This is a genomic window from Adhaeribacter arboris (assembly GCF_003023845.1).
GTDB classification, from domain to species: domain Bacteria; phylum Bacteroidota; class Bacteroidia; order Cytophagales; family Hymenobacteraceae; genus Adhaeribacter; species Adhaeribacter arboris.
Genome location: NZ_PYFT01000001.1, coordinates 1959185 through 2016855 on the forward strand (window position 1 = coordinate 1959185; position 57671 = coordinate 2016855).

The 57671-nt window shown below is 42.7% G+C and carries 44 protein-coding genes and 2 pseudogenes (2 of these 46 running past the window's edge); 28 read left to right on the plus strand and 18 right to left on the minus strand.

Going from position 1 to position 57671, the window contains the following annotated elements; translation table 11 throughout:
- Positions 1-285 carry the 5' end (the start) of an energy transducer TonB gene (locus AHMF7605_RS08055; RefSeq protein ID WP_106928146.1) on the minus strand. Its footprint begins 543 nt before the window's first position, so the window shows 285 of its 828 coding nt (coding positions 1-285); the start codon lies at positions 283-285; its stop codon lies off the left edge, out of view.
- 210 nt (positions 286-495) lie between these two features.
- Here AHMF7605_RS08055 and AHMF7605_RS08060 point away from each other — a divergent pair, with 210 nt between their 5' ends.
- The 4 genes from AHMF7605_RS08060 (at position 496) to AHMF7605_RS08075 (ending at position 5562) form a co-directional block, all read left to right on the plus strand.
- Positions 496-1077, plus strand: a complete 582-nt coding sequence (locus AHMF7605_RS08060; RefSeq protein ID WP_106928148.1) for an RNA polymerase sigma factor — start codon at positions 496-498, stop codon at positions 1075-1077.
- Positions 1070-1750: a TonB family protein gene (locus AHMF7605_RS08065; RefSeq protein ID WP_106928150.1), complete on the plus strand. Its 681-nt coding sequence runs from the start codon at positions 1070-1072 to the stop codon at positions 1748-1750. The genes AHMF7605_RS08060 and AHMF7605_RS08065 overlap by 8 nt, the downstream gene beginning before the upstream one ends.
- A 297-nt stretch (positions 1751-2047) precedes the next feature.
- Positions 2048-4165: a carboxy terminal-processing peptidase gene (locus AHMF7605_RS08070; RefSeq protein WP_106928152.1), complete on the plus strand. Its 2118-nt coding sequence runs from the start codon at positions 2048-2050 to the stop codon at positions 4163-4165.
- A 362-nt stretch (positions 4166-4527) separates the two neighbouring features.
- Positions 4528-5562, plus strand: a complete 1035-nt coding sequence (locus tag AHMF7605_RS08075; protein ID WP_106928154.1) for a hypothetical protein — start codon at positions 4528-4530, stop codon at positions 5560-5562.
- A gap of 304 nt (positions 5563-5866) precedes the next feature.
- Here the strand turns inward: AHMF7605_RS08075 and AHMF7605_RS08080 are convergent, their stop codons facing one another.
- Positions 5867-6232 carry a winged helix-turn-helix transcriptional regulator gene (locus tag AHMF7605_RS08080; RefSeq protein WP_106928156.1) on the minus strand — a complete coding sequence of 122 codons (366 nt, stop codon included), beginning with the start codon at positions 6230-6232 and terminating at the stop codon, positions 5867-5869.
- 98 nt (positions 6233-6330) lie between these two features.
- On the opposite strand from AHMF7605_RS08080, the gene AHMF7605_RS08085 reads away from it, so the two are divergent.
- On the plus strand, positions 6331-6732 hold the full coding sequence (locus tag AHMF7605_RS08085) for a DoxX family protein (RefSeq protein ID WP_106928158.1): 402 nt from the start codon (positions 6331-6333) through the stop codon (positions 6730-6732).
- Positions 6733-7103: 371 nt separating this feature from the next.
- Positions 7104-8117: a ScyD/ScyE family protein gene (locus AHMF7605_RS08090; RefSeq protein WP_106928160.1), complete on the plus strand. Its 1014-nt coding sequence runs from the start codon at positions 7104-7106 to the stop codon at positions 8115-8117.
- A 303-nt stretch (positions 8118-8420) separates the two neighbouring features.
- Here AHMF7605_RS08090 and AHMF7605_RS08095 read toward each other — a convergent pair whose 3' ends face one another.
- Together AHMF7605_RS08095 and AHMF7605_RS08100 are read right to left on the minus strand one after the other, a co-directional pair.
- Positions 8421-9056 (minus strand): TVP38/TMEM64 family protein, encoded by a 636-nt coding sequence (locus AHMF7605_RS08095; protein WP_106928162.1) that lies wholly within the window; start codon positions 9054-9056, stop codon positions 8421-8423.
- 177 nt (positions 9057-9233) lie between these two features.
- A pseudogene (locus AHMF7605_RS08100) lies at positions 9234-10084 on the minus strand (SGNH/GDSL hydrolase family protein).
- Positions 10085-10290: 206 nt separating this feature from the next.
- On the opposite strand from AHMF7605_RS08100, the pseudogene AHMF7605_RS08105 reads away from it, so the two are divergent.
- The 4 genes and pseudogenes from AHMF7605_RS08105 to AHMF7605_RS08120 all read left to right on the plus strand — a co-directional run bounded on the left by AHMF7605_RS08105 (position 10291) and on the right by AHMF7605_RS08120 (position 14569).
- Positions 10291-10826 (plus strand): annotated as a pseudogene (locus AHMF7605_RS08105) (pyridoxamine 5'-phosphate oxidase family protein).
- A gap of 235 nt (positions 10827-11061) precedes the next feature.
- Positions 11062-12378: a ComEC/Rec2 family competence protein gene (locus AHMF7605_RS08110; protein ID WP_106928164.1), complete on the plus strand. Its 1317-nt coding sequence runs from the start codon at positions 11062-11064 to the stop codon at positions 12376-12378.
- 223 nt (positions 12379-12601) lie between these two features.
- The gene (locus tag AHMF7605_RS08115; RefSeq protein ID WP_106928166.1) at positions 12602-13309 is read left to right on the plus strand and encodes a pseudouridine synthase; all 708 of its coding nucleotides are present in this window, start codon (positions 12602-12604) and stop codon (positions 13307-13309) included.
- Positions 13310-13633: 324 nt separating this feature from the next.
- Complete coding sequence (locus AHMF7605_RS08120; RefSeq protein WP_233219295.1) at positions 13634-14569, plus strand: SDR family oxidoreductase; 936 nt, start codon at positions 13634-13636, stop codon at positions 14567-14569.
- A gap of 71 nt (positions 14570-14640) precedes the next feature.
- Here the strand turns inward: AHMF7605_RS08120 and AHMF7605_RS08125 are convergent, their stop codons facing one another.
- Together AHMF7605_RS08125 and AHMF7605_RS08130 are read right to left on the minus strand one after the other, a co-directional pair.
- The gene (locus tag AHMF7605_RS08125; protein ID WP_106928170.1) at positions 14641-14988 is read right to left on the minus strand and encodes a hypothetical protein; all 348 of its coding nucleotides are present in this window, start codon (positions 14986-14988) and stop codon (positions 14641-14643) included.
- Between the two features lie 128 nt (positions 14989-15116).
- On the minus strand, positions 15117-16262 hold the full coding sequence (locus AHMF7605_RS08130) for an AraC family transcriptional regulator (RefSeq protein WP_106928172.1): 1146 nt from the start codon (positions 16260-16262) through the stop codon (positions 15117-15119).
- On the opposite strand from AHMF7605_RS08130, the gene AHMF7605_RS08135 reads away from it, so the two are divergent.
- The 4 genes from AHMF7605_RS08135 (at position 16249) to AHMF7605_RS08150 (ending at position 21608) form a co-directional block, all read left to right on the plus strand.
- Positions 16249-17607 (plus strand): glycosyltransferase, encoded by a 1359-nt coding sequence (locus AHMF7605_RS08135; protein ID WP_106928174.1) that lies wholly within the window; start codon positions 16249-16251, stop codon positions 17605-17607. The two genes, AHMF7605_RS08130 and AHMF7605_RS08135, sit on opposite strands and share 14 nt — an antisense overlap.
- Before the next feature lie 359 nt (positions 17608-17966).
- On the plus strand, positions 17967-18473 hold the full coding sequence (gene parS / locus AHMF7605_RS08140) for a type II RES/Xre toxin-antitoxin system antitoxin (RefSeq protein ID WP_106928176.1): 507 nt from the start codon (positions 17967-17969) through the stop codon (positions 18471-18473).
- Positions 18470-18934 (plus strand): RES family NAD+ phosphorylase, encoded by a 465-nt coding sequence (locus AHMF7605_RS08145; protein WP_106928178.1) that lies wholly within the window; start codon positions 18470-18472, stop codon positions 18932-18934. Before parS ends, AHMF7605_RS08145 begins: the two co-directional genes overlap by 4 nt.
- 499 nt (positions 18935-19433) lie before the next feature.
- A complete protein-coding gene (locus AHMF7605_RS08150) occupies positions 19434-21608 on the plus strand; it encodes a penicillin acylase family protein (RefSeq protein WP_106928180.1) in 2175 nt (724 codons plus the stop codon).
- A gap of 539 nt (positions 21609-22147) precedes the next feature.
- Here AHMF7605_RS08150 and AHMF7605_RS08155 read toward each other — a convergent pair.
- Complete coding sequence (locus tag AHMF7605_RS08155; RefSeq protein WP_106928182.1) at positions 22148-23140, minus strand: MBL fold metallo-hydrolase; 993 nt, start codon at positions 23138-23140, stop codon at positions 22148-22150.
- Between the two features lie 130 nt (positions 23141-23270).
- Here AHMF7605_RS08155 and AHMF7605_RS08160 point away from each other — a divergent pair, with 130 nt between their 5' ends.
- Together AHMF7605_RS08160 and AHMF7605_RS08165 are read left to right on the plus strand one after the other, a co-directional pair.
- Complete coding sequence (locus tag AHMF7605_RS08160) at positions 23271-23852, plus strand: Crp/Fnr family transcriptional regulator (protein WP_106928184.1); 582 nt, start codon at positions 23271-23273, stop codon at positions 23850-23852.
- Positions 23853-24031: 179 nt separating this feature from the next.
- Complete coding sequence (locus AHMF7605_RS08165; RefSeq protein ID WP_146153545.1) at positions 24032-24730, plus strand: GNAT family N-acetyltransferase; 699 nt, start codon at positions 24032-24034, stop codon at positions 24728-24730.
- A 59-nt stretch (positions 24731-24789) separates the two neighbouring features.
- Here the strand turns inward: AHMF7605_RS08165 and AHMF7605_RS08170 are convergent, their stop codons facing one another.
- The 3 genes from AHMF7605_RS08170 to AHMF7605_RS08180 all read right to left on the minus strand — a co-directional run bounded on the left by AHMF7605_RS08170 (position 24790) and on the right by AHMF7605_RS08180 (position 26453).
- Positions 24790-25323: a P-loop NTPase family protein gene (locus tag AHMF7605_RS08170; protein WP_106928188.1), complete on the minus strand. Its 534-nt coding sequence runs from the start codon at positions 25321-25323 to the stop codon at positions 24790-24792.
- Positions 25324-25494: 171 nt separating this feature from the next.
- Positions 25495-25911, minus strand: a complete 417-nt coding sequence (locus AHMF7605_RS08175; protein WP_106928190.1) for an SRPBCC family protein — start codon at positions 25909-25911, stop codon at positions 25495-25497.
- Between the two features lie 128 nt (positions 25912-26039).
- Entirely contained in the window at positions 26040-26453 is a 414-nt protein-coding gene (locus tag AHMF7605_RS08180; RefSeq protein WP_106928192.1) for a DUF6157 family protein, read from the minus strand.
- A gap of 73 nt (positions 26454-26526) precedes the next feature.
- Between AHMF7605_RS08180 and AHMF7605_RS29655 the strand changes: the two genes are divergently transcribed.
- Positions 26527-26697: a hypothetical protein gene (locus AHMF7605_RS29655; RefSeq protein ID WP_158267475.1), complete on the plus strand. Its 171-nt coding sequence runs from the start codon at positions 26527-26529 to the stop codon at positions 26695-26697.
- A gap of 1 nt (position 26698) precedes the next feature.
- On the opposite strand, the gene AHMF7605_RS08185 is transcribed toward AHMF7605_RS29655, so the two are convergent.
- From AHMF7605_RS08185 to AHMF7605_RS08200, 5 genes are all read right to left on the minus strand, one after another.
- Positions 26699-27064 carry a DUF2200 domain-containing protein gene (locus AHMF7605_RS08185; protein ID WP_106928194.1) on the minus strand — a complete coding sequence of 122 codons (366 nt, stop codon included), beginning with the start codon at positions 27062-27064 and terminating at the stop codon, positions 26699-26701.
- 254 nt (positions 27065-27318) lie between these two features.
- Entirely contained in the window at positions 27319-27534 is a 216-nt protein-coding gene (locus AHMF7605_RS31090; RefSeq protein ID WP_146153546.1) for a dihydrofolate reductase family protein, read from the minus strand.
- Between the two features lie 58 nt (positions 27535-27592).
- The gene (locus AHMF7605_RS08195) at positions 27593-27925 is read right to left on the minus strand and encodes a type II toxin-antitoxin system VapC family toxin (protein ID WP_233218979.1); all 333 of its coding nucleotides are present in this window, start codon (positions 27923-27925) and stop codon (positions 27593-27595) included.
- Complete coding sequence (locus AHMF7605_RS29660; protein ID WP_158267477.1) at positions 27912-28079, minus strand: hypothetical protein; 168 nt, start codon at positions 28077-28079, stop codon at positions 27912-27914. The genes AHMF7605_RS08195 and AHMF7605_RS29660 overlap by 14 nt, the downstream gene beginning before the upstream one ends.
- Positions 28080-28201: 122 nt before the next feature.
- A complete protein-coding gene (locus AHMF7605_RS08200) occupies positions 28202-30670 on the minus strand; it encodes a TonB-dependent receptor domain-containing protein (protein WP_106928198.1) in 2469 nt (822 codons plus the stop codon).
- A 1065-nt stretch (positions 30671-31735) separates the two neighbouring features.
- On the opposite strand from AHMF7605_RS08200, the gene AHMF7605_RS08210 reads away from it, so the two are divergent.
- The 6 genes from AHMF7605_RS08210 (at position 31736) to AHMF7605_RS08235 (ending at position 43091) form a co-directional block, all read left to right on the plus strand.
- On the plus strand, positions 31736-34852 hold the full coding sequence (locus tag AHMF7605_RS08210) for a SusC/RagA family TonB-linked outer membrane protein (RefSeq protein WP_106928202.1): 3117 nt from the start codon (positions 31736-31738) through the stop codon (positions 34850-34852).
- A 17-nt stretch (positions 34853-34869) separates the two neighbouring features.
- Positions 34870-36657, plus strand: coding sequence for a RagB/SusD family nutrient uptake outer membrane protein (locus AHMF7605_RS08215; protein WP_106928204.1), 1788 nt, complete (start codon positions 34870-34872; stop codon positions 36655-36657).
- 182 nt (positions 36658-36839) lie between these two features.
- Complete coding sequence (locus tag AHMF7605_RS08220) at positions 36840-37691, plus strand: hydroxypyruvate isomerase family protein (RefSeq protein WP_106933397.1); 852 nt, start codon at positions 36840-36842, stop codon at positions 37689-37691.
- A 48-nt stretch (positions 37692-37739) separates the two neighbouring features.
- A complete protein-coding gene (locus tag AHMF7605_RS08225; RefSeq protein ID WP_106928206.1) occupies positions 37740-40814 on the plus strand; it encodes a PVC-type heme-binding CxxCH protein in 3075 nt (1024 codons plus the stop codon).
- 135 nt (positions 40815-40949) lie between these two features.
- Entirely contained in the window at positions 40950-42200 is a 1251-nt protein-coding gene (locus tag AHMF7605_RS08230) for a hypothetical protein (protein ID WP_106928208.1), read from the plus strand.
- A gap of 39 nt (positions 42201-42239) precedes the next feature.
- A complete protein-coding gene (locus AHMF7605_RS08235; protein ID WP_106928209.1) occupies positions 42240-43091 on the plus strand; it encodes an alpha/beta hydrolase family protein in 852 nt (283 codons plus the stop codon).
- Between the two features lie 89 nt (positions 43092-43180).
- On the opposite strand, the gene AHMF7605_RS08240 is transcribed toward AHMF7605_RS08235, so the two are convergent.
- Entirely contained in the window at positions 43181-43567 is a 387-nt protein-coding gene (locus AHMF7605_RS08240) for a response regulator (RefSeq protein WP_106928211.1), read from the minus strand.
- Between the two features lie 488 nt (positions 43568-44055).
- Between AHMF7605_RS08240 and folK the strand changes: the two genes are divergently transcribed.
- Positions 44056-44538, plus strand: coding sequence for a 2-amino-4-hydroxy-6-hydroxymethyldihydropteridine diphosphokinase (gene folK / locus AHMF7605_RS08245; RefSeq protein ID WP_106928213.1), 483 nt, complete (start codon positions 44056-44058; stop codon positions 44536-44538).
- A 102-nt stretch (positions 44539-44640) separates the two neighbouring features.
- On the opposite strand, the gene fabD is transcribed toward folK, so the two are convergent.
- Both fabD and AHMF7605_RS08255 read right to left on the minus strand, forming a co-directional pair.
- Entirely contained in the window at positions 44641-45519 is an 879-nt protein-coding gene (gene fabD / locus AHMF7605_RS08250) for an ACP S-malonyltransferase (RefSeq protein ID WP_106928215.1), read from the minus strand.
- Positions 45520-46728: 1209 nt separating this feature from the next.
- Positions 46729-48060 (minus strand): NAD(P)/FAD-dependent oxidoreductase, encoded by a 1332-nt coding sequence (locus AHMF7605_RS08255; protein WP_106928217.1) that lies wholly within the window; start codon positions 48058-48060, stop codon positions 46729-46731.
- A 467-nt stretch (positions 48061-48527) separates the two neighbouring features.
- Between AHMF7605_RS08255 and glgX the strand changes: the two genes are divergently transcribed.
- From glgX to AHMF7605_RS08275, 4 genes are all read left to right on the plus strand, one after another.
- Positions 48528-50705: a glycogen debranching protein GlgX gene (gene glgX / locus AHMF7605_RS08260; protein WP_233218981.1), complete on the plus strand. Its 2178-nt coding sequence runs from the start codon at positions 48528-48530 to the stop codon at positions 50703-50705.
- 123 nt (positions 50706-50828) lie between these two features.
- Entirely contained in the window at positions 50829-52667 is a 1839-nt protein-coding gene (gene treZ, locus AHMF7605_RS08265) for a malto-oligosyltrehalose trehalohydrolase (RefSeq protein WP_106928221.1), read from the plus strand.
- A 281-nt stretch (positions 52668-52948) separates the two neighbouring features.
- The gene (gene treY / locus AHMF7605_RS08270; protein ID WP_106928223.1) at positions 52949-57172 is read left to right on the plus strand and encodes a malto-oligosyltrehalose synthase; all 4224 of its coding nucleotides are present in this window, start codon (positions 52949-52951) and stop codon (positions 57170-57172) included.
- A gap of 209 nt (positions 57173-57381) precedes the next feature.
- Positions 57382-57671, plus strand: the beginning of a protein-coding gene (locus AHMF7605_RS08275; protein WP_106928225.1) for an SMP-30/gluconolactonase/LRE family protein. Its footprint extends 676 nt past the window's final position; only the first 290 of its 966 coding nucleotides appear in the window; its start codon is at positions 57382-57384; the stop codon falls past the right edge of the window.

A 57671-nucleotide genomic window follows, 5' to 3' on the forward strand; every position in this document is an offset into this window, starting at 1 on the left:
CGTAATTGGTTGTTGAATAATTCGTTCTTCCACTTTCGGCAAAACTACGGTTTCCATCCGGATAACATTATTCTGAGGTCTGGTAGCTGGTAGCGGATCAGAGAATAGTAAATGGCTGACGTGCGCAACGGTTATAAACAAACCTACGGCCGCAAACATATAAGTGGTATCTTTTAATACATGTTGCGGGTAGGCTTTGCGGAGGGCGTAAGCACCGTAAGCCTGATGACGACCTTCAAAAACAATATCATCCAAGGAATAATCGGGAGCGGGCAAGAATTTCATAAGAGTAAAAAATTAAGGTAAAGGGTACATAGCTATTCATGCATTGGGGTGTTTCACTCGTCTTCGGTGTAATGGCGGCTTACCTCCTTTCTGTTTAATGGTATATATGTAAGATGCCCTTGGGTGGTGGTTTCCATAAGAAAAAAAATTTTTTCTTTTCCTGATTTTGCCCGTATTTAAGCCCATGAGAATGCCGCCAATTAGAATACTATGCTGTTCCGAAAATCATCTTCTGGGTCGCTGCTAAAAGACGAAGAGCTTATTCGCCTGTACCAGCAAACCAAAGACAATACGTACGTGGGAGAACTTTACCGGCGCTATACGCACCTGGTATATGGCGTGTGCCTGAAATACCTGAAAGATCCGGAAGAAAGCAAAGATGCGGTAATGCAGATTTTTGAGCAATTATTGGGGGTGTTAAAAAAGCAAGAGGTTACTCATTTTTATAACTGGCTGCACGTTCTTACGCGTAATCATTGCCTCATGAAACTTCGGGCAGATAAAACCAAAGAAGAAAAAGTAAAAGCCCTAGCCCGCAACGGATTGCTGACCGAAGCAAGCCCAGATACCGAAATGCCCGAACTGATACTGGATGCTAAAATAGAAACTTTGGAAAAAGGTTTAGCTCATATTCCTCCGGAACAGCGGCAATGCGTGGAACTGTTTTATCTGCATAAAAAATCGTACAAAGAAATTGCGGAACTAACGGGCTACGACTTAAATAAGATTAAAAGCTACATCCAAAATGGGAAAAGAAATTTAAAAATATACATTGATCGCCGCCATGATTGACCAACCACCCTTATTTCATACCGGACCTATAGGCGTCCATTTGTCGCAGGAAAAGCTTTTTCAGTTATTGGCCGGTCAGGTAACCCCGGACGAAAGACAGCAGTTGGAAGCTCATTTGCAGCAATGCTCGCTTTGCACCGATGCTCTGGAAGGATTTACCCGGGCGGATACCTCAGTGTCGCAAGCCACCTTACTGGAGCTTAATCATTTAATTAAAAAGCGCACCGCTCGCCGCAAAACGCGTACTTTATTAACCGATATTAAAGCTTGGGGGGTAGCTACCGCCATTGTTTTTCTGATCTTGATTTCGGCAGCTATTGTTTGGAATGCCGTTCATACTGCCAACACTCCACCGGTGCCATCCGATTCTAAGGCGGGAGCTTCTAATTCTGATTTATCTGCCCAACCGGTTCAAGGCTACAGTCACTTGCAATCGTATTTAAAACAACACGCCCAATTGCCTGCGGGAGCTTCCCGGAAAGGCCGGGTAATCCTCAGTTTTACCGTAAACCCCGATAGCAGCCTGAGTAATTTTAAAATAATACAAAGTGTAGAAAAAGCTACCGATCAGGCAGCTATTGATTTAGTAAAAAAAGGACCGGCCTGGCAACCCGCCAGCCAACAAAAGCAAAAAATTGCGCAAGTCGTAAATTTGTCGGTTGTATTTAAATAACTTGAATTTAAAACACCGCTGTATTCGGAGAAGGAAATAAATGTAGTAGATAAAATAGTTTTGAAACAATATTTTGCGCATCTTGTTTCGTTTAAGAGAAAGGTTTTATCTTAACCAGAAATGATTGATACTGTTACTAATCCAATCTTTAGAGGAGCGTTATATCTGTTCCCGAATCTCAGAATATCTGGCAGAAAAGCTTACCCGATTTTTTAAATTTAACGTAATTAAAATCAATACTGCCACTTTCGCAACGGGCACCACTTTTGATTAGTATTTTGTTTAAACTTACCTAATATGTTCAAATTGAAAACCAAATTTTTAGCGTATGCTGCCGTGCTGTTGCTGGTAGTAGTATTAGCTTCTTATAAATTAATTCACCGACCCGATAGCATCGCCGATAAAAACTCCGTGTTAATGAAGGTGTTAATGCAGGGCCTTACTTCTGCCCATTTTCACCCGAAAAAAGTGGACGATACTTTTTCGAAGGATGTGTATAAAACCTACCTGGAGCAATTACCCTTTAATAAATTATTATTCACGCAGGCGGACATTTCCCAAATGAGTAAATACGAAACGGATATTGACGACGAAGTAAAAAAAGGAACTTACGAGTTTTTTGATTTTGCTACCAATTTGTACCAATCCCGGTTAAAAGAATCGGAAACCTATTATAAAGAAATATTAGCGAAACCTTTTGACTTTAACGTGGAGGAAACGGTAGAAACGGACACCGATAAGTTAAAATATCCGGCCGATAAAGCAGCGCTAAAAGAAGCCTGGCGCAAATACCTGAAATTTCAGACCATGCTGCAGTTATCCGACTTGGTAGACATTCAGGAAAAAGCGAAAGAAAATAAAGACTCCAAAGTAGAGCTGAAATCCATGGCGGCTTTGGAAGAAGAAGCCCGTAAAAAAGTAGTTAAAACCTACGAGAACTTTTACCGCCAGTTAAACCAATACGAAAAAGATGAGTGGCTCGCCCGTTACGTCAATTCTATTACGAACCTGTACGATCCGCACACTCAATATTTCCCGCCTAAAGCCAAAGAAGATTTTGATTTAGAAATTAGTGGTCGCCTGGAAGGTATTGGCGCTCAATTGCAGGACAAAGATGGCCAGATTAGAGTAATGGAAGTAATGCCCGGCACTCCGTCTTACCGCCAAGGCGATTTAAAAGCCGGTGATATTATCTTAAAAGTGGGGCAGGGCAAACAGGAACCCGTTAACGTAGAAGGCATGCGCGTAGATAAAGCCGTGCAGTTAATCCGCGGTAAAAAAGGTACCGAAGTACGTTTAACCATTAAAAAACCCGATGCTACTATAAAAGTTATTTCTTTAATACGGGATGTAATTATTAAAGAAGACACCTATGCCCAGTCGGCTTTAATCCAAGACAAACGCAAAGTTGGCTACATAAATCTGCCTGGATTTTACGCCGATTTTGCCCGTAAAGGTGGCCGTAACAGCGGGGAAGACGTTAAAAATGAAATTGCTAAATTAAAAAGAGAAGGCGCTACCGGTATTATTCTGGATTTACGCAATAATGGCGGTGGTTCTTTACCGGATGCGGTAGAAATGACCGGTTTGTTCATTCCGGAAGGCCCGGTTGTGCAAGTAGAATCCAGCGGAGCGGCGCCTAACGTTTTACGCGACCGGGATGCTGCTACTCAGTTCGATGGTCCGGTAGTAGTAATGGTAAATTCTTTTAGTGCGTCGGCTTCCGAAATTCTGGCAGCGGCCTTACAAGATTACAAACGGGCGATTATTCTGGGATCCTCTTCTACCTACGGCAAAGGCACCGTACAACAAGTTTTCGATTTCGACCAAGTTTTGCCTTCCGAATATGATGCTTTAAAACCATTTGGTTCGTTAAAATTAACTACCCAGAAATTTTACCGGATTAACGGAGGCGCTACTCAGTTAAAAGGGGTTACTCCGGATGTAATTTTACCGGATTTATACACGTACATTGAACAAGGTGAAAAAGAACAGGAATATGCTCTGCCTTGGGACGAAATTAAACCAGCCGGTTACCAGGTTTGGTCGAAACCAGCTTTAAACATTGAGCGCATTAAAGCCAACAGCAAACAACGGGTAGCCAGTAACGAGTTATTTAACGCGATTACCCAACAGGCTAAAAACTTTAAAGCTCGCGCCGATATGACGTATTATTCCTTAAAATTGACTAATTACCGGGCCATGCAGAAGAAGGCGAAAGAAGAATCGAAGAAATACGAAGCTCTGCAAAAAAGCGCTCCCGAAATTACCGTTACGGCTTTAAAAGTCGACTTAGATCAGGCAAAATCAGATTCAGTCAAAGTAAACCGCATTAATCGGTTTGCTAAAAACCTGAAGAAAGATATCTATTTAGAAGAAGCATTAAACGTTGTAAAAGATCAGTTTAACGAGTAGAAATCTTATTTAATTATAAAAACAAAAGGCCGGTAAATTAACCGGCCTTTTGTTTTTATAAGCTTTTCTAAACCCTCCCCTCCTACTTCTTTGCCTTAATCATATCTATTTTTAGTTTACTAGCTTTTGAATTATAAAAGATACCTAATAACCCAATATTTAAGCTAATTAAATTAGTATTAACAAATAAATTATTGCCTAATATTTTTAGTTTTCGTTGAAACTTATTATTTTTAAATACAGTATTAACTAATTTACTTTAATTTATAAATTGCTGTAAATCAATCGTATAATTTTATAATTTTCTTGTAAAAACCGCTTAAAATTGCAACTAAAAATACTAGTAATATTGTTAATAGAGTATGAAAAAACTAACGGACGAAAACATAATTCCATTATTTGCAGAAGAGCCGAAAAAGCCGGACGAAGTATGGCGTAAATCCATTCCGGCCCAGGTTTTTCTGAATTATTTTTTTGCTATCAACTACCATATTCAGCATACTGATGATGCTTTCGGATTACAACATTTATCTTTCTTTCGGGAGCATCGGGCAAAACTCGACGAGAAAGATTTAGTGGCGATTACGAAACTGCTGCATAGCTGCTGGAGCACCGAATATGCGTTGCGGGCCACCGCTGAACTTGGTAACGACGAGTATTTACGTAATGCCTTACACTGGACCTTCCCGCAGGCTTATTATTCCGTTTTTGCCGGATTACAGGCGTTTCTGTATACGTTGGAGGTAAAGACTACTAATGCCACTATAATGCGCCGGGAAGCAGGCCGTTTGGTTGTTAAAAATGCCTACCCGCGGGCTATCGGCTATTACGCTGCCGGGCCTTATTACGACTTCAGCGTTCATCGTTTGCCTTTGGCGGGTTATAAACCAGGTTTACATATTCCGGAGAAAGGGATTGAAGCGCAAGCTCAAATTGGCCAATTCCTACGGACTACTCGTAAGCTGCAGGCCATAACTACTCGTCAGCAGGTACAAGGTAATCCAGCTACAGCTATCCGCAGCACCAAAACCGGTTTAGTACTGGATAAATGGAGTGCGCACCACTGGGATCAGATTACCTGGCGATTAGGGTATACCTCTATTTTTGATTTGCTTAGTCGCTTACGTATCTCCTCAAGCAATAAAGAAATTGATCGTTTCGTGGAAGCAGCTATTGATTTTAAGTTATTTCACGAATCGTTGCTCAATATTGTGAGTTATCTAAATGCTATTCACGAGAGTTATGTGGCCCAGGCTATTGGTTTGGAAAAATACCAGGAAATAGTAACTACTTTACCGGCTCACCTGCAAAACAGTTTTGTGAGTGCTCGCTTACGCGAAAAAGTGGCTCCTTTATTCCCGGATACCGAACGCCTGCAATGGGGCACTGCTGCTTAATAGCAATTTCCCCCTTCTACTTGAATTAAAGTGGCTGTATAACCCAGCACTGTTCTTTACCCATATTTTAAAAGCTGCTTTCTCCATTTTAATGGAAAAGCAGCTTTTTTATTTAAGTTAAAGTGTATTTACTCCGAAAGATGAAGGAAGGTAGATAAAGTTGATATGGCTATTACTTAATAAATGAAAGGGGCTTAATACCTATCTTCTAAAGTTGTTCATTTAAAATTTCTTAGCTTCTTTCCTCATGTAGCACCTATTAACCCTTTTTTCGATTATATAGTAACAGTTGATTTAGCAAGTGCTATTTGGGTTCGGCTTTCATTATTCGTTGGCGGTGTTGCAATCCCCAATCCCGTAATTCATCCAATACTCGGTCCAGCGACTTACTATACGGAGTCAGCTCGTAAGTTACCGTTACCGGCGTAGTAGCAAATACTTTGCGCTCTACAAAGTCATTCTGTTCCAAATCCCGCAACTCTTTAGCTAAAATTTTGGGGGTAATATCCCCTAAGGTCCTTTGAATTTCATTAAACCGCTGTGGGCCTTCCGATAACACCAAGATTAACGGTAGTTTCCATTTACCATTTAGTACGTACAAAGCGTCTTTTACGGCCAGTACGCTTACTTTACAGGCCTGCGTGTTATGAATTTTGCTATCCGTTTCCATAGTAATAATCGGGCTACTATCCCAAAGGATACTGGTATCCTTTGGGATAGTAGTATCTTTTGCATAGTAAAGGTAAGTAAATTTGTAAAAAAAAGACCATGAAAATTTTAAAAATTACTTATTGGGTTACCACAGCTGTAGTAGCTCTTATGATGACGTATTCGGCGTATTCTTATTTAACTAATCCTGTCATGCAGCAAGGTTTTGAGCATTTAGGTTTTCCGGATTATTTTCGGGTGGAACTTGCTATTGCCAAATTAATCGGGATAATAGTATTATTGGCACCGGTGTCCGGACGGATTAAAGAATGGGCGTACGCGGGCTTTGTTATTAATTTTATTTCGGCTTTTATTGCGCACTCCGCCGTTGGCGACCCAATTAGCAACCGAATAGCTCCCCTTATCTTTTTAGCTCTTCTGCTTGTTTCCTATGTTACGTATCATAAAAAACAATCGACATTGGAAACCCCGACCTATCAGGAAAAACATTCCTTAGCTTGATATAATAATATTTGCCGAATACCGCAGCCTTTTACTTTTCTATAAGACCAGATTTTCTGCGGTAGGTCTTTCTTGGAATAATCGGCAGAATTAGAGATAATGAATCTTAAATTCTGCCGGTTATTTTTTATTTTCTAAAACAAGGTTTAAAGTCTTGTAAAAGCCTTATCAAATTTATTGTTAGTCTTAATGATGAATTTTTCCTTCAAATAAAACCATCCTATACTTTCTTAAAAACACCTGTAATCAAATGAGCCGGATAGGTTTAAAGCGGGACGAATAAAATACTACTAAGAATTAGGATAGTTTGACTCATTATCAATAACTTATAGGCTTAAACTCATCTTCCCACTTAAACCCTGCTTTTCTTTATGAAACAAAAACTATCTATCCTGCTTTTAAGCCTTTGCCTCTTGGTTGTAACGGGCTGTCGTGAATTTTATGAATATTTTGATAGTGTTGAGCCAAAAGTTCTGAAGGTAAAAGATTATGCTTCCGGACTTAAGTCTCCTTTAGGTTTAGCTTTGGATGCCAAACAACAATTATGGGTTACCGAATTAGGAACCGGTAAGGATGATGGTACTGTTTCGGTGTTTGTAAACGGAAAAAAAAATGTAGTTATCGAAGACTTCCCTTCTACTATTGGCGATGAGGGTTTAGTGGGATTGAATCATTTATTAGTAAAAGATGGTATGGCCTACATATTACACACCAATGGGTACTTATACAAAGCAGATATAAGCTCTTTTACCCCCGGCGACACTCCCTTAAAAGCCAAGAATTTAGAAAAAGAAAATATCGGTGCTTTTGTTCTGGATTATGATTTTGAAGCAGATACCGAGGAGTCAAATCCTTATAATTTAACGGCTGGTCCGGTGGGCGATATTTTTATTACCGATGCGGCGGCTAATGCGGTTATACGTCGGAGTTTATCCGGTGAGTTAAGCGTATTTACTACCTTCCCCAACATTGCAAACCCTACTCCAGTTGGTCCTCCGAGTATTCATGCGGTGCCTACCAGCATTGCCTTTAACAAGCAAACTTTTTATGTTACTACCTTAACCGGCTTTCCTTTTCCCACCGGTCAGGCCCGGATTTTTAGCGTAGACCTATCGGGTAAGGTTTCTCTTTATCAAGATGGATTTACTACCTTAACCAATATGACGTTTGACCCGGTGTATAACCCGGTGGTGGTAGAGCACGCTCAATTTACGCAACAAGGATTTGCCCCTAATACGGGAAGAATGGTAGTAGCTACCACCAATGGCCCAGCCAAATTAATAACCGGTTTAAACCAACCCACTGCTATTGTCAGAAGCGGTCCGCTCACCTATTATGTAAACAGCTTAGCTGATGGTAAAATAGTAAAAGTTACGAATCAATAAAATTGACCCAAGCTTGATGAGAAAGTTGAAGCTAAAAATCTTATAATTTATCATAAAGGTTGGTTTACTTCCTTTACTGCCGAATTTTTAGTTAAAAACAGCATATATTTCAGGTAAATTAGTCTGATAACTTTTCTAAGTCATTCGGGGCTTGTCTTGAAGAACCTAAATCGCGGAATCAGGTGGTTAAGGTTTTTCTAACAAGCTCCGAATGACTTTTCTTTAGTATACATTTCATCCGTATTAAAATCAGGTAGTCAGAAATCCATCGTAAAAAAGGTTAAAAACTGCTTAATCTACATTCTATGTATTGGTTTCTTTTTGTTTGTACTTCAAGATTTTCTGAACAACCCAGCCTATAATAACGGTACTTACAATTACCATAACCGTTACTAAGCCCGAATTAATTGTATTTGAAAAGTTGCCCAAGTACGCGTATATCACCGACACTACTAAATGGCCAAGAGAAGAGTATAACAGAAAAGTCTTAAAGGAGATAGCCGTGGTGCCAGCCACAAAAGAAATCGCTTCGGAAAGGATAGGGAGAGCTTTGGAAATAGTAATAGCCAAATTCCCGAACTTCTGAAAAAAGTTATTACTAAAGGCTTTATCCTGCCCGGAAAAAAACTTATCGAAATACGGGTTGGCACTCCGCCCCAGGTAAAATCCAAAAACTGAGGCTAACAAACTTGAACTCCAGGACATTAAAGTACCCCAAAAAAGACCTAGAATCTTCCCGTTTAAAATCATGAGCAAACTCGATGGCACCGGTAAAAGCGTATCGAGAGCCATAAAACTAAAGCTAAGACACGTATACGTGGCAATTGATTTTTCGGAATGCAGGTTAACGGCCATCCATTGCTCCAGGTCTCCGAACATAAGAAAGGTGGCAATAATAAGCACGCAGCAAAAGAAAAATATAAAAAGGAGCCGTTTCATGCGTTTTCTTTTCTGCGGATTACCTTAAGCTTAGCTGAAACCGAGGCTAGTATAACCGGCAAATCACTCATTTGAAACTAGATAATCTGAAGCTTTTTTACCGGTTAATGAGCTCTAGTATTTATTATTAAAATGACCAAATTATGATTTTAAATGATAGTAGCCTCCCGAACCAGCCTACTGCTTACTAACTTTCACCTGTTTTAGTTCTTTTTTCATGGTTTTCACGAGCAGGTTGGTTATTATTTCGTAGCCTTTATCCGAGGGATGCAGGCCATCGTAGGTGTTAGCAATGGCTTCGGGTGGGTACGGGTATTCGTCGGTTTCCGGGTTGAAAGGAACATCGATAAAATCCGGATAAGAATAATTTTTGTAAGTACCAGTGGCAGGGTCTTTCAGCTTTTTAAATTTTACCAGCGTTTCCGGGGTAATGCCGCTTTGGTTATATAAATCTACCACCGGTAATTTTTCTAGTTTACCAATGGTATTTACGGCTTCGGCAAAAGCCGCCAGCGATTGCCCGTTTTTATCTTTATAGGAGCCGTAGGCATTGTTTTTCATGTTGTTGATGTACACAAAATCCCCGCGCTGCATGGGTGTTATTAAAATTATAGATGCTTTTTTATTTAATCCCCGCAGTTTATTTATAATAATCCGGTAAGCTCCGTAAAAAGTATGGTTACCAGTGTTATTTTGGTAGTCCGGAAGCGTGCCTATAAGTTTTCCCTGCCACCAATCGTTAGTACCCAAAAAATAGAATATACTTCTGCCTTTTCTAGTTCCAGATTTTCTATTTCCTCCGCCATCCGGACAGCAGTCCAGCCATTATAGCCTTTATTTACATACTTCAATTCGGGTAATTCTTCGGTAACGCCGGTTAGATAGCCTTTGGTAATGCGGTTGCCGGTTTCGTTGGGATGATCGTTCAGATAAGTGATAGAATCGCCTAGAGCAACCCAACTAATTGTTTTGTAATTAAATGAGCTAAATATAAAAAGGAGGAAAACAAGCAGTAGGAGTTTTTTCATATTTCTTTTGCCAAATACTATCCGAATAAAAGTAAGCAGTAACAAGTAGAATTACAATGCTTATGGACCAGAGGCAAAAGTTGTAATTAGATTCTTCAAAGGGAAATTTATAGATTTTTGAATGCTGCCCGAATTCATAATTTCTTAATAACTTTTTAGGTACGGGGGAGTTTAGAGATAAACGGATTTATCAAAAATCAAAAACTATGGATAGCATCAATCAACAGCAACCCGAAAAGAACCACCAGGATTTACAAGGCCAATCGGCCGGCCAAAAAATAAAAGAATTAGCCGAAAAGGCAGATACCTGCTTCTTCTGTACTAAAATAACGACCGGTTTACCGCTTAAAGTTCGGCCTATGTCGCTGCGAAAAGTAGAAGAAAACGGGAATTTTTACTTTTTGAGCGCTTCGGATAGCCATAAAAACGCCGACATTCAAGCCGACCCCAATGTGCATCTTTTATTTCAGGGCTCCGCGCACAGCGACTACTTAAGCGTATTTGGTACGGCCACTATCAGTCAGGATAAAGAAAAATAAAAGAACTTTGGAATCCCATTTTAAAAACCTGGTTTACCGAAGGCGAAGATGACCCAAGAATTACGGTTTTAGAAATCAAGGCGAAAGAGGGTTATTATTGGGATAACAAACACGGCAACACGGTTGCTTTTGCTAAAATAGCTATAGGAGCTGTTATTGGCCAAACCCTCGACGACTCCATTGAAGGAAAGCTTAACGTGTAAGCACTTCTAATTACTTTTAATAATTCATTTCCTAAGGTCTGTGACGGCACAGACCTTTTATTTGATTTTTATCTAAAATAAAGAAACGGGAGAGAATGTCTAATGATATTACCTGGCGTGACAGAACTTCCACCACTTTTAATTATATAAATAAAGTATTGCGGGATATTTATAAGATAATAAGTAAAAAATTAGGGCTAAATACCTTATATTCAATGAATTTATTTTAAAAACTATGAGCTATAAAATTGTAACTGACCTTTTTGCTCATACCTATAAAACCATTGATGTTAATGGTAATGGTAAAAACAAGAATAATACAATTCTAATGGGTTCCTATGTGCAGCTTTTAAATGAAAATAAGGGCATCTGGACCAAGGTAAAGGCTTTTAGCAAAACTGGCTGGATAGAACAGCATAAAATCGGTGATGAACCTGGCCTTAAAGTTTTTTATGTAGATGTTGGTCAAGGGGATGGTGCGCTTATTGAAATCGGAAATTCTTTTAAAATGCTTATAGATGGGGGCCCAGGTAATAATTTAGCCAATTACCTCAGTAAATGGCAGTATCTTTATTATTTTAAGAGAAACGAAAAAGTGCATTTTGATTATGTTTTTGTTAGTCATTTCGATAAAGACCATTATAATGGTCTTATAGACATATTAAATGACGATCGGTATACTTTTGGCACTATATATCATAACGGAATTGCAAAGTTTGATACTAAAAAATCTGATTTTCCTGCTGATTGGAGAACAACTCTAGGGGAAACTCACGGAGAGGCAAATGAAGCAAATGAAAAACTGCTAATAACTACATTTGATTCTATAGATGAATTAAATGTTTTTAAAGAAAGGGACATTCTACAGGCTATGATGGAAAAGTTTACCTTAGCTGTAACGAATGCTATCACCCAAGGACGTGCTCAGAATTTTATTCGTGCCGATTTTCAAACACCTATTATACATAGAAATATTGCTAATAAAGACTTTACCATAGAATTTTTAGGTCCTATCCCTAGTGAACACAATGGTGGATTAGCTTTCCATTTTTTTGAAGATGAATCACATACGGTTAATGGACATAGCTTGGTTCTTAAAATAAAATATGGCGAATCAACCCTTTTATTTGGTGGCGATCTGAATATTCCTAGTGAGAAACACCTTCTTCAGCATTATCAAAGAAACAATCCATTTGAAGTGGATGTAGCTAAGTCCTGCCATCATGGTGCCTCCGAATTTACCGTAGAATTTATGGCATCTATTAATCCATTAGCAACTATTATTTCTTCCGGTGATAATGAATCTTATTCCCATCCCAGAGCCGATGCCATTGGATGCGCTGGTAAATATTCGCGAGCTCAAAAACCGTTAGTATTTTCAACGGAACTTGCCCGTTCCACCAATGTTAAGAAAAATCTTATTCAGTTTGGTATGATTAACCTTCGAAGTAACGGTGATAGTATTATTATGGCTCAAATGAAAGAAGCAAAACCTAGTTCGTCTTTATGGGATATTTACCAAGTTAAACCTGTTGAGGAAACCTTTGAATAATTGCGCTGGGTTTTGGTACTTGAAATTTATTTAACAAATAAAAATAAAAGTAATCTAAGATTGAAGAGGAGGGTTTAAATTTTAATTATTTAGTTAAAAACATTAAAAAACAGCATCTTATTTTAATTCAAGTAAACCTTATCCTACAAGCGGATCTATTCACCTATACTCCTAAGTTTTTAAATTAGGAGTATTAGCATTTTTATAAAATTTTTCAAGTAGGATGAAAATTCTGACGGCTTCGCTGAAGCATTTAATCGTGCAGAAATTAAGAATTTCAAATAAGCAAGCAATCGCATACATCACTTCGGGCCGGGTGCAGGTAAACGGGGAAAAAGGCCAGGTGCAGCAAGCCTTGCAGCCAGCAGATAAAGTTACGTTTGGTGCGCAGGTGCTGAAAGAGCCGCAAGCTTTTATTTACCTGGCGTATTACAAACCGCGGGGTATTGAATCCACCTTAAATACGAACATCCAGAACAACCTGGCAGCTGCTTTACATGTAGAACACCCCGTATTTCCGGTTGGGCGCTTAGATAAAGATTCGGAAGGATTAATGCTGCTGACTAATAACGGAAATATTTACGATAAAATTATCCATGCCAAGAGCCACCAGGAAAAAGAGTATTTGGTAACCGTAAATAAGCCTTTAACGCCGGAAGCATTAGCCCAACTAAGCGAAGGTGTTATTATTATGGGCCAAAAAACCCGGCCGGCTCAGGTACAGCAAATAAGTGCAACTACGTTCCGGATTATTCTTACGCAAGGTCTTAACCGCCAGATCCGGCGCATGTGTTATAAGCTTGGGTACCAGGTACAACAGCTCGTCCGCTTACGGATGGTAAACCTAGAATTAGGTTTGCTAAAACCCGGCGAATGGCGCTATTTGTCTTCCCAAGAAATTCAGGAATTAAATCAAATTATTTTTAACTGAAAAGTTAGTCAAGCATTCACCCAAGCCTTTCTCTTAAAGCACTAGTACATTAAAAATTAAAATTTCAGCGAAAATATCTCAACGGGCTAAGTTCGGCTTAGCTATTTTTCATTTAGTTAGCCCATTAAGGCGGAGGTTTTAAGGTTGAAAAATTTATTCCTGGCAGATAAAAATCCGGTTAAATTCCTATTTAGCTAAACAATATGCTTTCTCAGTAGTTTAAACAGAAAATAGCCAAAATTTTACTAAACTATGAAAGAAACAGTTAAAATGAGCCGCCGGAAAGCTTTAAGCGGCTTGGGAGCCGGGTTAGCTACTGCGGCGATGAGTCCGGTTTTATCCGCTAACGGCGAACTAAACCCAGTAAATTCCACGGCGGCACCCCTCGAAAATCCTAATACTAAATATCCAAAGCCTCCTTTTAAAGGGCAGTCGCAGCCTTGGCCGGGTCTGGCCAGCCAAATGGACCCGCGTCCGGATCACGGGGAGAAAAGTTATAAAGGTTCCGGCAGATTAAAAGGTAGAAAAGCCTTAATAACCGGCGGGGATTCCGGCATGGGACGTGCGGCCGCCATTGCTTATGCCCGCGAAGGGGCCGATGTAGCCATTAACTATTATCCATCCGAAGAAGCGGATGCCAAAGAAGTAGTCGAGCTGATTAAAGCCGAAGGCCGGAAAGCCATTGCCATTCCCGGCGATCTGCGCGAAGAAGCTTTTTGCCAGAAAATGGTAGCTGAAGCCGTAAAAGGTTTAGGCGGATTAGATATTTTGGTGAGCAACGCGGCGCGGCAACAAACCCGGGCTTCTATTCTGGAAGTTTCGTCGGAAGATTTTGATGCTACCATGAAAACCAATATCTACGCGCCTTTCTGGATAATTAAAGCGGCCCTGCCGCATTTGCCACCCGGCTCGGTCATTATTGGAACTACCTCGGAGCAAGCCACCGACCCTTCGCCGGAATTATACGACTACGCCCAAACCAAAGCGGCTACCACTAATTACGTACGATCTTTGGCCAAACAACTAGCTCCTAAAGGCATTCGGGTAAACGGAGTAGCTCCCGGTCCTATCTGGACGCCTTTACAGGTAAGTGGCGGCGCCACCCAGGAAAAATTAAAAAAATTCGGTGGCGATACGCCTATGGGTCGGCCCGGACAACCCGTTGAATTAGCTTCGATTTACGTGCAGTTAGCCGCCAGTGATGCCAGCTACGCTACGGGGCAGATTTACGGCGCTACCGGTGGAGCCGGACAACCCTAGTAGTAGGAACTGGAAAATAACAGGGAGAAAGGAGTAGCGTAATGTTACTCCTTTCTCCCTGTTACTTGTACCTAAACCTCCGGGTTGTTTTTGCTGCTTATCCGGATAAAACCTTGGTCATAAATTCTTTTTTGGGTTACCGGGTCCAACTCGTACCAAACATCGAGCACGTAAGTAGGTGTGTAATAGGTAGTGGCAAATTCTTCCTGGCCGTCGATGGTTTTGTAATCGTTTACCATTTCGTAACCTTCCGCTAAAGCCTGATAATGCGCTTCTTCCTCATCGTCCAGTTCGTCCAGGTATTGGTTGTATCTCTCATGGTAAGCATCGGTAACCGCTTCGTACAAACGTTGCAGTTGCGATAAACTAAACTCCATAAATCCTTCGTTATCCTTCGTCCAGGTGCCTTGTAACTCCATTTTTCAAAATTAATTAAAAGGTTAAACGAAATAATGTAAGGTTATGCCAGTAATTTTTAAACCCACTAAAATTTCCGTTAAATAGAGTATTCTTCTATTTGTCAAAAATACTAAAAAAGAGTAATTTTCTACATCAACTCCGGCTGTTCCGTGTTGCGGCGTTTCAGAGATTTGGGAGTTTCCTGGGTCCAGCTTTTAAAGGCGCGCCGGAAAGCGGGCAAGTCGGAGTAGCCTAAAATACCGGCCACTTGGGTAATGTTGTGCGGGGAGTGACGTAAAAGCTGTAAGGCAATATCTTTTTTTACTTCATTGGCTAGTTGGCGGTAGCTGGTTTTTTCTTCGAGCAATTTGCGTTGGAGGCTACGCGGGCTCATTTTTAAATTAGCCGCTGCTTCTTCAATGGTGGGAATTTGCCCTTTAAACTGCATCAACAGCAATTGTTTTAAAGCTTTGCTGCAACTGCTTTGCAGGTAAAGAGCTTTCTTTTGTCCCAGGATATTGGTGAATAACTCGTACACCGATTTATCGCTGGTTATTAAAGAACAAAGCATATCGTCGAGGTGAAAAATTATTTTGGTAACCGGCGCGTTAAAGACGACCGTGGTTTGAAGCAAGCGGGTATACTCACTAATATTCTTTTTGGAATATTCGGTTTCTACGGCAAGGGGGTAAATATTTTTACCGGTTAAAACCCGGAGAATGTTTAAGGTACCAGAAAGCGAATTATCCATTCCTTGCCGGGCACTAACGGGGTATTTCGATTGCCAAAAGCTGTTCTGGTGAAATTCTACGGTAGCCGTACGACCCGCTTCGGTGTAGGTTATATCCATCATGGCGCAAACCATGTAGCCATATTGCGCATACACTTGAAAAGCTTCGCTTACATTTTTACTGCTTTGCACCAACAGCCCCACCATGCCCAGGGTAGCCGGGGTAATTTCCAGGCCCATGTGCAAACCAATCAGCTCGTCCCCAGTCAGGTTGACCAGTAAATCCCACAACTTCGCCGATTTCTCCCACTCTACCAGTTTTTCCGAATCTGTAAAATCTTCTTTCCTAAAGCCACTAAGGGCACTTAATTGGTCATAGGCAGCTCCATAGGTGGGAGCGTGATGTAAAATATCGCGGATTACGGTTGCTTGTAACGACATGGCGTAAAATGCATTGTTTTTATCACAATATAACCTTTTTACCGGGTAAATCCAACCGTTACTTTGCTGGTACAAAACACTAACCTTTAGACCTTTAAAACCTAATTTTATGCCCGCTACCATTCAAACTACTATCTCCGTAGTAACACCCAGCGTAAGCTCCCAAAAACGAATTTTATTTGCTTGCATGCCCGCCGACGGCCATTTTAATCCGCTTACCAGTCTGGCGGTTCACCTGAAAGCGGCCGGGCACGACGTGCGTTGGTATACCGGTTCTATCTTCGCTAAGAAACTCGCAGCTCTGCAAATTCCCTACTTACCGTTTAAACACGCTCAAGAAATTACGGTCCAGAACATCGACGAAGTATATCCGCAGCGCCGGGAAATAAAAAGTCAGGTTAAAAAATTAAGTTTTGATATTTGTCATTACTTCATTTTGCGCGGCCCGGAATTTTACGCCGACATTAAAGAAATGGAACAAGCATTTCCGTTTGATATCTTGATTGCCGATTCTGCTTTTACCGGGATTCCTTTTGTCAAAGAAAAGCTGAACAAGCCCGTTATTGCCGTGGGAGTCACGCCTCTTACCGAAACTTCCAAAGATTTACCGCCTGCCCTACTGGGCCTTACGCCGACCAAGGGAATTTTCGGTCGGGGCAAGCAAGCCTTGCAACGTTTCTTAGCTGAAAAAATCTTGTTCCGCGAACCAAACAAAGTTATGCGCCGGGTATTGGGCGCGCACGGTATTGATACCGGACGATACAATATTTTCGACGCCCTCATTCAGAAATCAACGGTGTTTTTGCAAAGCGGTACCCCCGGTTTCGAATACCAGCGCAGCGACCTGAGTTCTCATATCCATTTTATCGGTCCTTTGCTGCCTTACTCCGAATCTGCTTACCAACCCTTACCTTTCCTGGACAAATTGAAATCGTATAAAAAAGTAATTCTGGTAACGCAAGGCACTTTCGAAGCGGATAGTTCTAAATTAATTATTCCCACTTTAGAAGCGTATAAAAATTCGGATTATCTGGTAATTGTTACTACTGCTGGTTGGCACACCGCTGAACTCCGCGCGAAATACCCTTACGCTAATTGCCTAATCGAAGACTTTATTCCGTTTAGCCAGATTATGCCTTTGGTGGACGTGTACGTTTCTAATGGCGGCTACGGCGGGGTTTTACTCAGCATTGCTAATCATTTACCCATGGTGGTTGGCGGTCAGCACGAAGGCAAAAACGAGATTTGCGCCCGGGTAGGATATTTTAAACTTGGTATAAACCTGAAAACCGAAACTCCGGCCCAGCAACAAATTAAAGTTGCCGTAGAACAGGTACTTACCAATAAAACTTACCGGGAAAATGTACGCGCCTTAGCCGCTGAATTTACGCAATACAATGCTCCGCTTTTGTGCGAACAATACGTGAACCAACTCACCGGGGTGTTGCCGGAGCCATCCTGGAATTAGTTAGTCGTTGCTGATTATTCGTTGCTAACTATTTTTAAATAAATTTTAGTAAAAGTTCTATTTACTTATAGAAACTACCATTCTTGTTTATTCTCCTAATTTTAAAGCAGGAATTCTTAGGTAAAACAACCTTGTACGTACTAGCTATTTATATAATTTTCATATAGCTTTTATACAGGCAGCCTTTACTTTATAGGGTAAGGGTTGCTTTTTATTTGTTGCCAATAGTAGTTACTCATCTTTTAAAATACGGATGACATGAAATATTAAAAGACGAATTTTCATTTCCAAACTTTATCAAGACAATTGTCGTTATAATTTAGACAAAATTCCTTACATTTACAAAAAGCAACACACCTATGAAAGCTACCAGGGAGAAAAGGCCAGCTTCTGATCCGGCTAGTAGAAAAAAACGGGCAACGAACGTAACTACTTTATTAAAAGAAGAACCCGTTCCTGCGTTAAGCAACTCCGTAGATGAAAAGGATGGCAAAAATGTATTTTACCTGATTAAAGCCGTTAGGGCCGGTGTTCATTTTAATTTATTTCAGGATTTTGCCGCTGAAGTATCTTTCTCGCAAGCCGAGTGGTCGCAATACCTGCACTTGTCCGAAAAAACCTTACAACGCTATAAAAAAGAAAAAAGCACCTTCGACCCGCTGCAATCCGAAAGAATTTTAGAAATAATGCAATTATTTAAAAAAGGTATTGCCGTTTTTGGAGATAAGAATCATTTTAATACCTGGTTAAATACCAGCAATATTGTTTTAGGAAATGGAAAGCCAAAAGATTTACTGGACAGCAGCTTTGGCATTCAATTATTGCAAGACGAATTAATCCGGATCGAATACGGTGTATTTGCATGATTGTTTTCCGGTTGAGCAAACAAATGTACTGCACCGACCTTTCAGGAACCGGTGCGTTTAAAGTTGGAGGTCGTTGGAACAGTAAAGGCACAGCACTGGTTTATACCGCCGATTCGCGGGCACTGAGTATGGCCGAAGTAGCCGTTCATATTCCGGTAGGAATTCTACCCAAAGATTATTTTCTGGTAAGCCTACGTATTCCGGATGATTCGGTAACGGAAGTAGAACAAAGTAATTTACCACCTGACTGGAACGCCTTTCCTCGTTCTTTTTCTACCCAACAATTCGGAGATAATTTTGTAAAAACCGGAAAATCGCTCGTTCTGAAAGTTCCTTCGGCAGTAGTACCCGGTGATTTTAACTACCTGATAAATCCCCTACATCCGTTAATCCATCAGGTAACCTTGGTGGGAGAGCCGGCCCCTTTTTCTTTTGATAGCCGGTTATTCCAAAAAATATAAATTCATCTTTCAGCAAGAGTCAACTTTTGTCATGCAAAGGGAGATTTGCTGATAAGTCGCCAAGCCACCGAAAAAATGATATTAGCCTTTAATTCAAATGGAAATTTCTTAGTAGCAGTTTGAGTCCAGGAGTTTAATAAGTTTCCTTGTGAATGACAATAATAAATAAAGAAGAACTAAATTTAAATACCTGTTCAAGTGAAAACTAGTGAACAAGGGGAAAAGTAGAATCCCCTTTTTACCCAGGGAGGTGATTTGTTTTAATCTTTCCCAATTGAAAAATAACTAATACTTAATCTCTAGTTTCCGCCGCCACCTAACAAATATTTGATGAATACTTTAAAATAAAAGTAACTGGCAGAATTTTCTGAGAACAAACTAAATTTTTAGAGAGTTATTCGAATAGATAGGTTTCTTAAGGTCTATGTTTTAAATATGTATTTAGGCAGAGGCCCTTTCTTGCTTCTCCGATTTTAGACTCAGAATTTGCGTTTAGCTTATGAAAAAAGTTTTTTTTCTTTTGTTCCTCCCGCTGCAACTGCTTGCCCAATCCTTTACTCCTACGGAAATTAATCGCTGGCAGCAGAAGGCCAAACAAACTACCATTATCCGCGACAACTTTGGTATTCCGCATATCTACGGTACTACCGATGCGGATGCAGTTTTTGGACTGTTGTACGCCCAGTGCGAAGATGATTTTAAGCGGGTAGAAATGAATTACATCGAGAAACTAGGTCGGCTGGCCGAAGTAAAAGGTGAATCGGAATTGTACAATGATTTGCTCATTCGCTTACTCATTGATTCTACCGAAGCGGTTGCGGATTATAACAAAGCCGAGCCTTGGCTCAAGAAATTGTTAAACGCTTACGCCGACGGTATTAATTATTACTTGTACAAAAATTCGCAGGTAAAACCCGCTTTGCTGCACCGGTTTAAACCCTGGTACCCGTTGCTCTGGACCGACGGCAGCATTGGCGCCATTAATACCGCCGATGTTACAGTAACTGAATTAAAAAATTTTTACACCGGCTCGCAGGATTTTTCGAGCGCTATTCCTAAAAATGCCGAATTGCCCAGCGGTTCCAACGGGTTTGCTTTTGCGCCGGCAAAAACCGAATCGGGTAACGCTATTTTGTACATTAATCCGCACGTTACCTTTTATTTCCGGCCCGAAGTGCAAGTGCAAAGTCAGGAAGGTTTAAATGCCTACGGCGCGGTTACCTGGGGGCAGTTTTTTGTTTATCAAGGTTTTAACGAACATTGCGGCTGGATGCATACTTCCGGCAACACCGACGTTGCTGATTTGTACGAAGAGAAAATAATCAAGAAAAACAAGGCCTTATTCTACCAGTTTAATAATTCGCTAAAGCCCGTTACCCAGAAAAAAATTACTCTTCGTTACCGCGAAGGCAACGCCCTGAAAACTAAAATTATCACTGCCTACTATACCCACCACGGGCCGGTAATGGCGCAACGCAACGGCAAATGGCTCAGCTTAAAATCTTATAATCGTTCCCTGACCAGTTTAATCCAAAGTTGGCAGCGAACCAAGGCCAAAAGCTTGGATGAATACAAAAAAGTTATGGATTTAAAAGCCAACACTTCCAATAACACGGTTTATGCCGATAATAAAGGCAACATTGCTTACTGGCACGGCAATTTTATTCCCATCCGGGACCCTAAACTTAATTGGTCGAAACCGATAGATGGCAGCGTGGCGGCTACCGAATGGCAGGGATTGCACAAGGTAGACGAATCGGTGCACTTGTATAACCCGTCCAGCGGCTGGATTCAGAACTGCAACTCTACGCCTTTTACCGCTTCTGGCCCGAGCAGTCCGAAGAAAGAAAACTACCCCGCCTACATGGCGCCGGACGGGGAAAATTTTCGGGGCATTAACGCCGTTAAAATTTTCGGGAGCAGTGAGAAATACACCCTAGATAAAGTAATTGCCGCGGCTTATAACACCCATCTAGTCGCTTTTGATGTGCTGCTACCCGCTTTACTAAAAGCCTACGAAGAGAATAAAGGTACCGCTACTTACCAACCTCTAGCGGAACCCATGAAACTATTAACCGACTGGGACCGCAATTCTTCCGAAACCTCCGTAGCTACTACATTAGCCATTGAATGGGCGCAGAAACTAAGTCCCGCTATCCGGCAGGTGTACGTGGATCAAGGCGAGGCCGACCAGGTACAGAAAACCCAGAAATTTGCTCAAACTGCTTCCGCTGATCAATTATTAGGTCCGTTACTCGAGGTAAAACTGGAACTGCAAAGTAAGTTTGGTAAATGGCAGGTAGCCTGGGGCGAAATAAACCGTTATCAGCGCCTTTCCGGTGACCTCGACCAGAAATTTGACGATGCGCAGCCTAGTTTGCCCAGCGGCTTTGCGCCTTCCACGTGGGGTTGTTTGCCTTCTTTCGTTAGCCGCACCTATCCCGGCACGAATAAACGCTACGGCTACAATGGCAACAGTTTTGTGTGCGCCGTAGAATTTGGCAAAAGAATAAAAGCAAAATCTTTACTGGCCGGCGGTAACAGCGGCGACCCTAAATCCAAGCATTTCGATGATCAGGCAATTATGTACACGAAAGGCCAGTTCAAGGAGGTATTATTTTACCGGGAAGATGTGGCCAAGCACGCGGAAAAAACCTACCATCCGGGAGAGTAAAAATTTATTATTTTAAAAAGAAGTTTGCTCTTTTACAGCTCTTTTCTAATACCAGCACCTAAAAACAGGCATCCGTTCCTAAGACAAACCGCTAATAGTACGTCTTTTATTATTACAAGCTTGATGGCATTTATAAACTTTTACTTTTATACCAAATCTTGTCAACTGTGCGGTTCTCTGCATTTGGATGTCTATTATTTTATTTTTTAATCGGGAATGCTCTGGAAGCCGGTTTTTAATGTGCTTTAGTTAAACTGTTTGGTCTTTTCTATCGCGAGCGTCCCGCTCGTGAGGAGTATCGTCCGGCCTCTGGCTGGCTGGAATTAACTTTCATCCTCATAGCTCAGTTTTATCGACTTGCCCGGCAAGAGGACTACCAAATAGTTAGCCACGCGGCTGGAGCCTCGCGCCAGCTTTTTTTATTCTGGAGAACTTACCGGGTTTATCATTTTGAAAGGAGTAAGAGCACAATAACCGACATCCAATTAAAATACTTAAAAAAATATTTAAGTTTAAGGACATTGAACCCGTGCCTATTATTAATTCAAGCCTTGAACGAGTTGTTTTGAGGATTTAGGTTGAGAAAGCCAGGTTTCCGGTTGAAAAAGTTGCTTGTGGTGCCGCATAATATCGGGGCGTTTTTCCGGAACTTCCGAAAGGTCATGGCCGGGTATTACTACTACCGCTGGTTCTGCCCGGCGCAATGCCCTTACCTGATTACGCACGATAGCGGCTTCTTGCGGGTGGTGCGCTATTTTTTGTATATCCTGGGAGTTCAACCAATCAAAATGAACAACCGCATCGCCGGTTAACAATACCGGGCCCTGGGGTAAATGCACAATAGCGGCCATGTCGCCTTCCGAGTGACCCTCGCCCTGCACCAAAATAATGCTGCCATCACCGAAAAGGTCTACCGTGCGGGGGAAAGTGGCGTAAGGCTTACCCTTGGTAAAATCAATTTCTTGGTGGCGCGTGGGAGCAATCCAGGCAGTATGAGTTGGTTCGAAGCCAGCCAGGCGGGAAGTATTTTTGAATTTCACTCCTTTGGCGGTTACAAAAGTAGCGTTGGTAAAAGCGGGCGCCGCACCGGTATGGTCGAAATGCAAATGCGATAAAATAACGGTATTTACTTTTTGGGGAAGCCAGCCGTCGCGGCGCATCTGGCTGACCAAATCACCACCAACTGCCGACCGCGATTTAAATAATAAACCTACCAGCGGATGCAAGGCCCCTTCTTGTTTTTCCGCGATTTCCGGACCTAATCCGCAATCAAAAACTACTAAGCCGCGCTGCGGGTGTTCTATAACAAAAGCCGGCACCGGCCGCCAGGGTTGGTTAGGGCCTGCCAGCATATCGGGAACCCGGTTCGTGCCGGTATTAAACACATGCAATTTTAAACCCGGATATTTTACCCAGCTTTTGTTAGATAAAGTAGCCGGTACATCCGGCCCAGCTACCGGTTGAGGAGTATAACAACTGCTCAGACCCAACAGCAAAACACTGCCAAAAATTTTACATATTTGCCTCATCATTACTTGTATTTTAAGTATTTTGATAAGGCAAAGTAAAAGGAGCAGCTGCTCTAAAACCTTGATGCAAATCAAAATTTACCACCATCCGGAACAGGGTGGCTTATTCCATGATAAAACAGTTTAAAGAACTTTGACAGACGACGAAATCTATGCGCAGGCCCGGAAAAGTTATGCCCGATTAGTGGTATTTACCAACGAAGAGTGGCAGGCCTTCCGGGAACGAACCCTAATCCGGTATTTGAACCGGAAAGAACATTTTTTAAGGCAAGACGCGGTATGTTTGCATTGTGCTTACGTGGCCAAAGGGTATGTACGGCATTATTACCTCGTGGAGGGCAAAGAAGTTACCAACGATTTTAATTTCGAGCACATGTCTACGGGCGGTTACCAGAGCTTTATTACTCAAATGCCGGTGCGGTTTAATATTGTAGCCATGGAACCTACTACCCTCGTTACTTTTAACCGCAGCACCATTCTGGATTTATACGAGCGCTACCCTAACTGGCAAAAGTTGGGTCGATTGGTTATTGAAGGATTGTTTAACCGCAAAACCCTCCGCGAAGAATCTTTTTTACTCGACACGCCCGAAGACCGCTACCGGCAATTACTCCAGCGGCAACCGTTTATTCTGCAGCGTGTGCCTTTAGTTTACATCGCTTCGTACTTGGGCATTACTCCGGAAACCCTGAGCCGCATTCGGGCCAGAAAATAATTTCTACCTAGCTACCCAGGGAATTAGCTATTTTGATTTTCTAGCTAAGGTGGAGTAAAATTTCCGGTTAAAATAATGGTTTTTAGCAGAAATGTATTACTTGCCCTAATCAACGTTTCGTATTTCTGTCTATTTTGCGGGGCATTTACGATTAAAATCCCAAAGCCAATTTAAGAACATTGGAACACCCCCTCGATAATCCAATCTGGATGGCGCTTCAATCCGGAAATAAAAATATAGCCTACGGCAATACGCAGGTTAAATTTATGCAAAGGGATGTTGGCCTTTTTGCGGCGATGGACGTGTACTCCGAAAGTAATTTTAAATACTTACAGGAACAAAGTTCGCCGGAAGATTCCTTTATACTTTTTACTCCCGGTAAAATGCAGGTACCGACGGGCTGGAAAACTCTGGTGGAGAAGGCTATCACGCAAATGGTATACCCGCATTCTGCTCCCCCATTATGGGAAGTCGATAAAAACCTGGTGGCTTTAAAAGAAACCGATGTTCCGGCTATGCTCAATTTAACGCAAAGAACCAAGCCCGGCCCTTTTTTATCCGGTACTATCCAATTAGGAAGTTACTTCGGTTTTTTTGAAGAAAGTAAATTAATTGCCATGGCCGGGCAGCGCCTGAAGCCAGGTATGTATACCGAAATAAGCGCGGTTTGCACGGATGCCGGTTATACTGGTAAAGGGTTGGCTAAAAAACTGGTTATGCATCAGGTTAGCCAAATACTGGCCGAGTCCCGAATCCCCATTCTGCATTTAAATAGCGAAAATAGTCCAGCTTATAACTTATACGCTAAAATCGGCTTTCAAACCAGGCGGGAAATGGTGGTGTATGTTATCCAAAACACTAAGCTTGCTTTACAATAAAACATATTAAGAGCGAAAAGTATATTTCAGTGCGATTAAGGTATTTCTGGAAATAATATTTAACCATACAGGTGGAGCTTTTCCTCGAATGTCTTTATTACCTCTTCTTTGGTCAAGTGGCTGGTATCGATGCGCAGGGTTCCTAATTCTTCGGCTTGTTTTCTCAGGAATTTAAGCCAGTTTCTCATATCTGCCGTAAATAACTCGGGTTGCATACGATGGTAAGTGAGTCTTTTTCTCATTTCTTCTTCGCTGCAATCCAATAGTATAATCGTGTATTCCTCAAAACCCTGTTTGGCAAAACCCGCGCGAATAAATTCTAAATTTACCTGCCCCTCTAAAAAGATTTTCTCCTTCCAAGGTTCGTGCAAGATTCTAGTTATCCACGCATGAGTTTTAACTTCCTGCCAACGGTTAGGTGATCCAAACGCATTCGTCATTTCGAGTAGTGAAGGAACCCCGATTGAATCAAAGTGAAAAAATGCCCAAGGCTTACTTTTGTACTTGTTCCCGAGTTGATTAATTAAAGTTGTTTTTCCTACCCCAGAAGCCCCCGTAATAAAATAAATACTTTTTTCTCTGTCGCCATCCATGGGTTTAGTTTAGTAGTTCGCGCAAAAGTTGGAGGATTGCGTTCGGGGCAGCAATAATTTGTTATCAGGCCAATTTCAAAATAAAGTCTTAATAGAAAACCTGACAACAAGTTCTATTCTCAAGCTGCTCCGAACGCAATGCCCCTGTTAGTAGTTGGCTACTTAAGTTTGTTAGTTGGTTTCGGCGTATTTTTTAAAATTGTTTAGGATTGCCTGCCAACCGGCTCGTTGCATTTCTACCTCATTGGTATTTTCCGCGTCAAAAGTTGTCGTTACTTTGGTGGTTCCCTCCAGGTTCTCAAAATCAGTGGTTGCTTGCCTGCCGTCACCCATGGTGTAAGTAAGCTTCTTTTGGTCAATAACTTCATCATAAATGGCTTCAAAGTCGAAACCAAAACTTCCGTCTTTCGCTTCCATTCGGGCGCTGTATTTTCCGCCCGGTTTTAAATCGTTCTCTGCTTTTGGGCATTGCCAATCACTGGTGGCAAAATTCCATTTCGTAATATGTTCGGGCTGGGTATAATATTCCCAAACTTTGCTGATGTGCGCTGCAATAGTGGCATCTACCGTAATTTTTGTTTGCTCCATAGTTCTGTTACTTTGTATTGATTAATCTGAATGTATTTGGTTGATTGTGGTATACTCTTATCTGATCCAACAACTGCGAAGCTTTTTCTCCTAAATTTATAAAAAATACAACTAAAGCTATCTTATTATTACTTACTGGACCGCATTGCATTAAAAATCTTCAAATTTTTGTCGGATGATAATTTTGCGTATTCAGGAGTATCACAGGCTACTAAGGCAATTTTCCCGTCTTTATCGCTGTGCACTCCCCAGCCATACCGCTTTGGTAAGGGGGAAGCTCGAAAGCAAGGTTGCCCTTTGGAAAAAAATTGGGCTCTGGCTTGTTCCAGTTCAGCTTCGGTTAACTCCTTACGTTCCGCAAATACCCGGAAAAGCACCTCATCCGAAGTAAACTTATAAGGATTTTTTCGAACGAGTTCAAATTGAATATTCGCCACCGTTTTGGTATCTCCTTTCACGGGCGGAATTTCTCCCCTTGCTGCCGGGCAATCCTCCGCTATTTGGATAAAGGTGTTTGGGTAATTGGTCGTATGAACTTTCATGTAATTTCTTGTTGTATTTTCATTATAATAGCTCTGGGGCTTTCCTTCGGCGGCGGTTTTAAAGAAACCAACTGTGGGCCAACACGAATGTATTAAAAGAACCGTAAAAGTAAAAAGTTCTCGTTACCCGCCATTGCGCAAAGCCGCCGTTAACAGTAGTGCTTCCTTCTGGTGGTTTACCTTGCTTTTTATTACTCTTCCAGATTTAGGAGCCGTCCACCGCAACAATATTGCTTCCGCATAAACTACAAGCCGCGCAAAATTTTTTCCATCTTTCTGCCCTTGGCCAACTCATCCACCAACTTATCCAAATACCTGACCTGCTGCGTTAAAGTATCTTCAATTTCCTCTACCCGGTACCCACAAATTACACCGGTAATAAGATTTGCACTGGGGTTGAGCGTAGCCTGTCGGAAGAATACTTCAAAAGTTACCTTTTCATTTATCAGGTTCTGCACCTTATTAGGGTCGAAGCCGGTTAACCACTCAATTACCTGATTTAATTCTACTTTGGATCGGCCTTTCTTCTCTATTTTTGCCAGATACAAAGGGTAAACCGTGGAAAAAAGCATTTTGGCGATACGCTGATGGTGGGTGGTAGATGTGTTCATAGCTGGTATATTAGCGTTTACTGTCGTTTAATAGTGCTGGTAACAAGAAAAGGCTTGCTGATGTACCGGCGTTAGTATTTCATTAGCTTAAATTTATCAAAAACTTTTATTAAGTGTTCTCTTGTATCGCACCTATTCGTCATCCCGCCATATTATCCAACCGCCTATTGGTTGCTTTACTATATATTTCGCAGTCTAAATGTTTACACTAGCTCCCGAAGGAAAGGGAGTAGAACTCACCAATTGTAAGTCTATCAGATGGGGATGGTCACACACCCTGAAATTCCTTTTCCTATTGCAACCGAGTGAATGGAGAACCTGAATTCGTCCACCAGTCCATGCTTCACGAGGTTCTGGGCAAAGCTAACTCCACCATGAGCGAAAATAGGCTTTCCTTCTTGCCGTTTCATATTTCGTAATATCGGCCACCAGGTCGATGGCAACAGCCGCATCCGACCACGTTGAAGCATAGGGAGAAATGGCTCCTGTTTCACATTTCATATAGAATTAACTCCAAATCCTGAATAATCAGAATTGTTTATCAGCAGTAGGTAAGGGTAATTTTAAATAACATGCTGTAGCGGCAACAATAGCATCTGGTAGCTTTAGTTTTGATTCTCTCCTAAATCGGATAATTAACTCTTTGATTTCTGCGGTTAAATCAATTATAGAACAATTCTTTAATAATCCTTGAATAACTTCTTCTGAATTTGGTGAGATTTTAGGAAAGGAAAGTAACTCTAATTCGGTAACGAACGATATAATCAAATCTTTATCCGCTAGCATTTCTATTACTTCTGATTCTCCTTTTAAGAAATACAGCAAAATGTTGGTATCAACAAAAAGTTTATTCCCTCTCATTTCTTACGTTTCTTTGGTATTCTAAAGGATCAATCTCCATAGGTAACTTACCCGCGTATTGCCTAATACCATTTTTAGGAACTTTGGCTACAACTTCCGCTACGCGTTTTTTAATTTTGTCTTTGGGAGTTCCTTTTTTTATAATAGTTACCATAATTTAAGTTTTCTTAAATCTAAAAATCCTTATAATTTATTTATTCTCACCTCTATAACTTAACGAAGGCATTTCTTACTAGATATATAATAATTGATCTAAATCCAACAATACTTCCTCTTCTAATTCCCGGTTCCAGTGCTTTGGCCACCGCCGCTTTTTACGTCGTCGTTCTGGATGCCGCGTTTTTTGCGGGCAATGCCGCTTTCCAGTTTCCCAAAACGGTAATTAAAAGACAGGTTAAACCGGCGCATGACGTAGTAGGATTCCTGGCGCTGGTAAAATTGGAGGTCGTTGATTTCGCTCAACCAACGGCGGCGCTTCTGAAATGGACTACTTACCGAGAAAGAAATACCGCCTTTTTCGCCTTTAAACAATTGCTTGTTCACGGAGAACGAATGGTACGAATACGACGCCGAGGTGCCTTGCAAAGTTATACGCGGCGAATTTACCCCCACGTTCGCGCTCAAACGCCAGCCTTTCTCCAGGCGGTAACTGGCGTAACCAAAAACATTGGCCATCAAACCTTCGTTGTTTACCGGTAAACCCCTTAAGAAGCTGCTTAAGCGCACGTAGTTGAGACTACCGTTCAGGTTAACATTAAACTTTTTGGTAATGGCCACATTGCCGTTGAGCGATAAACCCAACGTATGGTTTTTACCGATATTGCCGTAGGTAGTAATAGCCGTATCGCCGTTTAAAGTGGTAAAGGGTTGGATAGACTCGTTGGTAAAATTGTAAAATAAGCTGCCGTTAATAGAAGAGCCTTTTATAAAATTGCTGTACGATACATCAAAAGCATGATTCACGGCGGGCTGGAGGGCCGGATTTCCGAAATAAATATTGCGGGGGTCAATCTCGTTGCGGTACGGGTTTAAATACCAAAGTCCGGGCCGTTCAATGCGTTGCGTGTACGAGCCTTTTATGGCCGCCGTTCCTTTTAACTGCCTAGAGAGGGCTACGCTCGGAATTAAGTTAAAATAATCTTGCTTCACGAATTCGCCGGACGATTTAAAATTAGCGTCAATCCGGGTTTCTTCTAATCGGCTACCTACCCGTAAACCCCATTTATCTTTCTTTAAATTGAAAGAAGTATATGCCGCGTAAATATCCTGCTGGTACTCAAAATTATTGGTGCGGCTAGGATCCACTACATACGACTGGCTGCTTTCCTCTAGATCAGAATAGTAATAATCGCTTTTGCTATTCCGAAGAATGGATTTTACCCCCAGCTCCAGGGTTTGCTTTTTAATGGGCTGTACGTAATCCGCCTGATACGTATGCTCGTTGGTTTTGCCGTTATTTTCAGTTTTGCTGATAATATCATCCGGGTAGTTCAGAACGGGTACTACCCGAAAATCCGAATACGAGTCGTCGCCGTTCTGATTGAATTTGTAGGAAAAAGTTAAAATCTGGTCTTTGTTGCGTTTAAACGTACGTTGGTAATCTAAACCCACATCTATGCCCCGCCATTGGCCGCTACCATTGTTTAAGCGGTCATAGGCTTGGGTTAAAGTGCCCGCACTATTCAGGTTTTGTACTTTCTGGGTTAAGTCGTTGTTGTTACGGCCCCGGTTAAAACCTAAATTACCGGTAAGCAAATTTAAAGTATCAATTTCGTAGCTCAACTCGCCCCCGGCGTACTGGTAATCGCCTTCGTACTGGCTTTCGCCTACTTGGTTTAACTGATTATTGACAGCATCGCGCCGGAATAAGTTATTGCGACCGGCCGGGGATTTATAATCGTTGTAAAAATAATTACCCGTAACGCCCAACTTTTTAACCTTAGCGGTTACATAGCCGCCTAATTGGTAGCTTTGTGGTTGCCCGGCCCCAATGTTAACGGAACCATTATAGCCGCCCATGGTTTTTTTATGAGTAATAATATTGATGATGCCTCCCACGCCTTCGGCCTCGTACTTAGACGGGGGGTTAGTAATAACCTCGATGTTTTTGATGGAACTAGCCGGCATACTTTTAAAAACATCTTTAGGGTTGCGCACAAACAACGAGGAAGTTTTGCCGTTTACCAGCACTTTGTAGTTACTATTGCCTTTTAACTCAATGTTGTCGTCGGCATCTACGGTAATAAGGGGCACTTTGCGGAGCATATCCAGCGCGTTTAAAGTTTTGCTTTCCGGGTCGGCGCTTACGTCGTAGGTAATTTTATCTATATCTTGTTTTACCAGGGGTCGCTCAGTTACAATTTCCACTTCTTTCAACTGCTTAGTAGTGGTGCTTAGTAAAATGGTACCCACGTCTGCCACCAGTTTTTCGGGCGTAAAAGCCAGCAAATCCATTTTCTTATTGCTGTAGCCTACAAAAGCCAACGCTAACTGATACGATTTGGCAGACAAGCCACTGATTTCAAAAGAACCGTTGTCTTTCGTTAAAGCAGTTTTTACGGGTTCATTTTTACCTTTTTCCAAGATAATAACGGTAACATAACCCAATGGCTCCTGCTTCAGGGAATCCTGGATTATGCCTTTAACAGTGCCGTTCAGGCCAGGAGCTGCGGGTACAATATCCTGGGCACGCGTAATAGAGTAACCAATAAAACTAAAGAAAATAATCGTGATAAAGTGTTTCATGGTAACCGATATAAGCAAACTATGAAATTAAGTGTTGGGCAAAGCAAAGTATTAGATAAGGCGAGTAGCGGTTGTACCTTTATTTTAGAAGGCACCTTACCCTGTAAACACCTTAAATTTGCACTAAAAAATTTACTGGTTAAGCAAAGCTTATTAGCCGGTTATATAAAAGAGAGGCAAGCCCACGAAAAATCAAAAGAGTCTCCTCGGAAAGTATGGCACCGGATTAGGCGACTACTTAAAAACGGGAATAAAACTAATTTATTTAATACTGTTTTACAAAATTTTCGGCTCGTAGGCAGATTAAATTTACGTTAAGTAGTTGTGAGAAAATATTTTTATGTTTTTAGTTGTAGATAGTTTGTTAGTCGTCAACGAAGCCAAGAATATTGCTAATAATAAATAATATAAGATAAAGTTAATAATCAGAAAAGTACTTACACCAATCGGGATATTCCTATCGTTTAAGCCAATCAGGTGAAAATACTCCCCCTTCGAAGGAGGTTGGGGAGGATAATAGTAAACTGGTTAAAATTTCTGAAGAGATCATTTTCTTACAATTAAGAGATTCCCCAGTTAACTGGCACGAACTTAAAGCCCATCTTATTACCAAGTTTTTCTAATAGGAGCATCCTTAGTTTTGGCATTAATCCGGCAAAAGGGATAGGTAAGAAATCCTAAGCATTATATAAAGATCAGATTTCCCAAAGTACAATTTTCAGAACGAACCTACTTTCCGTTTAAGTAAGGCAGTAATTTTTAAATTTCCCTGCTTTCCTCCCCTACTAATTTTTCAAATCTTTCATTTTTAGGCGAGCAATACCCGTTTAATGGCGAATTTCATTAAAAATAAACTAAAGAATTAAAGAAGTTATTGTAAATCATACAAGATCAAACCCTTTTCTGCCACATAAATTCTAAATTTTTAAACCCTTATAGCATTTTTTAAACTTTCATTTTAACTTAGGTAGCGGTTATTGTATTAAATACAATATATGATAAGTATATATTTTAACTTACAATAACTAGTCTATCACTTATTTATTCACCAAATTTTATCAATTTATGCAAATTTGCTTACGTAAAAAGTTAAAGTTTATTCTTACTCTTCAACTAGTACTTTTCGCAGCTTTAGGGTTGCAAGCCCAAGGGCTTACCATTAAAGGCAAAGTTACCGGCGACGGAGGAGAATCTCTCCCTGGAGTAACTATTTTGTTAAAAGGAACTACCACCGGTACGGTTACCGATGTGGAAGGCAATTACCAACTGGCCGTTCCCAATGGCAATGGTACTTTAATTGTTTCTTTTATTGGTTACCAGAACAAAGAAGTGGCTATTAATAACCAAGCGGTAATTAATGTAGCGCTTTCTTCGGATACTAAAACCTTGCAGGAAGTAGTGGTAGTAGGTTATGGTACCCAGAAGAAAGAAACCTTGACTGGTTCGGTAACAGCTGTAAAAGGAGAAGAAGTTACGAAAAGTCCTTCTCTGAACGTAACTAATAATTTAGCCGGGCGCTTACCCGGTTTAACGGCCGTAGCCGCCAGCGGCGAACCGGGGAATGATGCCTCCCGGTTAAGAATCCGGGGTTTAAATTCATTCGGCAAATCAGACCCGTTAATTGTAGTAGATGGGGTACCCGGCCGGTCACTGGAAAGAATTGACCCGAATACCATCGAAAACATTTCGGTACTGAAAGATGCTTCGGCGGCTATTTACGGCGCCCAGGCTGCTAACGGCGTTATTCTAGTAACCACTAAAAGAGGGAAAGTGGGCAAACCTACCATTACTGCTTCCTTTAACCAGGGCTTTGGTCGCCCTACCCGCTTGCCGGAAATGGCAGATGCTGCAGGTTACGCAACCATGTTAACTGAAATTGACCAATACGCCGGTAATCCTCCGCGTTTTTCACCTGATGATATCCAAAAATTCCGGGACGGTTCTGATCCATGGGGTCACCCGAACACCGATTGGTTCAAAGAAGTTTTAAAACCTTGGTCGGGTCAAAATCAAGCGAACGTATCGGTATCCGGCGGCAGCGAAACCATGAAGTATTTTGTTTCGCTTACTTCCAGAGAGCAACAAGGGTATTATTATAACAGCGGCGCCAAGTACAATCAATACGACTTACGATCTAACGTGGACGGAAACATTACCAAAAACATCAGCTTTGGGGTAGATTTAGCCGGCTGGATGGAAGACCGTAATTACCCCACCCGAAGTGCCGGCAGTATTTTTAGAATGGTAATGCGGGGCAAACCCAACTTGCCGGCTTACTGGCCCGATGGCACTCCTGGTCCGGATATTGAGTACGGCGACAACCCGGTGGTAGTTAGTACCAAAGCTACCGGTTACGATAGAGACAAACGCTACGTAGCCAATACCAACTTTAAATTAAATGTAAATATTCCTTGGGTAAAAGGCCTTTCCGTTTCCGGAAACGCGGCTATCGATAAAAACTTCCGGTTTCAGAAAACCTGGCAAACTCCCTGGTATTTATACTCCTGGGATGGTCAGACCCGCGATACCAACGGCCAGCCAGTGCTAATTAAAGGTAAAAAAGGTTTCGATAGCCCGGCTTTAACCGAACGAATGGAAGATGATTACCGGATACTGCTGAACGGTTTAATAAAATACGACCGCACTTTCTTAACCGATCATAATGTAAACTTACTGGTAGGAATTGAAAAAATTACCGGTGGCCTGGACCGGTTTGATGCGTACCGCCGCAATTTTGTTTCTACCGCTCTCGATCAAATGTTTGCCGGAGCTACCGACCAGTACTTAACCAATGGCGGTTCGGGTAGTGCCAATGCTCGTTTAAATTATTTTGGGCGGGTAAATTATAATTTCAAAAATAAGTACCTGGCCGAGTTTGTATGGCGGTACCAAGGCTCTTACATTTTTGAAAAAGCCACTCGTTTTGGTTTCTTCCCGGGGGTATCGTTAGGTTATAATATTTCAGAAGAAGATTTCTGGAAAAATAACCTGAGTTTTATTAATTATTTTAAACTGCGGGCATCCTGGGGTAAAACTGGTTGGGATGAAGTTTACTTTAATAATGTATTACAGGAATATGCTTTCCTTTCTACTTACAGTTTAGGAGCGGCCGGTAATGCTTTCGTTAATAATGGAGGAGCGACGCTTAGCCCAACTTTGTACGAAACAGGTGTTCCGAATGCCAATACTACCTGGGAAAAAGCTATTCAGCGCAATGTGGGTATTGATGCGGAGTTCCTGAACAATCACCTGGTGGTAACCGCCGATTATTTTGATAACCTGCGCTCCGATATTTTATGGAGAAGAAGCGCTTCTATTCCAACTTCAACGGGTATGTCGTTACCGCCCGAAAACATCGGTAAATCCGGTAACCGCGGTTTTGACTTTAGTGTAACCTACAATAATCGGACTGAAAATGAACTTACTTACGAAGTAGGTATTAACGCCGGCTACGCGAAAAACCGCATTGTTTTCTGGGACGAAACTCCTGGCCGTCCGGAATACCAGCTTACTACCGGCCGACCGATTCCTACGGATCCCTACGCTCCGGATAACGACTTGTATTATCAAGCAATGGGTATATTCAAAGACCAGGCTGCCGTAGATGCTTACCCGCATTGGCCCGGCGCCCGCCCGGGTGATATCATTTTTAAAGATGTAAATGAAGACGGAAAAATAGATGCCAACGACCGGGTACGTAATAATAAGAGCAATATCCCCAGGCTTACGGCCGGTTTAACCGCTCGTTTAGGCTACAAAGGTTTCGACTTCTCGGCTTTAATTCAAAGTGCTACCGGCGCGGTAAATTACATCAGCACCGAATCCGGCGAAATTGGCAACTTCCTGCAAAGCTTCTACGAAAACCGCTGGACTCCGGATAATATAAATGCTTCCGGCCCCCGTACTTTTAACCGGAGCAATGAATACTGGGTAGGCAACCGCAATACCTATTGGCTGCACAAAACCGATTACATCCGGTTAAAAAACATTGAGCTTGGCTACAGCCTACCGCAAATTACCCAGAAGTGGGGCATTCAAAAACTTAGAGTGTATGTAAATGCCTTCAACTTATTAACCTACAGCCCCGACTACAAAGATTTTGATCCGGAACTAAGCTCCGGCTCGGGCCAGGGTTATCCTTTGCAAAAAATTGTGAATGGCGGTATTTCCGTTACCTTTTAATTAGTGAATGAATAATCATGAAAAAAATACATAAAATAATTTTAGCTTTAGCTCTCACCAGTACCACATTTTCCTGCGATAAAGATTTCTTGGAACAAGAGCCAATTGATAAGTATCCGGGTGAGTCGGTATGGAATGACCCAGCCTTAGTTCAAGCCTTTGTGAATAATATTTATACCGGAATACCTTCTCCGTTTCATACCATTATGTTAAGTAATCTGGTGGACGAGGCGCAGTTCAACGCTAACTGGGACACCGAAAACGTAACGAAGAGCTTAATCACTCCCAGCAATTTACTTGTTTTCGACAATAATTTTTGGGTATCGCACGAACGCTACATCACCTGGGACAATACGTATAAAAATATTCGGGCCTGTAATATTTTCCTCGAAAAAATTGAAGCAGTTCCTTATGATGAAGCCTCCGCAAAAAGTACTATTACCGGGGAAGTATTATTTCTAAGAGCTTATTTTTATCACCAGCTGGTGTCGCTCTACGGGGGAGTACCTCTGATCACGAAATCGTACGCTCTGAATGAAGATTATACCATTACCCGGGAATCTTACGAAAACTGCATTAAATTTATTACCGAAGAGCTGGATAAAGCAGCCACCTTGTTGCCGGTTACCGGAGATAAAGCGCGGGCCACCAAAGGAGCGGCTCTAGCTTTAAAATCCCGAGTCTTATTGTACGCGGCCAGCGATTTATACAACAGCAATGCCGCTTGGGCCGGTGGTTACGCCAATAAAGAACTGGTGAGTTACGTGGGCGGCGATCAGCAGGCTCGTTGGCAAGCGGCGAAAGATGCCGCTAAAGCCGTAATAGATTTGAATCAATACAGCTTGTTCGGGGGTGAAAGTCCGGCTAACGCTGCCGAAGCTACTAAAAACTTCGCAAACCTGTTTTTGAACAATGGGAACGCCGAGGATATTTTCCTGCAGTTTAACGATAACTTACGCAATGCGAACTGGGACGCGCCTAATCCCGGCCTTTTTACCGGACCCAATGGCTGGCACAACTGGGGCGAAAGCTCTCCTGTCGGGCAATTTGTAGATCGGTTCGAAATGCAGGACGGCAGTATGTTTGATTGGAATAATCCCACTCATAAAGCCAATCCTTACCAAAACCGCGATCCCCGTTTTTACGCCAGCGTGTTATACGAAGGCGCCCAATGGCGGCCTCGCCCGGCCGATGTAAAAGCCGCCGATCCTTTAGGCATTGTACAGGTAGGAAATTATAAAAAACCGGATGGCACCACCGTTGCCGGCCTGGATACCCGTAAAGGTCCTATTGAAGATTGGAACGGCTCGTACACCGGTTATTATTTGCGTAAGTTCATTGACCCTAATATCGATCATCAGTATAACAAGCAAACCTATCCTTTCCGCCGTTTCCGGTATGCGGAGATACTTTTAAATTATGCCGAAGCCTGTCTGGAATTGGGCCAGGAAGAAGAAGCCCGCACGTATATCAATAAGGTAAGAGCCCGGGCGGGTATGCCCCCGGTAACGGAAACGGGTCAGGCCTTAATTGACCGTTATAGAAACGAGCGCAGCGTAGAGCTGGGTTACGAGGAGCACCGCTATTTTGATGTTCGCCGCTGGATGATTGCCGACCAGGCCTATGTTGATGCGGCAGGAGTAAGTGTTACCGGTAATATGAATGCTGATGGCACTATCACTAACCGTACGTATGCGCCGATAAAAATTCAGGACCGAGAATGGAACCCCCGGTTTTATTTTCTCCCCATTAAACTCGACGAAACTAACCGGAATAATAAGCTAATCCAAAACCCGCTTTATTAAACCAAGTTTTTATTTGATTCAAGCAGAAAAGTAAGTAATATTAATACTTTATTTTAAGTAAAAGCCTCCAAACCAAACAGTTTGGAGGCTTACCTTTTCCTCTGCAAACAAGCATTATTTTTAAAATTTTAAATATTTAATCCGTGGCTGAAAATAATTCCCGCCGGAAGGCACTAAAAAAAATGGCTGGTTCGATAGCTGTCGCTACCCTGGGCAGTTCCCTCACTAATCGCTTAGTCGCTGCCGATGCGCAAATGGGTGAAAAGTTGAAAGGCAAAGTAAACCATTCGGTATGCCGCTGGTGCTACGACAAAATTCCGTTAGATGATTTGTGTAAAGCAGCGACTAAAATTGGATTAACTTCTATTGAACTGGTTGGCCCTGAGGAATGGCCCACGCTTAAAAAATACGGTCTGACTTCGGCATTGCCTTGGGGAGCAGGCATGGGCATTGACAAAGGATTCAACGATCCGCAGTACCACGATGCTTTAGTTAAAAGTTTTGAAGAAGTTATCCCTAAAGCTGCTGCTGCCGGTTTTAACCAGATTATTTGCTTTTCGGGTAACCGCCGGGGTATGGACGATGAGAAAGGGATGGAAAATTGTGCGGTGGGTTTAAAACGTTTAATGCCTACCGCCGAGAAATACAAAGTAACCATGGTGATGGAATTGCTTAATAGCAAGGTAAACCACAAAGATTACATGTGCGACCGTACTCCTTGGGGGGCTGCTCTGGCCGACAAAGTAGGCTCCGACCGGTTTAAATTGCTCTACGATATTTACCACATGCAGATTATGGAAGGCGACGTAATTGCCACCATTAATAAATACCAGAATTACATTTCGCATTACCACACGGGTGGCGTACCGGGCCGCAACGAAATTGATGATACCCAGGAACTAAACTACCCCGCCATCATGAAAGCAATTGTAGCTACCGGTTACAAAGGTTTTGTGGCCCAGGAATTTATTCCGAAACGCGAAGATAAACTAGCTTCTTTAAAACAAGGCGTTCAGATTTGCGATGTGGCATAAGGCTACCGAATAATTAATTATGGAATGGTATTCATTAATCACTAAAAAATGAAATTTAAAAATTTATCCCGTACCCAGTCCTCCTTTACGCAGCACCCATTCTTTAAACCCGGGGCCGGACTCGTTCTGACTGCGGTGCTTAGCGCCAGCTTGGCTTTTAACCTGAACAAAGCCAATTTATTTTTCGCCGACCCGGATACCGATGGACTAGAAACCGCTGCCGGCCTGGAAACCAAAACGTTTGCCACTGCTCCCATGACCCTGAACCTAACCAACATGGATATTGATGCCAAAGGTCGGGTATGGGTAACCGAAGCCGTTAATTACCGGCTCCAGCATAATCCGGAAAATAAAGCCCGGACCGAAGGCGACCGGATTTTAATTCTGGAAGACGTGGACGGCGACGGCAAAGCGGATAAACAAAAAGTATTTTACCAGGGTAAAGACGTAGACGCAGCTCTAGGCATTGCCGTCATGGGCAACAAAGTGATGGTCTCGGCTTCCCCGAATGTATTTGTGTTTACCGATACCGACGGCGATGACAAAGCCGATAAAAAAGAAGTTTTGTTTACCGGTATTGGCGGCGTGCAGCACGACCACGGCATGCACACTTTCACTTTCGGACCGGACGGTAAATTGTATTTTAATTTCGGTAACGAAGGCAAGCAAATCAAAGACAAGAACGGAACTCCCATTGTAGACCAGGCTGGTAACGTAGTAGCCGATAACGGCAAACCTTACCGCCAGGGCATGGTTTTCCGGTGCAACCCCGATGTCAGTGAGTTTGAGGTATTGGCGCATAATTTCCGGAATAACTACGAAGTAGCCGTGGATTCGTACGGTACCTTGTGGCAATCGGATAATGACGATGATGGCAACCGGGGCGTGCGGATTAACTACGTGCTGCCCTACGGTAATTACGGCTACCAGGACGAGAAGACCGGCGCCGGCTGGAGCGCTTACCGTACCGGCTTAGAAACCGAAATACCTTTGCGCCATTGGCATTTGAACGACCCGGGAGCCGTACCCAATTTACTGCAAACCGGCGCGGGCAGCCCTACCGGGATGCTCATTTACGAAGGCAAATTATTGCCCGCCCAGTTTCAGAACCAAATGATTCATTCCGATGCCGGTCCTAACGTAGTACGGGCTTATCCGGTAACTCCCGATGGCGCCGGTTACAAAGCCGAGATTGTAAATATTGTGAAAGGCGTGAAAGATCAGTGGTTCCGGCCTTCGGATGTTACCGTAGCTCCGGATGGTTCTTTGTTCATTGCCGACTGGTACGATCCGGGAGTAGGTGGTCACCAGCAAGGTGAAACGCAGAAAGGACGCGTTTTCCGGGTGGCGCCACCAAATACGCCTTACACGGTGCCTAAAATGGATTTAAGTAATGCCGCCGGAGCCGTTAAAGCTTTGCAAAGCCCAAACCTGGATACCCGTTATCAGGCGTATACGACACTGCAGCAAATGGGCCGGAAAGGCGAAAAAGCACTGGCTAAACTCTGGAAAACCGGGGAATCCCGCCAGCGGGCCCGGACTTTGTGGTTACTCAGCAAAATAAACGGCCGGGGCGAGAAATATTTAAAACAAGCTTACCAGGATAAAGATGATAATATCCGGATTACGGCTCTGCGGGCGGCACAGGAACTAAAGCTGGATGTTATCCCAACTTTAAAAGCCTGGGCGAAGGATGCGAATCCGCAGGTTCGCCGGGAAGTAGCCTTGGCTTTACGATACAATAAATCCCCGGAAGCGCCCGCTATTTGGGCCGATTTAGCCAGCCAATACGATGGCAAGGACCGTTGGTACCTGGAAACTTTAGGAATTAGTTCTGATTTACAAGCGGATGCTTTCTTTACGGCCTGGACCAGCAAGAACGGTGGCGATATAACCAAAGCGGCTGATCGCGACATTATCTGGCGTTCCCGGTCCGCGGAAGCTTTACCTAAATTAGCTCAGATTATTCAAAATACCAGCAATGCTGCTGAACTGCCGCATTATTTCCGGGCTTTCGACTTTCAGGCTAATTCACCGGCGAAACAACAAGCCTTAGCCAGTTTACTGGAGGGCAATAGCCCGGTGCAAAATCAGATTACTACCTTGGCTTTACAAGCCAGCGATCAGTCGGCCCAGAAAGATGCGAAGTTCCAGGCGGCTCTGCGCCGGACCATTGAAGCTTCGCGGGGCACCAAGCAATTTGTAATGCTGTTGGAGCAATACGGTTTACCGGAATTTAATCAAGATTTACAAGCCCTGGCTCTAACCAACCCGGAAAGCGAAATGGCCCGGGATGCGGCTCGCGCCCTAGTAAAAGCTCCCGGCGGAATAGATGCCGTAGCCAAAGCTTTTAACAGTAAAGACCAGCAGGTTGCCTTAGGCATGATGACGGCCGTAGGAAATTATGAGAGCGGTAAAGTAAAAGATTTGTTGCAAGCGGTAATGCTGGATACCAAACGCCCGCTGGAAATCCGGCAATTAGCTTTGCGTAAACTGGGCTCCGGTGGCAGCGGCGAAGATCGCTTAGTAGAACTGGTTAAAAATAAACAAATTCCCACTGAATTAGAAGAAACAGCGGGTACCATTCTGTTACGCGCCTGGCGACCAGATATTAAAGAAGTAGCGGCTATTTACTTTAAAAAACCTAGCCGGGAAGGCAAACCCTTACCTCCTATTGCTCAGTTAGCTACCTTAACCGGTGACCCGGCAAACGGGAAAGCAGTTTTTGCCCAAACGTGCAGCGTTTGCCACAAAGTAAACAACGAAGGCGCCTGGTTTGGTCCGGAATTATCGGAAATTGGCAGCAAATTACCAAAACAAGCTTTATACACCGCTATTTTGCACCCCGATGCCGGCATTAGTTTTGGCTACGAAGGCTATACTTTAAAACTAAAAGACGGCAGCCAGGTGGTAGGCATTATTTCGAGCCAAACCGAAGATAAATTAGATTTGCGTTTGCCCGGTGGAGCGGTAATGAGCTATGCCATGAAAGATATTGCGTCTAAAAAACAAATGGATAAATCGCTGATGCCGGCCAACCTGCAACAAGGAATTTCGGAGAAGGAGTTGATGAACCTGGTGGAATATTTAAGCTCTCTGAAACGAGCAACGGCCAAAAACTAAAAAATATTTTTAAAACTTACTTATAAGTAAATTAGAACTAGAATAAAACCCGGCTATTATAAGTAGTCGGGTTTTTTATTGCTTAAATTGAACATGATTTATCAAGAGTGTTATATTTAAAACAAAAAATTACTAATGAAACGGTTTTATCTTATAATTTATATTAAAATAGCTATTTTTGTAGTTAGTATAAAAGATGTAAATGCAGGGGTAAATGACTCGCTAACAACTAATACAAATCAAATATTATTAAAATTTGAACCTAAAGAAGCAGATTCAAATTTTGATAAAACGGTTAAAATTATTACAGAAAATTTAGGGTCATTAGTAGCTCTGTTAGGTCTGATTTTAGCTTATCCATTACTTAAGAGAAAGCTTATAGAGAATCATATTATAAGTGCTTTAAATAAAATACAAGAAACAAATCGAGAAATCCATAAACAAAGCCAAAAGTTATGCGATACTTATTTACCCTCTACATTTAATGATAAAATTATAGCTAAAGAGGATATTGAATCAGTCCTTAGAGATATAAAAGACATTTATTACTTATCACAAGAAGGAAGTAGTGATGCTACAACGTTATTATTCTATTTAAAAAATACTCTTCAGGGAACACAAAAGAACTATGTTCTCGAGACAAAGTACATTATGTTTTCAACTCAATTATATGGTTTAATCATTAAAATATTGAGTGACGTAAATTTCTATTGCTCTCAAGTTGTACAGGTTCCTAAATCAACAAAAATAGAAGCTATCAATCTTCTAAACTATAAAGAACTTAGAGGATACGTAACTCATTCAGATGTTTATAAATACAAATACTTCAATCAAGGAGTAATTTATGATCCTAAGTCTTTACATCATACATTATTTTATCAATCTATAAACCGTTCTAATAATTCATCTATAAAAAGAGCAGCATTTCAAATCCATCAGAACGTAGCACCTATTATTAATCTTCTCTTTGTAAATAAAATATATGCTCCTCCAGTATTGAAACCTCCTAAAGATCCATTATTTGGAGCAGATAACTTGATTTTCTTGATCGGTTTTTCAATTAAAAATCAATTTAAAATAGGACAAGGACATGAACTGCCTAAAGAATTAGTTGAGTTGACTTACTCAAATCCTCGAGATGACTTTCATTTTATTGAAAGTATAGATTTTGAATCTATTCAGAATGATGTTAAAGACATTTATATTGAAAATTCACAGTTTAGCTTAATGAAGGCAAATAAATTATCAAGATGTGGTGTTGAAACATTTACCCTAGAGTTTGAATTACAATACTTAAAGGACGAGTATAAAAATAATGAAAGGCGAATTAAAAATAAGATGAAAAATAGCATAAAAACAAATGTAAACATTAGAGACACCTATTAAAATACATTTTATACTGTTTTCAAATAATTGATTTACTTCATGAACTCCATTCAAAAAATAGATTTTGTATTAACCCCGGCGCATGGCCGGTCTTTCGGGGTAGATGCCCGCTTAATCCGTAGCGGGCAAGCTAAACCGGTAGTGATTTTTGTGCATGGTTTTAAAGGTTTTAAAGATTGGGGACATTTTAATCTGCTCGCCGATTATTTTGCGCAGCAAGAATTTGTGTTTATCAAACTTAACTTATCGCATAACGGCACTACCCTCGACAGCGAGGACTTAACGGACATGGAAGCTTTTGGGCAAAATAATTTTTCGATTGAACTAGAAGATTTGCGTACCTTAATCGATTATTTATTTCGCTCGCCCAATGATTTACCGCCAGAAGAAGTAAACCTGGATAAACTTTACTTAATTGGCCATAGCCGGGGTGGTGGTTTGGTAATTTTAAAAGCGGCCGAAGAACCGCGGGTAAAAGCCGTAGCAGGTTGGGCACCCATCAGCGATTTGGCGATGCGTTGGCCCGAACAGGTACTCACGGATTGGCAAAAAAATGGGGTACACTACATCTACAACTCCCGCATTAACCAGGATATGCCGCTTTACTACCAATTAGTCGAAGATTTCCGGGCTAACCATTCTCGCCTGGATATACCCTCGGTAGTAACCCGTTTAAAGCAACCTTTATTTATCATTCATGCGGAAGACGACGAAACCCTGCCCGTAAGCATGGCGCACGAACTAAAAGCCAACCAGCCCGCTACCGAAGTAATTATTCTACCGGCAGGCGGACATACTTTCGGCGGTAAACATCCTTTCCCCGAAACTACTTTGCCTCCCGCTGCTCAATTTGTAGCCGACCAAACCATTACTTTCTTCCGGAAACTGTAAAGGAAGTTGTCCGTACGAATGTGTAAAGCTAATTTTATCTGGTAGGAATAATACCCGAAACAGAGTTAATGTACTATATCTATGCTAGTTTAAGCTGCTATAATCCTGTTTAGTTGATCGGCCGTAAAAGGTTTTTCTAAATAAGCAGTGATTGGGTACTGCTTAGCTTTTTCCACATCTTTCGGATTCTGAGAAGTAGTGAGTATAACAATTTTAAAAGAAGAATCAGCCAAAGTTGACTTTTGCAAGGCGCTTAAGAACTCAAATCCATCCATTAAAGGCATGTTAATGTCCAGAAATATCAAATTAGGGCAGGCCTGGACGGAGCAAGCTTGATAAAGTACCTGGAGGGCCTCTTCGCCGTTACCCGCTTGTAGAATTTGCTGACTTATACCCGCTTGTTTAATAACCCTGGAAATTAAATAGCGGGTCACACTATCATCGTCTACTATTAAAATTTTATGTAATGAGTGCATTTCAAAATGAAAAGGTATATTCTTTATACTTTTAAACTAAGAACAAGAATAGAACAAATCCAGTACACTTATAGGAAATTAACCGGACACTGCTATAAACACGGGTATTTTTTACCCGGAAACTCTGTAAAAATACGGATGCTACTTTAAAAGATACGAGAATAAACAATAATCTTGAATAGCTAATCTGTTATACCAAATCATACTTATGGGTTTCCGTAAAATAGTGTAAAGGGAAGCAAACCCGGCAGGTTTTAAAAACTAGATTAGCCGCAATGTGTTTTGGATAATACTCATTTACCGGTTGGCTCCTCCTTCCTGTCCTCCGGGAAGGATCTAACTGGCCGAAAAAATCTACTGTCGATAACTTTACGTTTACTAGTATTTACAGATGAACTAGCTACATTTACCCGTTTGCTTTACCAGCCATAATCATTTTTAAATTAATTATCCTAATGGTCAACTAACCTATTACTACCCACTAACTTATGCCAACCACTTATTTATTATTAGGTAGTAACCTGTGCAACCGCGAAGATTATTTATTACAAGCCCGAAATTTAATTGGGGCTCAAATAGGAGAAATACAGCAACAATCCGGAATTTACGAAACCGCTGCCTGGGGCGTGAAAAATCAACAAGCTTTCCTGAACCAGGTGCTGGCCGTAGAAACAACTTTAGCGCCCGAAGAACTTTTAAGAGAAATAAATTTTCTGGAAGCCGAACTAGGCCGGGTACGGCGGGAACGCTGGGGAGCCCGCGTTATTGATATGGATATTCTTTATTACGCCAACGTAGTTCTGCAAACGCAACGCCTCACTATTCCGCACCCCGAGTTACAAAACCGGCGTTTTACTTTAGTTCCTCTCACCGAAATTGCCCCTGATTTTACGCATCCAATTCTGGAACTCAGCAACCAGCAATTACTGGAACAATGTCCGGATGATTTAACAGTAAAGCGCTTTCAGTAAGCGGTAGGTTTTAGGTGATAGGTTTTACGTTTACATGAGCTTGAACCAATCACTATATTCTGGCTACGTACAACGTAAAACCTACTATTTACCACCTACTACTTACAGCGCCGAAGTTACTTCCACGTCTTTATTTATTTTCTTCACCAATCCTTGCAAAACCTTACCGGGACCGCATTCCACAAATAAGGTAGCGCCATCCGTTATCATATTTTGTACGGTTTGGGTCCAGCGCACGGGTGCGGTTAATTGTTTGATTAAATTTTGCTTTATCTGTTCCGGATCGGTGTAAGGCCGGGCGTCTACGTTCTGGTAAACCGGGCAGATGGCCTCGTTAAATTTTGTGTTTTTGATGGCTTCGGCCAGTTCCGCTTCGGCGGGTTGCATCAGCGGCGAATGGAAAGCGCCGCCTACGGGTAAAGGTAAAGCTCTTTTTGCCCCTGCCACTTTTAATTTTTCGCAAGCCAATGCCACGCCCTGGTTACTTCCCGAAATTACCAGTTGCCCCGGCGAGTTATAATTAGCTGCTACCACTATTTCGTTTTCTATCTGGCTGCATACTTCTTCCACGGTTCTATCGTCTAAACCCAGAATGGCCGCCATTGCCGAAGGATTCGCCTCGCAGGCTTTCTGCATGGCTTGCGCCCGTTTGGCTACAAGTAAGAGTGCATCTTCAAAGGCCAGCACCTTGTTCGCCACCAACGCCGAAAACTCACCTAAAGAATGCCCGGCTACCATTTCCGGCTGAAAATCGGGTGCTACAGTAGCTATAGCCACGGAATGTAAAAAAATGGCCGGCTGGGTTACGTTGGTTTGCTTCAGCTCTTCGTCGGTGCCGGTAAACATAGTTTGGGTTATATTAAACCCCAGCCATTCATTGGCTTTGTCGAATAAGGCCCGGGCAGCCGGATATTGCTCGTATAAGTCGCGGCCCATGCCGGAAAATTGGGAACCCTGACCGGGGAAAATATAGGCTTTCATAGGTAAGTTGGTAGTACGTTTTAAGTTATAGGTTGTACGTTTTCACACAACTGCATTTTAATATTTATAGCAAGTAAAACTTATACTCCATTCTAATAAAGTATTTAAGTTATCTTGAGTAAATAAAATTCCGGAGTTAAGAACCGCAATCTTGTTTGCGGAACAAGTAAGTTCACCTTCCGGAAAACGCCGCAATGTTAGGCAATATTTTTAAAAATGAAACCTGATTTTACATTTTCCGGGATAATTACTAAGTGGAAAGTTTTAGGTTATAGGTTATACGTTTATAAACTTCTATCAAACAATCACTTGCTTAAAGCTTATTAGCAAAGTAATTCTGGTCGGGCACTTAAGTACTCTGGGAACAAAGTAAGTGAAGGTTTCAAAAAATAACATTACAGCTAATTTAGAGGTATTTCCCTTCGCCTATTTCCTCCAAAGGGTAGAGCCGTTACGTTCTAATACTACTACTTTCGCGAGCGTCTTCGCTCGTGAAGATTATTCAGGAGGCCTCTGGCCGGGCAAACCAATAAACCTTATTTTAAAAGTAAATCAGCAACAAATTTCTACCTGCCAGTTGCAAATCCCGAAGTAGTTCGGGGAGGCCGGACGATGCGCAACCCGAGCGAAGCTGCTCGCATTATTCCAGTTTTTGACAATAGAACTTAACGGCTCTATCTCTAAAGGGGGACTTTCCACTAATAACTTTTTTATTAACTTATTTCGTTCATAGTGTACGTAGGTACTTCGACGAAATTAGTTTAAATAATAGTTTATTGTTTTTAAATAATTACCAGCAATTTCCCAATCGAACAACGAACAACGAACAACCAATACCCAATACCCAATACCCAACAGAAAGGAATAAGACGTATTAGTAAGAAGCAGTAGCCAAGAATAAACGACAGCCATTTGGCGATGGAGGGCCTTCAAAGGTTCCGGTGCTTGAGCATTGCGAGGTAGGAGGAAAAGGTAACAGCCGCCTCTCCTCCCCTGTTGTTAGGGGAGGTGCCAAAGGCGGAGGGGTCAAACCAGGCCCGCCGGCCAAGAGGCAAACGGGTTACGCTTCAAATTGCATCCGCACCGCTATATTGAGACGGGAACAGTTTCAACGGATAAACTCTTCTTAATACGTCTTACCTATTTCAATCTTGTATATTAACCAGCAACTAAGGCGCGGAAGTAGTAAAAACAGCAAATAGCTAACTCCTACCCTACGGTTTTTTCTGTTACGGCTTCTACCGGAATATTTTCTTTGGTTTTACCCACAATTAAACGGATGCCTTTATCATAAGTAAAATAACTACCCAACCAGTTTACCAGCACAAACAGCCGGTTCCGGAAACCAATGATGGAAATCAGGTGAATAAACGCCCAGATAAACCAAGCCAGAAAACCCTGGGTTTTATATTCTTTCGAAAATAGTTTTAAATCGGCAACGGCCTGGTTGCGGCCAATGGTAGCCATGGTACCTCTATCGTGGTAATGAAACGGCTTAAGCGGTTTGCCCGTGATCAAATAATTTAAATTCTTTCCGAGGTGGTGACCTTGCTGCAAAGCGGGTTGAGCCAGCATGGGATGCCCTTCGGGGTTTCCGGGAGTAACCATGGCGGCAATATCGCCAATAGCAAAAATATTTTCGTAGCCCGTAACCCGGTTATATTCATCTACTTGCAAGCGGTTGCCTTTAAGTAAGCTTTCTTTCCGGATGCCCGCAATCGGAGCGCCGGTAACGCCCGCTGCCCAGATTAAAGTCCGGCTAATTAATTTTTCGCCGGAATCCAATAATACCGTGTAGCCATCGTACGCTTTTACCCGCCGGTTAAACCAGATTTTCACCCCAAATTTTTCCAGGTACTCCCGTGCTTTCTGCGAAGCTTCCGCCGACATCCCTTTTAACAACAAATCGCCGCTCTGAATTAAATGGATATCCATTTTGATAAAATCCAGTTCTTTGTAATCCTTCGGAAACACGTGTTTCCGCAACTCGCTCAAAGCGCCGGCCAATTCCACGCCCGTCGGTCCGCCGCCCACAATTACGTAGTCCATTAAACTGTTCAACTGCTCCTCATCATCGATTTGCAGGGCTTTTTCAAAATTACTCAGAATGGTATTGCGCAGGGAAAGGGCATCCGGAATGTTTTTAATGGAAATGGCTGTTTTCTGAATCTCTTCGTCGCCGTAAAAATTGGTAGTTGCCCCCGTGGCAATTACCAGGTAATCGTAGCGGAGCAATCCGATCGAGGTTTCCACCAGTTGCTTACCGGTATCTACGGATTGCACTTCGGCCAGCCGGAAATAAAAATTTTGTTGTTCATCAAAAATTTTCCGGAAAGGATACACAATAGAATCCGCTTCTACGGCCGCCGTGCCCACCTGGTACAACAAAGGCTGGAACGTATGAAAATTCTGTTTATCAATTAAAACCACTTGTACGTCGGCGTGGCGTAGGGCCTTTACCAGTTCCAATCCGGCGAAGCCGCCGCCGATAATAATTACCCGGGGCTTGCCGGTTTCTGCTATTTTGGCATTTTTGGTCATAACTATAATAATAGCCGCAATATTGTTTTTATATTTTTTAGGAAAGGTTACTTATTGCTTGCCCGCTACTACCGGTTAAGGTTCTAGTTGCTTTACTTCTTCCTGCTTACAAAGGTTATTAGAGCAGAACGGCATTCGTGCTATGTAATACCTGCTCTTATTTCGTACTCCGTATATTCCCGGATAAGGTCTTTCAAACTCCGTATTAGTTTTATTGTTATTACGGAAAGATTGGTTTAAATACTGCTTTTTACCTTTCTACTCCTTTTTGCGCGGAAGGGATGTCCGGTTTTTCGTAGTAAAGCGTTGAACTTGCCGTTTGGGACCCTATTTTTCAGAAAAACTTTTATTTTTTATGCTGCTGATTTTAAGCAGGAACCATTTTACTGGACCAACCTTGCTCCTCATTGTCCAGACTATTTTATCCCTTTATCGTACATGCAATCCAAATTTATTTTTATATAATTATGAGTGAAAACGACCCGTTATTTTATTCGTATGAACCAGTAATGACTAAAAGTCCTGCTATATATCCTGGCAAACCGTATCCTTTAGGCGCTACCTGGGACGGAGAAGGAGTTAATTTTGCCCTTTACGCCGAGAATGCCACCGGTGTGGAACTTTGTTTATTTGATGCAGAAGATAGCCAGCGAGAAAGTCATATTATTTTAATTTCCGAACGCACCCACCAGGTATGGCACGTGTATTTACCCTGGGCCAAACCCGGGCAATTATACGGCTACCGCGTTCACGGTCCTTTTGACCCCCAAAACGGGCACCGGTTTAACCCGAACAAGGTACTGATTGACCCTTATGCCAAAGCTATATCCGGTACCATCCAGTGGCATGAATCAATGTTTGGCTACGAAATGAATCACCCGGACGAGGATTTAAGTTTTAATGATAAAGATAATGCACCATATATTCCTAAATCCGTAGTAATTGACCCTTATTTTGATTGGGATGGCGATAAGCCACCGCGCACTCCTTACCATAAATCTATTATTTACGAAACACACGTAAAAGGCTTCACGAAACTACATCCGGCTATTCCGGAAGAAGTCCGGGGTACTTATGCCGGTTTAGCTAACCCGGTATCCATTCAATACCTTACTTCGCTGGGCATTACTGCCATTGAACTAATGCCCGTTCATCATTTTGTAAACGACAGCATTTTACAGGATAAAGGCCTCTCCAATTACTGGGGCTACAATACCTTGGGCTTTTTTGCGCCCGATGTCCGCTACTCCAGTGGGGGTGTTTTAGGAGAACAGGTATACGAATTCAAAAATATGGTGAAGGAGTTCCACAAGGCGGGCATTGAAGTAATTCTGGATGTCGTGTATAACCATACCGGCGAAGGCAACCACCTAGGGCCTACTCTGTCTTTCCGGGGGATTGATAATGCTGCGTATTACCGGTTAGTGCAAGAAGACAAACGGTATTACATGGATTATACCGGCACCGGCAATACGCTCAATGCCATGTTGCCCAGTGCCTTGCGCTTGATTATGGATAGCCTGCGTTATTGGATTCTGGAAATGCACGTCGATGGATTCCGCTTTGATTTGGCTTCGGCTTTAGCCCGCGAACTGCACGATGTAGACCGCTTAGGTTCTTTCTTCGATATTATTCACCAAGACCCGGTTATTTCGCAGGTTAAATTAATTGCCGAGCCCTGGGACATTGGGGAAGGCGGTTACCAGGTAGGAAAGTTTCCGCCGGGCTGGACCGAGTGGAACGGAAAATACCGCGACTGCATGCGCGATTTCTGGCGCGGCGAACACGCCATGCTACCGGAGTTTGCCAATCGCCTTACCGGCAGCTCCGACTTGTATTTCGACGACTACCGCCGCCCTACCGCCAGCGTTAATTTTATCACCGCTCACGATGGTTTTACCCTCCACGATTTGGTATCGTACAACGAAAAGCACAACTGGGACAACGGCGAAGAAAATAACGATGGCGAAGATCATAACCGTTCCTGGAACTGCGGGGCGGAAGGCCCGACCGATAACAAAGAAATTATTAACCTACGGAACCGCCAGAAACGCAATTTTTTAACGACGCTGTTTTTATCGCAAGGCGTTCCCATGCTCGTGGCCGGCGACGAAATCAGCCGGACCCAGAATGGCAACAACAACGCGTATTGCCAGGATAACGAAATCTCGTGGCTAAATTGGGACAAGGCAGATACCGATTTACTTCATTTTACCCGCAAGCTGATTCACCTGCGTAGAAATCATCCTATCTTCCGGCGGCGGCGCTGGTTCCAGGGGCAACCCATTAAAGGAATTGGCGTGGAAGATATTGCCTGGTTTTTACCCGACGGCTCCGAAATGAGCGAAGAACACTGGAACCAGGATTACGCCAAATCGTTAGCCGTATATCTGAGTGGCGTAGGTCTCCACTCCAAAGGACCAAAAGGCGAACACGTATTCGATGATTCGTTTTTCATCATTTTCAACGCTTCGGATATTCCGCTGGACTTTAAGTTGCCGGTTAAAAAATACGGTGACAAATGGACCAAAATACTCGATACTAGCGAAAACGTGGTCGACGAGCCTATAGCTGTATACAAAGACGAAGAATCTATTCGGGTAGACTCCCGCTCGATAGTATTGTTGCAACACCCCATCATTTAGTTGCTGGTTGCTAGTTGCTGGTTGTTAGTTCTCAGGATTATTGTCCATCGTCCAGGCTTGTGGCCAAACAACTAATAACTAGCAACTAACCACTATCAACCATCGACTACTAACAACTACAAAATGAATTATACTTCTATCTCCCATAGAACTCTGGGCGTTAATTTTACTCCTTTTGGCGAGGCTTCCGTAATTTTATGGGCACCGCTTTTAAAAGATGCTGCGATACAAGTTGTGGGGAAAGAAAAACTGCCGCTCCAGAAACAAGAGTATGGCTACTGGCAACTAATCACGCATCAGATCCAGCCCGGCGACCGGTACAAGTTTGTCTTAAACGGCGAAAAGGAGTTTCCTGACCCGGCTTCGCTGGCCCAGCCGGAAGGGGTTCATGGCCACTCCGAAGCCATGGATATTACTGATTTTCCCTGGACGGATTCCCAATGGAATAATATCCCGCTCGCCGATTATATCCTCTACGAACTGCACACCGGCACTTTTACCCCGGACGGTACTTTTGCTAGCTTGGCCGAAAAACTGGATTACCTGAAAGAATTAGGCGTAAATGCAATTGAAATAATGCCGGTAGCACAATTCCCGGGTTCCCGCAACTGGGGCTACGATGGCGTTTTCCCTTTTGCCGTGCAGCATTCCTATGGTGGCGCCCGTGGTCTGCAGCAATTAGTAGATATTTGTCACCAGAAAGGAATTGCGGTAGTGCTGGATGTGGTATATAACCACCTGGGACCCGAAGGAAATTACTTAGGCGCTTACGGCCCTTATTTTACCGACAAATACAATACGCCCTGGGGCAATGCTTTAAATTTTGATGATGCCTGGTGCGATGGGGTGCGCGAGTTTTTCATTCAGAATGTATTAATGTGGTTTCGGGATTTTCACGTGGATGCCTTGCGGTTAGATGCTGTGCACGCGATTAAAGATTTTAGCGCGGTGCATATTCTGCGGGAAATCAAAATACGCGTGAATCAACTAATGAAAAAAACCGGCCGCACGCACCACCTGATTGTAGAATTAGACTTAAACGACCCTAAGTTTATAAACCCCCTGGAAGAACAAGGCTATGGCATGGATGCCCAATGGATTGATGAGTTTCATCATGCTTTACGGGTTACGGCCACCGGCGAGCAAACCGGGTATTATTCTGATTTTTCTGGTATTGGTCATTTAGCGAAAGCTTACCAGGATGCCTACGTGTACGATGGACAATACTCGCCTCACCGTTTTAAGAAGTTTGGACTAAAAGCCGAAAATAATCCGGGACAGCAGTTTATTGTGTTCTCGCAGAACCACGACCAGGTAGGTAACCGCATGTTAGGCGAGCGTACCAGCGAATTAGTCAGTTTTGAAATGCAAAAGTTACTAGCGGGGGCGGTATTGGTAAGTCCGTATATTCCGATGTTGTTTATGGGGGAAGAATACGCCGAGCCTAACCCATTTCTGTACTTCGTTAGCCACACCGACCCGGATTTGGTAGAAGCTGTACGCAAAGGCCGTAAAGCCGAATTTGCCGCTTTTCACGCGCTGGGCGAAGCTCCCGATCCGCAATCCGAAGATACCTTTCACCGCTCCAAGTTACAATGGGATTTAATAACCCAGGACCAGCACCAGGTACTATTCCGGTACTACCAGGCTCTCATTTCTCTCCGCAAACAACATCCGGCTCTAAAGCAACTTAACCGGCAACAACTGGATGTCGTTTATAACGAAGACACCAAAACTTTACTCTTGCACCGCTGGCACGAAAATCAACACGTACTCTGCCTAATGAATTTTTCAAATGTCTTACAACCGGTAACCTTACCTACTTACGCCGAAAACTGGCAAAAGCTTTTCGATTCTGCTGACTTACAGTGGCGCGGGCCGGCCGGCACGCCTAATTCTATCACCAGTGGAAGGGCAATCTCGTTACAACCGGAATCATTAATTATTTACCGTAACGAATGACCCTTCCGGTCTAAAGGCCACTTCCTCTAAAAATAGCGCCGGAGAGGCCGCTTGTCGCATTAAAGGAAGTTATTCCGGTTAGCTACTTACTGGCATTGTTAGTTTTGGCTTTATCATCTAAATCATTTAAGAAGAATCTTTTAAAATTCTTTTCTGATTAATCGAATTAAATAGTACGTGTATAATAAATAACAAGCCTATCTACGCAGCTTATGCGGCCTTTCCTCCCCTGCTTTTAGGGAGGTGCCGCAGGCGGAGAGGTGAAAAATCAAAATTAAACTATGTATAACCCTGTCGCCACTTACCGACTACAATTTCATAAAGAATTTACTTTCCAGGATTTTGAAAAAATAATTCCTTACCTGCAAAAACTGGGAGTAAGTACTATTTACGCCTCCCCAATTCTGGAAGCTACTCCCGGTAGTACCCACGGCTACGACGGTGTTAATCCGCACCGCCTGAACCCGGAAATCGGGAACGAAGAGCAGTTAAAAGACTTAAGCAAAAAATTAAAAGAACACGGCGTGGGCTGGCTGCAGGATATTGTTCCCAATCACATGGCTTTTCATCCGCAGAATGCCTGGTTGATGGATGTGCTGGAAAAAGGGCCGCAGTCGGAATATGCCCCATTTTTTGATATAACGCAAACCAGCGATACCATGAAGGGCCGGCTAATGGTACCTTTCCTGGGAGCAACCTTGGAGGAGGTGATCCAGAATAAAGAGTTAAAAGTAGCCTACCACGAAGAACAGCAGCGACTGGTGTTACAATACTACAACAGTGCTTACCCTTTGGGCTTCCACTCCTACGAAACCATTCTGGAATATGGAGAACCCACCCAGGCTATTCAGCAAATTTTGGCTACCCTGGAGCAATTGCACCAAACCGAAGAAGCTACTTCCTATACCGCGGCTTTTACCGATTTTCAGCAACAACTGGCTGGTTTAATGAAGAATGAGGTCGTAAAATCTTCGATAGAAAAATCACTCGCGGAAATAAATAGTAACCCCGAAAAGTTAAAGAAAATTGCCGATGAGCAGACGTACCGTTTGTGTTATTGGCAGGAAACGGACCGACAAATTAATTACCGGCGCTTCTTTACCGTGAATGGCCTCATCTGCTTAAATATGCAGGAGCCGGAAGTTTTTGATACCTACCACCGGTACATTCAGGCTTTGCGCGAAGAAGGTATTTTCCAAGGTTTGCGCATCGACCACATCGACGGGCTTTACGACCCAAGTGGCTACTTAGAACAATTACGACAATCGACGGGCGAAGAAACCTACCTGATCGTGGAAAAAATACTGGAACCCGGTGAAGATATTCCTACCAACTGGCCCATTCAAGGAAACACCGGTTACGATTTTCTGTCGCTGGTAAATAACTTATTTACCCAAAAAAGCAGCGAAGAAGCTTTTACGCAATTTTACCACCAGTTGGTAGGGGAAGGAGCCGAGGTGCAGGAACAAATTCACGAAAAGAAGGCCTATATTCTGCAAGAACACATGGGTGGCGAACTCGAGAATTTGTATCAACTTTTCCAAGATTTAGACCTACTGGAAGAAAATTACCTGAATTCTGTGGAGCCAAATGTTTTAAAACAAACCATTGGCGAATTCTTGATACAGTGCCCCATTTATCGGTTTTACGACAATAAATTCCCATTATCCGAATCTGAAACAGCTGAGGTGAAAGAAGTTTTGAACCGTATTCAAAATGGTAAACCCGACTTGGCTCCTGCTGCCGACATGCTGGAAGAAATACTGCTGAAAAAACCATTAAAAGCCGACGCAGAATATAACCAACGGGTGCAAAAGTTTTACCAACGTTGGTTGCAGTTTAGCGGTCCGTTAATGGCCAAAGGCGTGGAAGACACGCTTATGTACACGTACCACCGCTTTGTGGGGCACAACGAAGTAGGCGACTCCCCGGAAGCTTTTGGCCATACGCCCGAAGAATTCCACGAACGCATGTTGGACCGACAAAAAAACTGGCCATTGAGTATAAACGCTACTTCTACCCACGACACCAAACGCGGCGAAGACGTGCGGGCCCGCCTAAATGTGCTCACCGACTTGCCGGAAGAATGGTTAAAAAAAGTTCAGGAATGGCAGCAACTCACCGCCGAATTAAAACAAGAAAATCAACCGGACAGCAACGATGAATATTTTATCTACCAAACAATAATTGGCGCTTACCCAATACTAAGCGAAGAAGAGGAAAACTTTGGTCCGCGCCTAGAAGAGTATTTACAAAAAGCATTGCGCGAAGCGAAAATAAATTCTAACTGGACCACTCCCAACGAAAAATACGAGCAGGTCACCAAAGCATTCGCGGTCAAATTATTAGATAAAAGCACTCCCTTTTGGCAAAGTTTCGAACCTTTTTATAAAAAAGTAGCTGATTTAGGTATTGCGAATTCATTAGCCAAGGTTTTACTAAAATTTACTTGTCCCGGTATTCCGGATACTTACCAAGGAACGGAATTATGGGATTTGAGTTTGGTAGATCCGGATAATCGCCGGCCGGTGGATTATGAGCAACGGAACCGCTACCTCGAAGAACTGGACGCTTACGATTTGAACAAACAGGAAGCTCTCTGGTCGGACTTATGGCAAAACCGCCACGATGCCCGCCTTAAACTCTGGCTAACGCGTAATTTATTGCTGGAACGCCGGAACAACGCCGATCTTTTTGCCAAAGGAAAGTATATTCCTCTGGCAGTAGAAGGCACTTACAAAGATAATGTTTTTGCTTTTGCGCGGCAGCATTTACGGACCTGGTACGTGGTGGCGGTTCCTTTGCATGTAGCCGCTATTTGCCAGGAGCAAGGGGTAGAGGTAGCTGCTATCGATTGGAAAGACACTAAAATTATTTTACCGAAAGCAGCCCCCGCCGATTGGCAAAATATGCTGCTCCGGACTTCAGGTAAATACGCCCACGAATTATCGGCGCAGGATTTATTTAGTGTATTGCCGCTGGCTTTGCTAAAATTACAAGCCGTAAACGAGCGCGGAGCCGGTATTTTGCTGCACATTACTTCCTTGCCCTCGCCTTTTGGTATTGGCGATTTAGGTCCGGAAGCCCGGCATTTTGCGAACTTCCTCCACCGTAGCAAGCAAAAATATTGGCAGCTACTGCCACTAAACCCCATTGAACAAGGTCAGGGTTATTCTCCTTATTCGTCCATCTCCAGCCGGGCCGGTAATCCCTTGCTTATTAGTCCGGAATTACTGGCGAAAGAAGGTTTATTGCCCGGCGTTGATTTGCACCAATATTATTTACCCCAAACCGGTTCCGTAGATTTTCAGGAAGCGCAGCGAGTAAAAGACGAAATTTTAGATCAAGCCTGGCAAAATTTTAAAGCCGGGGAATTTACTACCTTACAACAGCAGTTTTTGGATTACTGCCTGACCGAAGCGGCCTGGCTCGACGATTTTGCTTTGTATATGGTACTTAAAAGCCAAAACGGCGGCTCGGCCTGGTTCCAGTGGCCGGAAGAATTTAAACAACGGGAATTGAAAGCCCTGGCCGACCTGACCGAACAACACCAGGAAACCCTGGATAAAATTAAATGGGTGCAATTTATATTTGCAAAGCAATGGAAACGGCTGCGCACGTATTGCAATAACCGGGGCATTCAGCTTTTCGGCGACATGCCGTTTTATATTTCTTACGACTCGGTAGATGTTTGGTCCAACCCGGATATTTTTGCTTTGGACGAAGAAGGCAACATGACCGGCGTAGCCGGCGTACCACCCGATGCGTTCAGCGACGATGGCCAGCTCTGGGGAATGCCCGTGTTTAAATGGGACGAGTTGAAAAAACGTAACTATGATTGGTGGGTCGGTCGTTTACGCAAGAACATGGAATTGTACGATATAGTGCGTTTAGACCACTTCCGGGCATTTGCCGATTACTGGGAAGTTCCCGCCTGCGATACTACGGCCCGCAACGGCGAATGGAAAACCGGGCCGGGCACCGACTTTTTTACTTGCATGGAAAAAGAATTGGGCAGTCTGCCGTTTGTAGCCGAAGACTTAGGCGAAATTAACGACCTGGTACTAAAATTACGCGACGATTTTAATTTACCGGGCATGAAAATTCTGCAATTTGCTTTCGGCGACGAAATGCCGCAGAACGATTACATTCCGCATAACTACGGTAGAAACTTTATTGCCTACACCGGCACCCACGACAACAACACCGTGCTGGGTTGGTACCGCCAGGAAGGCCATAAATACCACGATCAAATGGAACATTACGTTGGCCGTAACCTCACCGAAGACGATATGTACTGGGTTATGAGCCGCTTAGCGTATGCCTCCGTCGCGAAAACTGCTATCCTGCCCCTGCAAGACGTATTAGGTATCGACGAACAAGGCCGCATGAACACGCCCGGCCAAGGCGAAGGCAATTGGGGTTGGCGTTTACTGCCCGGCCAGATTACTCCGGAAGCGGAAAATATTCTGAAAGAATGGACTTCGTTGTATAACCGGGGGTAACAAGTAATTCGTATTGTTAAAAAGCATCTTAACCAATAGCACAGGTTAAGATGCTTTTTGTTTTATATCAAATTCTATTTTCCTGAAAACACCCTAGATACATACTCCTTTTAAATTTTTAGAAATTGTTTCCTTTATTTTCTTTTTATTATTATCGGCTTTTAGTTTTCTTGCGAAGTTATATTAATACGTCGTAAACTTCACAATCCATGCAACATTCCATAAAATCCAGTCTGGTTATTGTTTTAACTTCGCTGGCTATTAGTTCTTTTATACTAGTTACCGAAAATAACGCTGAGCGCTACCCCATTCACTCAGCGGATTCTACTATCGTTGCGGATTCTACGCATACTCTTTTCGCGGCGGGAGCGCAACCCGAATTAATAGCCAAGCAGTTTAAATTTACCGAAGGACCAGCTGTGGATAAGCAAGGAAATGTATTTTTTACCGATCAGCCCAACGATAAAATTTGGAAATACTCTACGGATGGTAAACTGTC

Coding starts and splice junctions, on each gene's coding strand:
- AHMF7605_RS08060 (WP_106928148.1), top strand. CDS start 496: ATGCTGTTCCGAAAATCATCTTCTGGGTCGCTGCTAAAAGACGAAGAG.
- AHMF7605_RS08065 (WP_106928150.1), top strand. CDS start 1,070: ATGATTGACCAACCACCCTTATTTCATACCGGACCTATAGGCGTCCAT.
- AHMF7605_RS08070 (WP_106928152.1), top strand. CDS start 2,048: ATGTTCAAATTGAAAACCAAATTTTTAGCGTATGCTGCCGTGCTGTTG.
- AHMF7605_RS08075 (WP_106928154.1), top strand. CDS start 4,528: ATGAAAAAACTAACGGACGAAAACATAATTCCATTATTTGCAGAAGAG.
- AHMF7605_RS08080 (WP_106928156.1), bottom strand. CDS start 6,232: ATGGAAACGGATAGCAAAATTCATAACACGCAGGCCTGTAAAGTAAGC.
- AHMF7605_RS08085 (WP_106928158.1), top strand. CDS start 6,331: ATGAAAATTTTAAAAATTACTTATTGGGTTACCACAGCTGTAGTAGCT.
- AHMF7605_RS08090 (WP_106928160.1), top strand. CDS start 7,104: ATGAAACAAAAACTATCTATCCTGCTTTTAAGCCTTTGCCTCTTGGTT.
- AHMF7605_RS08095 (WP_106928162.1), bottom strand. CDS start 9,056: ATGAAACGGCTCCTTTTTATATTTTTCTTTTGCTGCGTGCTTATTATT.
- AHMF7605_RS08110 (WP_106928164.1), top strand. CDS start 11,062: ATGAGCTATAAAATTGTAACTGACCTTTTTGCTCATACCTATAAAACC.
- AHMF7605_RS08115 (WP_106928166.1), top strand. CDS start 12,602: ATGAAAATTCTGACGGCTTCGCTGAAGCATTTAATCGTGCAGAAATTA.
- AHMF7605_RS08120 (WP_233219295.1), top strand. CDS start 13,634: ATGAGTCCGGTTTTATCCGCTAACGGCGAACTAAACCCAGTAAATTCC.
- AHMF7605_RS08125 (WP_106928170.1), bottom strand. CDS start 14,988: ATGGAGTTACAAGGCACCTGGACGAAGGATAACGAAGGATTTATGGAG.
- AHMF7605_RS08135 (WP_106928174.1), top strand. CDS start 16,249: ATGCCCGCTACCATTCAAACTACTATCTCCGTAGTAACACCCAGCGTA.
- AHMF7605_RS08130 (WP_106928172.1), bottom strand. CDS start 16,262: ATGGTAGCGGGCATAAAATTAGGTTTTAAAGGTCTAAAGGTTAGTGTT.
- parS (WP_106928176.1), top strand. CDS start 17,967: ATGAAAGCTACCAGGGAGAAAAGGCCAGCTTCTGATCCGGCTAGTAGA.
- AHMF7605_RS08145 (WP_106928178.1), top strand. CDS start 18,470: ATGATTGTTTTCCGGTTGAGCAAACAAATGTACTGCACCGACCTTTCA.
- AHMF7605_RS08150 (WP_106928180.1), top strand. CDS start 19,434: ATGAAAAAAGTTTTTTTTCTTTTGTTCCTCCCGCTGCAACTGCTTGCC.
- AHMF7605_RS08155 (WP_106928182.1), bottom strand. CDS start 23,140: ATGATGAGGCAAATATGTAAAATTTTTGGCAGTGTTTTGCTGTTGGGT.
- AHMF7605_RS08170 (WP_106928188.1), bottom strand. CDS start 25,323: ATGGATGGCGACAGAGAAAAAAGTATTTATTTTATTACGGGGGCTTCT.
- AHMF7605_RS08175 (WP_106928190.1), bottom strand. CDS start 25,911: ATGGAGCAAACAAAAATTACGGTAGATGCCACTATTGCAGCGCACATC.
- AHMF7605_RS08180 (WP_106928192.1), bottom strand. CDS start 26,453: ATGAAAGTTCATACGACCAATTACCCAAACACCTTTATCCAAATAGCG.
- AHMF7605_RS08185 (WP_106928194.1), bottom strand. CDS start 27,064: ATGAACACATCTACCACCCACCATCAGCGTATCGCCAAAATGCTTTTT.
- AHMF7605_RS31090 (WP_146153546.1), bottom strand. CDS start 27,534: ATGCTTCAACGTGGTCGGATGCGGCTGTTGCCATCGACCTGGTGGCCG.
- AHMF7605_RS08195 (WP_233218979.1), bottom strand. CDS start 27,925: ATGAGAGGGAATAAACTTTTTGTTGATACCAACATTTTGCTGTATTTC.
- AHMF7605_RS29660 (WP_158267477.1), bottom strand. CDS start 28,079: ATGGTAACTATTATAAAAAAAGGAACTCCCAAAGACAAAATTAAAAAA.
- AHMF7605_RS08200 (WP_106928198.1), bottom strand. CDS start 30,670: ATGAAACACTTTATCACGATTATTTTCTTTAGTTTTATTGGTTACTCT.
- AHMF7605_RS08210 (WP_106928202.1), top strand. CDS start 31,736: ATGCAAATTTGCTTACGTAAAAAGTTAAAGTTTATTCTTACTCTTCAA.
- AHMF7605_RS08215 (WP_106928204.1), top strand. CDS start 34,870: ATGAAAAAAATACATAAAATAATTTTAGCTTTAGCTCTCACCAGTACC.
- AHMF7605_RS08220 (WP_106933397.1), top strand. CDS start 36,840: ATGGCTGGTTCGATAGCTGTCGCTACCCTGGGCAGTTCCCTCACTAAT.
- AHMF7605_RS08225 (WP_106928206.1), top strand. CDS start 37,740: ATGAAATTTAAAAATTTATCCCGTACCCAGTCCTCCTTTACGCAGCAC.
- AHMF7605_RS08230 (WP_106928208.1), top strand. CDS start 40,950: ATGAAACGGTTTTATCTTATAATTTATATTAAAATAGCTATTTTTGTA.
- AHMF7605_RS08235 (WP_106928209.1), top strand. CDS start 42,240: ATGAACTCCATTCAAAAAATAGATTTTGTATTAACCCCGGCGCATGGC.
- AHMF7605_RS08240 (WP_106928211.1), bottom strand. CDS start 43,567: ATGCACTCATTACATAAAATTTTAATAGTAGACGATGATAGTGTGACC.
- folK (WP_106928213.1), top strand. CDS start 44,056: ATGCCAACCACTTATTTATTATTAGGTAGTAACCTGTGCAACCGCGAA.
- fabD (WP_106928215.1), bottom strand. CDS start 45,519: ATGAAAGCCTATATTTTCCCCGGTCAGGGTTCCCAATTTTCCGGCATG.
- AHMF7605_RS08255 (WP_106928217.1), bottom strand. CDS start 48,060: ATGACCAAAAATGCCAAAATAGCAGAAACCGGCAAGCCCCGGGTAATT.
- glgX (WP_233218981.1), top strand. CDS start 48,528: ATGAGTGAAAACGACCCGTTATTTTATTCGTATGAACCAGTAATGACT.
- treZ (WP_106928221.1), top strand. CDS start 50,829: ATGAATTATACTTCTATCTCCCATAGAACTCTGGGCGTTAATTTTACT.
- treY (WP_106928223.1), top strand. CDS start 52,949: ATGTATAACCCTGTCGCCACTTACCGACTACAATTTCATAAAGAATTT.